General features: G+C 64.0%; 51 protein-coding genes and 1 tRNA gene. 32 read left to right on the forward strand and 20 right to left on the reverse strand.

Going from position 1 to position 51,338, the window contains the following annotated elements; genetic code table 11:
* Positions 1-72: 72 nt before the first annotated feature.
* Together A6A05_RS07470 and A6A05_RS07475 are read right to left on the reverse strand one after the other, a co-directional pair.
* Complete coding sequence (locus A6A05_RS07470) at positions 73-306, reverse strand: hypothetical protein (protein WP_068499009.1); 234 nt, start codon at positions 304-306, stop codon at positions 73-75.
* A 68-nt stretch (positions 307-374) separates the two neighbouring features.
* The gene (locus A6A05_RS07475; RefSeq protein ID WP_068499098.1) at positions 375-1,394 is read right to left on the reverse strand and encodes a polyprenyl synthetase family protein; all 1,020 of its coding nucleotides are present in this window, start codon (positions 1,392-1,394) and stop codon (positions 375-377) included.
* Between the two features lie 112 nt (positions 1,395-1,506).
* Between A6A05_RS07475 and A6A05_RS07480 the strand changes: the two genes are divergently transcribed.
* Positions 1,507-2,265, forward strand: coding sequence for a tRNA1(Val) (adenine(37)-N6)-methyltransferase (locus A6A05_RS07480; protein WP_068499011.1), 759 nt, complete (start codon positions 1,507-1,509; stop codon positions 2,263-2,265).
* A gap of 73 nt (positions 2,266-2,338) precedes the next feature.
* A complete protein-coding gene (gene rpmG / locus A6A05_RS07485; protein ID WP_068499100.1) occupies positions 2,339-2,506 on the forward strand; it encodes a 50S ribosomal protein L33 in 168 nt (55 codons plus the stop codon).
* 78 nt (positions 2,507-2,584) lie between these two features.
* On the opposite strand, the gene A6A05_RS07490 is transcribed toward rpmG, so the two are convergent.
* Positions 2,585-2,950 carry a response regulator gene (locus A6A05_RS07490; protein ID WP_068499013.1) on the reverse strand — a complete coding sequence of 122 codons (366 nt, stop codon included), beginning with the start codon at positions 2,948-2,950 and terminating at the stop codon, positions 2,585-2,587.
* Positions 2,951-3,139: 189 nt separating this feature from the next.
* Between A6A05_RS07490 and A6A05_RS07495 the strand changes: the two genes are divergently transcribed.
* Complete coding sequence (locus A6A05_RS07495) at positions 3,140-3,745, forward strand: FecR family protein (RefSeq protein ID WP_082910781.1); 606 nt, start codon at positions 3,140-3,142, stop codon at positions 3,743-3,745.
* A 3-nt stretch (positions 3,746-3,748) separates the two neighbouring features.
* On the opposite strand, the gene A6A05_RS21475 is transcribed toward A6A05_RS07495, so the two are convergent.
* Positions 3,749-4,309, reverse strand: a complete 561-nt coding sequence (locus A6A05_RS21475; protein WP_068499018.1) for a hypothetical protein — start codon at positions 4,307-4,309, stop codon at positions 3,749-3,751.
* Positions 4,310-4,331: 22 nt separating this feature from the next.
* Positions 4,332-5,192, reverse strand: coding sequence for a formyltetrahydrofolate deformylase (purU, locus tag A6A05_RS07505; protein WP_068499020.1), 861 nt, complete (start codon positions 5,190-5,192; stop codon positions 4,332-4,334).
* Positions 5,193-5,444: 252 nt separating this feature from the next.
* On the opposite strand from purU, the gene A6A05_RS07510 reads away from it, so the two are divergent.
* Positions 5,445-5,792: a hypothetical protein gene (locus tag A6A05_RS07510; RefSeq protein WP_068499022.1), complete on the forward strand. Its 348-nt coding sequence runs from the start codon at positions 5,445-5,447 to the stop codon at positions 5,790-5,792.
* A gap of 81 nt (positions 5,793-5,873) precedes the next feature.
* Here the strand turns inward: A6A05_RS07510 and recA are convergent, their stop codons facing one another.
* From recA to A6A05_RS07550, 8 genes are all read right to left on the reverse strand, one after another.
* On the reverse strand, positions 5,874-6,950 hold the full coding sequence (gene recA / locus A6A05_RS07515) for a recombinase RecA (RefSeq protein WP_068499023.1): 1,077 nt from the start codon (positions 6,948-6,950) through the stop codon (positions 5,874-5,876).
* 207 nt (positions 6,951-7,157) lie between these two features.
* Positions 7,158-9,563 (reverse strand): hybrid sensor histidine kinase/response regulator, encoded by a 2,406-nt coding sequence (locus tag A6A05_RS07520; protein ID WP_068499026.1) that lies wholly within the window; start codon positions 9,561-9,563, stop codon positions 7,158-7,160.
* Complete coding sequence (flhB, locus tag A6A05_RS07525) at positions 9,553-10,614, reverse strand: flagellar biosynthesis protein FlhB (protein WP_068499028.1); 1,062 nt, start codon at positions 10,612-10,614, stop codon at positions 9,553-9,555. Before flhB ends, A6A05_RS07520 begins: the two co-directional genes overlap by 11 nt.
* Before the next feature lie 3 nt (positions 10,615-10,617).
* Entirely contained in the window at positions 10,618-11,382 is a 765-nt protein-coding gene (gene fliR, locus A6A05_RS07530; RefSeq protein WP_068499031.1) for a flagellar biosynthetic protein FliR, read from the reverse strand.
* Positions 11,383-11,397: 15 nt separating this feature from the next.
* Positions 11,398-11,667, reverse strand: a complete 270-nt coding sequence (gene fliQ / locus A6A05_RS07535; protein WP_068499033.1) for a flagellar biosynthesis protein FliQ — start codon at positions 11,665-11,667, stop codon at positions 11,398-11,400.
* 16 nt (positions 11,668-11,683) lie between these two features.
* The gene (fliE, locus tag A6A05_RS07540) at positions 11,684-12,001 is read right to left on the reverse strand and encodes a flagellar hook-basal body complex protein FliE (RefSeq protein WP_068499035.1); all 318 of its coding nucleotides are present in this window, start codon (positions 11,999-12,001) and stop codon (positions 11,684-11,686) included.
* 19 nt (positions 12,002-12,020) lie between these two features.
* The gene (flgC, locus tag A6A05_RS07545; RefSeq protein ID WP_068499037.1) at positions 12,021-12,434 is read right to left on the reverse strand and encodes a flagellar basal body rod protein FlgC; all 414 of its coding nucleotides are present in this window, start codon (positions 12,432-12,434) and stop codon (positions 12,021-12,023) included.
* Positions 12,435-12,451: 17 nt separating this feature from the next.
* Positions 12,452-12,850 carry a flagellar basal body protein gene (locus A6A05_RS07550; protein WP_068499039.1) on the reverse strand — a complete coding sequence of 133 codons (399 nt, stop codon included), beginning with the start codon at positions 12,848-12,850 and terminating at the stop codon, positions 12,452-12,454.
* Positions 12,851-13,045: 195 nt separating this feature from the next.
* Here A6A05_RS07550 and A6A05_RS07555 point away from each other — a divergent pair, with 195 nt between their 5' ends.
* The 11 genes from A6A05_RS07555 (at position 13,046) to A6A05_RS07605 (ending at position 21,660) form a co-directional block, all read left to right on the forward strand.
* A complete protein-coding gene (locus A6A05_RS07555; protein ID WP_068499042.1) occupies positions 13,046-13,399 on the forward strand; it encodes an EscU/YscU/HrcU family type III secretion system export apparatus switch protein in 354 nt (117 codons plus the stop codon).
* Positions 13,396-13,659, forward strand: coding sequence for a hypothetical protein (locus tag A6A05_RS07560; RefSeq protein ID WP_068499044.1), 264 nt, complete (start codon positions 13,396-13,398; stop codon positions 13,657-13,659). The genes A6A05_RS07555 and A6A05_RS07560 overlap by 4 nt, the downstream gene beginning before the upstream one ends.
* Positions 13,660-13,950: a FliO/MopB family protein gene (locus A6A05_RS07565; protein ID WP_068499045.1), complete on the forward strand. Its 291-nt coding sequence runs from the start codon at positions 13,660-13,662 to the stop codon at positions 13,948-13,950. It begins immediately after the preceding gene.
* Entirely contained in the window at positions 13,947-14,723 is a 777-nt protein-coding gene (fliP, locus tag A6A05_RS07570) for a flagellar type III secretion system pore protein FliP (protein ID WP_082910782.1), read from the forward strand. Before A6A05_RS07565 ends, fliP begins: the two co-directional genes overlap by 4 nt.
* A 125-nt stretch (positions 14,724-14,848) precedes the next feature.
* Positions 14,849-15,394 (forward strand): Hsp20/alpha crystallin family protein, encoded by a 546-nt coding sequence (locus tag A6A05_RS07575; RefSeq protein ID WP_068499048.1) that lies wholly within the window; start codon positions 14,849-14,851, stop codon positions 15,392-15,394.
* A 208-nt stretch (positions 15,395-15,602) separates the two neighbouring features.
* Positions 15,603-16,034, forward strand: a complete 432-nt coding sequence (locus A6A05_RS07580) for a CBS domain-containing protein (RefSeq protein ID WP_068499104.1) — start codon at positions 15,603-15,605, stop codon at positions 16,032-16,034.
* Between the two features lie 237 nt (positions 16,035-16,271).
* Positions 16,272-16,625: a phasin family protein gene (locus A6A05_RS07585; protein WP_068499049.1), complete on the forward strand. Its 354-nt coding sequence runs from the start codon at positions 16,272-16,274 to the stop codon at positions 16,623-16,625.
* 332 nt (positions 16,626-16,957) lie between these two features.
* Entirely contained in the window at positions 16,958-17,392 is a 435-nt protein-coding gene (locus A6A05_RS07590) for a CBS domain-containing protein (RefSeq protein ID WP_068499106.1), read from the forward strand.
* 58 nt (positions 17,393-17,450) lie between these two features.
* On the forward strand, positions 17,451-18,293 hold the full coding sequence (locus A6A05_RS07595; protein ID WP_068499050.1) for an AAA family ATPase: 843 nt from the start codon (positions 17,451-17,453) through the stop codon (positions 18,291-18,293).
* A complete protein-coding gene (locus tag A6A05_RS07600; RefSeq protein WP_068499052.1) occupies positions 18,293-19,525 on the forward strand; it encodes a vWA domain-containing protein in 1,233 nt (410 codons plus the stop codon). The genes A6A05_RS07595 and A6A05_RS07600 overlap by 1 nt, the downstream gene beginning before the upstream one ends.
* Entirely contained in the window at positions 19,507-21,660 is a 2,154-nt protein-coding gene (locus A6A05_RS07605) for an ATP-binding protein (RefSeq protein WP_068499054.1), read from the forward strand. The genes A6A05_RS07600 and A6A05_RS07605 overlap by 19 nt, the downstream gene beginning before the upstream one ends.
* 127 nt (positions 21,661-21,787) lie before the next feature.
* Here A6A05_RS07605 and A6A05_RS07610 read toward each other — a convergent pair whose 3' ends face one another.
* A complete protein-coding gene (locus A6A05_RS07610) occupies positions 21,788-22,477 on the reverse strand; it encodes a methyltransferase domain-containing protein (RefSeq protein WP_068499056.1) in 690 nt (229 codons plus the stop codon).
* Positions 22,478-22,581: 104 nt separating this feature from the next.
* Positions 22,582-23,181, reverse strand: coding sequence for a tetratricopeptide repeat protein (locus tag A6A05_RS07615; RefSeq protein ID WP_156520948.1), 600 nt, complete (start codon positions 23,179-23,181; stop codon positions 22,582-22,584).
* 155 nt (positions 23,182-23,336) lie between these two features.
* Here A6A05_RS07615 and A6A05_RS07620 point away from each other — a divergent pair, with 155 nt between their 5' ends.
* From A6A05_RS07620 to A6A05_RS07665, 10 genes are all read left to right on the forward strand, one after another.
* The gene (locus tag A6A05_RS07620; RefSeq protein ID WP_068499060.1) at positions 23,337-24,881 is read left to right on the forward strand and encodes a 2-isopropylmalate synthase; all 1,545 of its coding nucleotides are present in this window, start codon (positions 23,337-23,339) and stop codon (positions 24,879-24,881) included.
* 52 nt (positions 24,882-24,933) lie between these two features.
* On the forward strand, positions 24,934-25,974 hold the full coding sequence (locus tag A6A05_RS07625; RefSeq protein WP_068499063.1) for a rod shape-determining protein: 1,041 nt from the start codon (positions 24,934-24,936) through the stop codon (positions 25,972-25,974).
* A gap of 90 nt (positions 25,975-26,064) precedes the next feature.
* Positions 26,065-26,952, forward strand: coding sequence for a rod shape-determining protein MreC (gene mreC, locus A6A05_RS07630; protein WP_068499065.1), 888 nt, complete (start codon positions 26,065-26,067; stop codon positions 26,950-26,952).
* A gap of 22 nt (positions 26,953-26,974) precedes the next feature.
* Entirely contained in the window at positions 26,975-27,490 is a 516-nt protein-coding gene (mreD, locus tag A6A05_RS07635; protein WP_068499070.1) for a rod shape-determining protein MreD, read from the forward strand.
* Between the two features lie 7 nt (positions 27,491-27,497).
* Positions 27,498-29,360 carry a penicillin-binding protein 2 gene (mrdA, locus tag A6A05_RS07640; protein ID WP_068499072.1) on the forward strand — a complete coding sequence of 621 codons (1,863 nt, stop codon included), beginning with the start codon at positions 27,498-27,500 and terminating at the stop codon, positions 29,358-29,360.
* Positions 29,357-30,520, forward strand: coding sequence for a rod shape-determining protein RodA (gene rodA, locus A6A05_RS07645; protein ID WP_068499074.1), 1,164 nt, complete (start codon positions 29,357-29,359; stop codon positions 30,518-30,520). The genes mrdA and rodA overlap by 4 nt, the downstream gene beginning before the upstream one ends.
* A 52-nt stretch (positions 30,521-30,572) precedes the next feature.
* Positions 30,573-30,857 carry an acylphosphatase gene (locus tag A6A05_RS07650; protein WP_068499076.1) on the forward strand — a complete coding sequence of 95 codons (285 nt, stop codon included), beginning with the start codon at positions 30,573-30,575 and terminating at the stop codon, positions 30,855-30,857.
* Between the two features lie 113 nt (positions 30,858-30,970).
* Positions 30,971-31,047, forward strand: a tRNA-Pro gene (locus tag A6A05_RS07655).
* A 125-nt stretch (positions 31,048-31,172) separates the two neighbouring features.
* Entirely contained in the window at positions 31,173-32,171 is a 999-nt protein-coding gene (locus tag A6A05_RS07660) for an integrase (RefSeq protein WP_068499108.1), read from the forward strand.
* A gap of 141 nt (positions 32,172-32,312) precedes the next feature.
* Positions 32,313-32,648, forward strand: a complete 336-nt coding sequence (locus tag A6A05_RS07665) for a hypothetical protein (protein WP_245644223.1) — start codon at positions 32,313-32,315, stop codon at positions 32,646-32,648.
* A 14-nt stretch (positions 32,649-32,662) separates the two neighbouring features.
* Here the strand turns inward: A6A05_RS07665 and A6A05_RS07670 are convergent, their stop codons facing one another.
* Genes A6A05_RS07670 through A6A05_RS07680 form a run of 3 tightly spaced genes read right to left on the reverse strand, consistent with a single transcriptional unit; the run spans position 32,663 to position 37,211 of the window.
* A complete protein-coding gene (locus A6A05_RS07670) occupies positions 32,663-34,564 on the reverse strand; it encodes a TonB-dependent receptor domain-containing protein (RefSeq protein WP_068499078.1) in 1,902 nt (633 codons plus the stop codon).
* A gap of 2 nt (positions 34,565-34,566) precedes the next feature.
* The gene (locus A6A05_RS07675; RefSeq protein WP_172822218.1) at positions 34,567-35,247 is read right to left on the reverse strand and encodes a response regulator transcription factor; all 681 of its coding nucleotides are present in this window, start codon (positions 35,245-35,247) and stop codon (positions 34,567-34,569) included.
* Positions 35,247-37,211, reverse strand: coding sequence for a sensor histidine kinase (locus tag A6A05_RS07680; RefSeq protein ID WP_216635771.1), 1,965 nt, complete (start codon positions 37,209-37,211; stop codon positions 35,247-35,249). Before A6A05_RS07680 ends, A6A05_RS07675 begins: the two co-directional genes overlap by 1 nt.
* A gap of 216 nt (positions 37,212-37,427) precedes the next feature.
* Here A6A05_RS07680 and A6A05_RS07685 point away from each other — a divergent pair, with 216 nt between their 5' ends.
* From A6A05_RS07685 to A6A05_RS07705, 6 genes are all read left to right on the forward strand, one after another.
* Positions 37,428-40,067: an ELWxxDGT repeat protein gene (locus A6A05_RS07685; RefSeq protein WP_172822221.1), complete on the forward strand. Its 2,640-nt coding sequence runs from the start codon at positions 37,428-37,430 to the stop codon at positions 40,065-40,067.
* Between the two features lie 23 nt (positions 40,068-40,090).
* Positions 40,091-40,225, forward strand: coding sequence for a hypothetical protein (locus tag A6A05_RS22095; RefSeq protein WP_281193246.1), 135 nt, complete (start codon positions 40,091-40,093; stop codon positions 40,223-40,225).
* A gap of 150 nt (positions 40,226-40,375) precedes the next feature.
* The gene (locus A6A05_RS07690) at positions 40,376-43,153 is read left to right on the forward strand and encodes an ELWxxDGT repeat protein (protein WP_172822223.1); all 2,778 of its coding nucleotides are present in this window, start codon (positions 40,376-40,378) and stop codon (positions 43,151-43,153) included.
* Between the two features lie 23 nt (positions 43,154-43,176).
* Entirely contained in the window at positions 43,177-44,859 is a 1,683-nt protein-coding gene (locus tag A6A05_RS07695; protein WP_082910786.1) for a TolC family protein, read from the forward strand.
* 18 nt (positions 44,860-44,877) lie between these two features.
* Positions 44,878-45,612: an efflux RND transporter periplasmic adaptor subunit gene (locus tag A6A05_RS07700; protein WP_082910787.1), complete on the forward strand. Its 735-nt coding sequence runs from the start codon at positions 44,878-44,880 to the stop codon at positions 45,610-45,612.
* Positions 45,609-46,895: an efflux RND transporter periplasmic adaptor subunit gene (locus tag A6A05_RS07705; RefSeq protein WP_068499089.1), complete on the forward strand. Its 1,287-nt coding sequence runs from the start codon at positions 45,609-45,611 to the stop codon at positions 46,893-46,895. The genes A6A05_RS07700 and A6A05_RS07705 overlap by 4 nt, the downstream gene beginning before the upstream one ends.
* A gap of 5 nt (positions 46,896-46,900) precedes the next feature.
* Here the strand turns inward: A6A05_RS07705 and A6A05_RS07710 are convergent, their stop codons facing one another.
* Positions 46,901-47,194: a hypothetical protein gene (locus tag A6A05_RS07710; RefSeq protein ID WP_068499091.1), complete on the reverse strand. Its 294-nt coding sequence runs from the start codon at positions 47,192-47,194 to the stop codon at positions 46,901-46,903.
* Between the two features lie 53 nt (positions 47,195-47,247).
* On the opposite strand from A6A05_RS07710, the gene A6A05_RS07715 reads away from it, so the two are divergent.
* On the forward strand, positions 47,248-49,329 hold the full coding sequence (locus A6A05_RS07715; protein ID WP_245644224.1) for a site-2 protease family protein: 2,082 nt from the start codon (positions 47,248-47,250) through the stop codon (positions 49,327-49,329).
* 723 nt (positions 49,330-50,052) lie between these two features.
* Here the strand turns inward: A6A05_RS07715 and A6A05_RS20065 are convergent.
* A protein-coding gene (locus tag A6A05_RS20065; RefSeq protein WP_156520950.1) for an IS630 family transposase occupies positions 50,053-50,999 on the reverse strand; the annotation gives its coding sequence in 2 pieces (ribosomal slippage) (positions 50,053-50,663 and positions 50,663-50,999; 948 coding nt in all).
* Positions 51,000-51,338: the final 339 nt, after the last annotated feature.

Here is a 51,338-nt window from a genome sequence, read left to right on the forward strand (position 1 = left end):
AGGGGGGCATGATGGATGAGTCATTCCATCTTGAATCACGCTCACGCCCGCCTGTCCAGGCTATGTTAACGCCTATGAGGGGCGCCCGTCCAGGGGCAGGTCGTCCACCGCCTTCACCAGCGCGGCGCGGCCGCCGGGCGGCATCACCGACCGGGGCACCGACAAGGGGGCATCGATGCCGCAGGCGGTGAACTCGCCCCGGCCCAGCAGGGCGGCAAGGCGCTGGAACGGCGGCCCGCTTCCGGCGAGGTCCTGAACCGGACGCAAATCCTGGATGGCGTCATCCGCCAGCGTGGCGATCCACACCGTCGGACGCGGAACCTTGGGTCGCCATTGATCGGCGGCGCCGGAAAAATCGATGCCGAGGACCGCCCTCAGTAGGCGCGCTCGATGCAGAAATCGATGACGTCGATCAGCGATTGCTTCAGGGCGCTGTCGGGGAAGATGCCCAGGGCGTCGCGCGCCACCTCGCCGTAATGGCGGGCCCGGGCGATGGTGTCGGCCAGGCTGCCGTGCTTTTCCATCAGGGTGATGGCGCGGTCCAGGTCGCCGTCTTGCTGTTCCAGCCGCTCGACGGTGCGGCGCCAGAATTCCCGCTGATCCTCGTCGCCGCGCCGGAAGGCCAGGATGATCGGCAGGGTGATCTTGCCCTCGCGGAAATCGTCGCCGACCGTCTTGCCCAGCACCGCCTGCTTGGCCGAGTAATCCAGCACGTCGTCGATCAACTGGAAGGCAATACCCAGATTCAGGCCATAGCTTTCCAACGCCTCTTCCTCGACCTTGGGGCGGTCGGCCACCACCGCGCCGATGCGGCAGGCGGCGGCGAACAGGGCGGCGGTCTTCGAGCGGATGACCTCGAGATAGGAATCCTCGGTGGTGTCGGTGTCGTTGGCGGTCATCAATTGCAGCACTTCGCCCTCGGCGATCACCGACGACGCGCGAGACAGGATGGCCAACACCGCCAGCGAGCCGTCCTCGACCATCAGCTCGAAGGCCCGCGAAAACAGGAAGTCGCCGACCAGCACGCTGGGCTTGTTGCCGAACAGGGCGTTGGCCGAGGCCTGGCCGCGGCGCAATTCGGACTCGTCGACGACGTCGTCGTGCAGCAAGGTGGCGGTGTGGATGAATTCGACGCAAGCCGCAAGCTTGATGTGGCGGTCGCCGGTATGACCGGCCAGGCGCGCCGAGGCCAGCGTCAGGACCGGGCGCAGGCGCTTGCCGCCCGAGGCGATGATGTGGCCGGCCAGTTGCGGGATCAACTCGACCGGGCTGTGCATGCGATCGACGATGGTGGTGTTGACCTTTTCCAGGTCCTGCTTCACCAGGGCGACCAGCGTATCGAAACTCTTGGCCTTGCGGCCGCGCTCTTCTTCCAGACTTACCACCTTCGCCACGTCGAAAACTCCCTCGGTCACGGAACGCCCCCGTCCGTGGGGTGAACTTACTGTTGCGGTGGAAAGGCGGTCAAGCTTACATCGGCCGCGAAACAGGCATGCGAGCCCTGAAATGACCGATTTTGCCACGACAGAAGACCATCTCCTGGGCGGACGGGTGGTGATCCGCCAGCCCAGCCAGGGCTACCGGGCCGGGTCGGACCCGGTGTTTCTGGCCGCTGCCGTTCCGCTGCGCACAGAAGGCCGAGTCCTTGATCTGGGGTGCGGCGTCGGCGCCGCCGGATTGTGCCTGCTGTCCCGTCTTCCCGGCATTACGGTTACCGGCTTGGAATTGCAGCCCGAACTGGCCGGCCTTGCCCGCGCCAACGGCGAGGCCAACGGCTTCGGCACTCGCTTCCAGGTGGTCGAGGGGTGCCTGGCCAAGCCCCCGGCCCTGCTGAAGGGCCAGGGCTTCGACGCAATCATCACCAATCCGCCATGGTACGAAGCCGGCACGGTTTCCGAGCCGTCGGTGGCCAGCAAGCGCATCGGCCATGTCGAGCGTGCGCTGGATCTGGAGAGCTGGCTGCGGGCCGCGGTCAAAATGCTGCGGCCACGCGGCCATCTGGCGCTGGTGCACCGCGCCGACCGGCTGGGCGACATCATGGCGGCGGTGAAGGTGCTGAAGCTGGGCGAGATCCAGGTGATCCCGCTATGGCCCAGGGAGGGGCGGCCGGCGATCCGGGTGGTGGTCACCGCCCGCAAGGACGTCAAGACGCCGCTGGAGCTGACGCCGGGACTGGTGTTGCACACCGCCGACGGCGCCTATACCGCCGAGGCCGAGGCGGTGTTGCGCCACGGCGCCGCGCTGGCGATTGCAAGAAGCGCTTGACTCTGTCCGGCGGATCAGTATCTTCCGCCGCCTGTGTTTCGATCACGACACCAACGAATTCGGGATTTTCGTCATGGCCAAGCCTGCCACCATCCTCATCAAGCTCCTCAGCTCTGCCGGCACTGGCTACTTTTATGTGGCGAAGAAGAATCCGCGCAAGACCACCGAGAAGCTGAAGTTCCGCAAGTATGACCCCGTCGTGCGCAAGCATGTCGAGTTCAACGAAGCGAAGATCAAGTAAGCTTCAGGGCTCGCCTTGAAATGAAACGCCCGCCGGGGCAACCCGGCGGGCGTTTTCGTTTGTCCGCCCCGCGATCGGTCAGGCCAGGAACTTGGCGACGGTCTGCAGGAAGCTGGTGACCGAAATCGGCTTGGCGATATAGCCCTCGCAGCCGCCTTCCCGAATCTTCTCCTCGTCGCCCTTCATGGCGAAGGCGGTCACGGCGATCACCGGAATGGCCTTGAGGTCGGGGTCTTCCTTCAGCATGCGGGTGATTTCCAGGCCGGAAATCTCGGGCAGCTGGATATCCATCAGGATCAGGTCGGGCTTGTGCTTGCGCGCCAGACCCAGCGCCTCGCGACCGTCTTTGGTCTGCAAGGTCTCGTATCCATTGGCCTGCAAGAGGTCGTTGAACAACTTCATGTTCAGGTCGTTGTCTTCAACGATCAGCACGGTCTTTGGCATGTTTCCTCTCGGCGAATCCCGGCACGGACAGACGATGTCCGGCCCCCCTGTACCCGTCGCGGCCATCATCACCGTTTCCTTGAGTGCTGTCAAACCCGACCAAAGCCTTGTGTCGCCGATTATGGCGGACCTTGACAGCGGGCGCCCGGCGGCGACACCTAAAGGGAACCCCAGCCGAAGGAGGGTCTCGTGCCCCGCTTCCTCGCCCTGCTCCTTGTGATCTTTGTGCATCTGACGAATTTTGCCCAGGCGGCGCCGGTGGGAACCGTCACCCGCCTGCAAGGTGCGGCCGAGGCCGGAGCCCTGGCCCTGGCCGAGGGCGCCACCATCCCGGCCGGCGCGATCCTGCGCACCGGACCAGGCGCCCGGCTCGAGATTCGCTTCATCGATGGCACCATGTTGACCCTGGGCGAGAAGGCCGAGGTGATCGTCGACCAGTTCCTGTTCGACGGCGCCGCCGGAACCGGCACTGCGCGCTTCGCGGTCAACCAGGGCGCCTTCCTGGTCGCCACCGGTGCGGTGGCCAAACTGCCCGAGCGTCCATTCAAGGTGGTCACCCCGATTGCCAGCATCGGCGTGCGCGGCACCAAATTCTGGGGCGGGCCGCTGGACAATCCGCTTGATGTGCTGGTGCTGGACGGAATGATCCGAGTGGAAAGCGCCGCCGGTGCCGTCGATCTGACGCAGCCGGGGCAGGGGACGGCGGTCAAGGCTGCCGGCATGGCGCCACAGGCACCGTCCCTCTGGTCGGATCAGCAGGTCGGCCGCGCCTTCGGCAGCGTCAGCTTCCGCTGACGATCAGTTGCGGACCGGCGGCTTGATGCGCTGGGAATAAAGGGTGGCCGGACCGCCCAGGCGCATCGCCTGGTCCAACGTCGCGGTGGCGGCGATGCGGGTGGTCAAGGGCTCGGCCGGCGGCTGCGGCGCCACTGCGATGGTCTTCGGCTTCAACTCGGCCGGCCGGGCCGGCGGCGGCGGCACCGGGGCCGGCAGCGACACCTCGGTCTTGCGGGGCGGGGGCGGCGGCGGGGCTACGGTGGCGGCGACCGGCGCGGCGATTGCCGCCACCCGCACCGGCTGCTGGGCGGCGATCGGTTCCGGCGTCGGCGCCGCCGGGGCGGGCTGTGCGACCACGGGTGCTGGTTCGGGCTGGGCGCGCGGTTTGGCCTCGGGGCGGGCCGCCGTGCGCTCGCGCTCTTCGCGCATCACGTCTTCCGCGGTGCGGGCCGGACCCAAGCCGTCCTTCACGAAATTGCCGATGACCTTCAGGAATTCCGGGACGTCGTCGGATGCCCGCGCCGGTATGGCGGCCGACAGGCAGGCGAGAATGACGGCGGATTTGAGCGCGGTATGGTTCATGGGGCGACTTTACCAGAGCTGGTCACTTGAACACCACCGTCTTTGATCCGTTCAGCAGCACCCGATGTTCGACGTGCCAGCGCACCGCACGGGCCAACACCAGATTCTCGATGTCGCGGCCGATGGCGACCAGGTCTTCCGGGGTATGGGTGTGATCGACCCGCTCGACCGATTGTTCGATGATCGGGCCTTCGTCCAGGTCGGCGGTGACGTAGTGGGCGGTGGCGCCGATGATCTTGACGCCCCTGGAATGGGCCTGGTGGTAGGGCTTGGCCCCCTTGAAGCTGGGCAGGAACGAATGATGGATGTTGATGGCCCGGCCGGACAGCTTGGCCGAAAGGTCGGTCGACAGGATCTGCATGTAGCGGGCCAACACCACCAGATCGGCGCCGGAACGATCGACCACCTCGGAAAGACGGGCCTCTTGCGCCGCCTTGTCGTGCTTGTCGACCGCCAGGTAATGATAGGGGATGCCGTGCCATTCGACGATCGAGCGCATGTCCTGGTGGTTCGAGATCACCGCCGGAATCTCGATGCCCAACTGGCCGGTATGATAGCGGTGCAGCAGGTCGACCAGGCAATGGCCGAACTTCGAGACCAGGATCACCACCCGGGGCTTGCGCGACAGGTCGTTCAGGTTCCAGATCATCTGGAAGCGGGCGGCGATCAGCGAGAACAGCTTGTCGAATTCGGGCCGGGTCGGAGTCAGCGCGCCCGACGAGAAGACGATGCGCATGAAGAACCGCCGCGACAGCGGGTCGCCGAATTGCGCCGCCTCGGTGATGAAGCAATCGTGCTGGGTCAGGAAGCCGGAGACCGCGGCCACGATGCCGACGGTGTCGGGGCAGGTGATGGTCAGCACGAAGGTTGGCTTGTCGGACATGGGGCCCAGAACTCCTGATTTCGACTGCTTGATAGCCGAGGCGGGGGGGCTACGCCAAGCATGCTGATCGTCGCTTGCCTTTTTTTTGCGCTTGGCCCAAGGTCGGCGAGTGGTCCGATGGCGACGAGTGGTTCTTCGTCGGCTGAATCGGCCCACAAGATCAATGGATGGTGTACTGACACGGTCAAAAGGTCAGTGTACCTTTTGACCGTGTCAGTACACTAGCGCATTCACCCCCCAAGGAACGCCTGCATGATCACCGTCTATTACAAGTCCGGTTCAGCCCAATGGAAGTACGAACTGGCGGACGAGGAATACGAGTACGTCATCTCCAACGTGATGGAGGACGACCCGGATCCGCAGGAGATGTTCGACGATTCGCTGGAAATCCTGCGCGACGTCTCGGCCATGGCCGAGGACGAAATGGAGGAGGATGATCAGATCGATCAGACCATCGCCGTGGCCTTCCTGTGGCATTGGTTCAACAAGCTGGCCAAGCCGGAAGACCGCATCGAGGGCGACGTGGTGCTGATCGAGGACGAGGACGGTTCGGGCGTCACCATCCTGCCGGCCAGCGACGTCATCGAGGAAGAGGGCTGAGCCCTTACCTTCCCCCGGCTTGAACGAAAAACGGCGGAAAGGGGCAACCCTTCCCGCCGTTGTCGTTGGTGGCGCGCGCCCCTATTCCTCGACGGTGTTCCCGTCCAGGTCGCCGGGGGCGCCCGACAGGGCGTCGGCGACCAGGCCGGCATTGGCGCGGATGGTGTTCTCGATCTCGGCGGCCATGGCTGGATTGTCGCGCATGAACTGCTTGGCGTTCTCGCGGCCCTGGCCGATGCGGGTCGAGTTGTAGCTGAACCAGGCGCCCGACTTCTCGACCACCCCGGCCTTGACGCCCAGATCGATCAATTCGCCGCTTTTCGAGACGCCCTCGCCATACATGATGTCGAAATCGACCACCTTGAACGGCGGGGCCAGCTTGTTCTTCACCACCTTGACACGGGTCTGGTTGCCCACCACCTCGTCACGGTCCTTGATGGCGCCGACGCGGCGGATTTCCAGGCGCACCGAGGCATAGAACTTCAGGGCGTTGCCGCCGGTGGTGGTTTCGGGGTTGCCGAACATCACGCCGATCTTCATGCGGATCTGGTTGATGAAGATGACGATGGTCTTCGACTTCGACACCGAACCCGTCAGCTTGCGCAAGGCCTGGCTCATCAGGCGGGCATGCAGGCCGACATGGGAATCGCCCATCTCGCCTTCCAGTTCGGCGCGCGGCACCAGGGCCGCCACCGAATCGACCACCAGCACATCGACCGCCCCCGAGCGGACCAGGGTGTCGGCGATTTCCAGCGCCTGCTCGCCGGCGTCGGGCTGGCTGAGCAGCAATTCGTCGATATTGACGCCCAGCTTGCGGGCGTAGATCGGGTCCAGCGCGTGCTCGGCGTCGATGAAGGCGCAGGCGCCGCCCTTCTTCTGCGCCTCGGCGATGACATGCAGCGCCAGTGTGGTCTTGCCCGAGCTTTCCGGCCCGTAAATCTCGACGATGCGCCCGCGCGGCAGGCCGCCGATGCCCAGTCCGATATCCAGGCCCAGCGACCCCGACGAGACCACTTCGGTCTCGACGATGTCGCGGCTGCCCATCTTCATGATGGAGCCCTTGCCGAACGCCCGCTCGATCTGGCTGACGGCGGCTTCCAATGCCTTTTGCTTGTCCATGGTGTCCTTGTCCACGAGGCGCAATACGGTCTGCGACATGGCAGTTTCCCCTTCATCTATCCCGAGACGGGCGGGTGATGCAACACGAGCTTCGTTAAGGGGCACAGTACACGATGTGTTCCGGAACGCAACAAGAATGTTCGCATTTGTTCCGGTCTGGTTCGCGTGGGGTTCTGGAATTTTCCATGCCCGAGCGCTTTGGTCGGGGGAGTGGAGGACTCTGGCCGCCATAAAAAAGCGTGCGGCTCAGCCTTCCATCACCTGTTTGACCGCGCCGGCCAGCTGCTTCAGCGAGAACGGCTTGGGCAGGAAGGTGACGCCGGAATCGGGGTCGATGCCGTTCCTGGCGACGTCTTCGGAATAGCCGGAAATCAAGATGATGCGGATGGTCGGTCGTTCCATCGCCACCAGCTTGGCCAGGGTGACGCCGTCCATGCCGGGCATCACCACGTCCGAGATCAGCACGTCGATGGCATCCTCGGCCCTGAGCACGTCCAGCGCCTGCTCGCCCGAGCGGGCTTCCAGCACCTTGTAGCCCTTGTTTTTGAGGGCGCGCCCGGCGAACATCCGTACCGCGTCCTCGTCCTCGACCAGCAAGATGGTGCCCGATCCGGTCAGGTCGGTGGTCGAGGTGTCTGAATCGGCGGCGGCGGGGCTAGCCGGCCTTTTGGTTTCATGGGCCGGCTCGGCCTCGATGCGCGGCAGGTAGATCGAGAAGGCCGCCCCTTGGCCGATCTCGCTTTCCACCACCACGAAGCCGTCGGTCTGGCGCAAGATGCCATAGACGGTGGACAGTCCCAGCCCGGTGCCGGCACCGACTTCCTTGGTCGAGAAGAACGGCTCGAAAATGCGGCTTAGGTGTTCCTTGGGGATGCCGGTGCCGGTATCGACCACCTCGATCCGGACGTAATCGCCGGCCGGCATGGTTTCCGGCCCGCGCTGGATGGGGGTGTCGAAGGTGGCGATGCCGGTGCGGATGGTCAGCGTGCCGCCGCCGGGCATGGCGTCGCGGGCATTGACCGCCAGATTGATGATGACCTGGTCGAACTGGCCGGGATCGACGCGGACCAGGCCCAGTTGGCGGCCGTGCACCATCTTCAGCTCGATGGTCTCGCCCAGCAGGCGGCGCAGCAGGTTGTGCAGGTCGGCCAGGGCGTCGGTGACGTTCAGCAGGCGCGGCTGCAGGGCTTGGCGGCGCGAGAAGGCCAGCAATTGGCGCACCAGCGAGGCGGCGCGGTTGGCGTTCTGCTTGATCTGCATGATGTCGGCGAAGCTGGGGTCGCCGGCCCCGTGGCGCTGCAGCAGCAGGTCGCAAAAGCCGATCATGGCGGTCAGCAGATTGTTGAAATCGTGGGCGACGCCGCCGGCCAACTGGCCCATGGCCTGCATCTTCTGGCTTTGGGCGAACTGGACTTCCAGGTTCCTTTGGTCGGTGGCGTCGATGAAATGGACGATCAGGCCCGAGATGGCGCCGTCCTCGTGAGTCGGGCTGACGAAAAGCTGGGCGATCAGCTCGCGCTTGCCTTTCAGGCGGACCTCCAGATGGGTGCCGGTGACCGAGCCCTGCAGCACCTTGGCCAATTGCTCGGCTGCGCCGTTTCGGTGGTCCTCGGCGATGATGGCGGTGAGCGCCCGGCCGCTGATGCCGTCATGGTCGATGCCCAGCATCGATTGAAGGGCCAGGTTGCAGGTGCCGATCGAGCCATCCAGCTCGACCAGGGCAATGCCGACGGGGGCGTCGTCGAACAGCCAGCGGAAGCGGCGTTCGGCGGCGCGCAGCGCGCGCTCCCATTGATGTTCGGGCACCATGTCGCGCACCACCACCGAGCGGGTGCGGATCTCGCCGCCATCGTCGAACACCGTGTGGGCGACCATGGCCTGGAACACCTCGCCGCCGCGCCCCATCAGGCGCAGTTCGACCCGTTCCTCTTCCGGGTCGGGCACGCTGCCCAGCACATCTTCCAGGCTGTGACCGATCAGTTCCGACGGCGTGCCGCCCAGCCACTCGGCCAGGCGGTGGTTGGCCGAGCGGATGATGCCGTCGGAATCGGCCGAATAACAGCCGACCGGCAGGAAATCGACGAAATCGGCCAGCCACTCATTCTCGCGCCGAAGTGTTTCCTCGATGGCGCGTCGGGCGGTGACGTCCTCGACGAACCACACCACGGCATCGCGGCCGGCCGGGCGGACCTCGGCCGACAGCCATTCCCGCGATCCGTCAGGGGCGGTCAGGGCGATTTCGGTCTTGCGGGCGGCACCGACGGCCGCCGCGGCTTCCAGCCGTTCCAGTTCGGTCAGGGCGCGGTCGTCGCTGGCGGCGCGGTCCAGCAATGGCGCCAGCGGGCGCTGGGCCGGCCCCAGCAGGCGCCGCGCCGCTTTGTTGCGGTGAATTTCCTCGCCGTCGCGGTGGACCAGCACGCAGGCGCGGGTTTCCGATTCCAGGGCGCCGGCCAGATGATCGACATGACCGGCAGCTGCCCGGGCCTGATCCCAGCGCCGGGCCAGCACCCAGGCCGAGGCGCAGGCCACCAAGGCCGCCGAGGTGGCGGCCACGGTCAGCAGGCCGCCCTCGGCGGCGACCAGGCCGGCCGCGCCCAGCGTCGAAGCCGCCAGGACCCACGGTAGCCCGCCGGTGGTGCGATCAGTGTGCAATGTTGCCCTTCAGACGCATGACGTAGCCGATGACTTCGGCGACCGCCTTATAATGCTCGGGTGGGACTTCCTGGTCCAGTTCGACCGTGGCGTAAAGCGCACGCGCCAGGGGCGGGTTCTCGACGATGGGGACGTCGTGCTCGGTGCCCAGGTCGCGGATGCGCTTGGCCACCAGGTCGGCACCCTTGGCCACCAGCACCGGCGCGTTCATCGCCTCGGCATCGTATTTCAGCGCCACGGCATAGTGGGTCGGGTTGGTGACGATGACGTCGGACATCGGCACCGCCGCCATCATGCGCTTTCTGGCGCGCTGCATGCGCAAGGACCGCAGGCGAGCCTTGATCTGCGGGTCGCCTTCCTGGTTCTTGTGTTCGTCCTTCACCTCCTGCTTGGACATCTTCATCTTTTCCATCCAGCGCCAGTACTGGAACAGATAGTCGGCCAGGGCCAGCGCGGCCATCATCAGGACGGTGACGAAGATCATCCAATAGACCTTGTCATGGATGTATTCCATGAGCGCCATCAGGTCGAGGTCGGCCAGGTTCTCGAACTCCTTGACGCTTTTCCAGATCATCCAGCCCAGCACGATGCCCAGCACGATCAGCTTGAACAGCTGCTTGACGAACTCGACCAACTGGTTGGCGGCGAACAGCCGCTTGACCCCTTCCATCGGGCTGAGCTTGCTGAACTTGGGGATCATGTTCTTGCCGATCCACATGAAGCCCTTGGTCTGGGCCACCTGGACGGCGATCCCCAAAACCACCACCACGGCCATCGGCACCAAAAGGACCTTGCCCATCGCCAGGCCCAGCGTGACCATCAGGGTGGGGATGGCGGTACGGTCCAGCGCGATGTCTTGCGGGCGTTCCAGGAACGGGATCAGCGAGGCCTTGAGGTCCGAGGCCATGCCCGGCGCCAGATAGCCGATGATGATCAGCGCCGCGACCAGCGAGGCCAAGCTCTTGGCCTCGGTGGTTTGCGCGATATTGCCCTCTTCGCGGGCGTCGGATAGGCGTTTGCCTGTTGGTTCTTCTGTCTTGTCGTCGGACATCGCTCAAGTCCCGCCGATGAAGGGCAGAAGGCCGGCCTCGAACCAGCGCAGGAACAGGAAGATCATCAACGGGATGGCCACCATCAGCATCCACAGCCCGCCCAGCAACTGCAGCGGCAGGGCGACGAAGAACACCTGGATCTGCGGCGACAGGCGGCTCATCAGACCCAGCGCCACATAGAAAAACAGGCCGAAGGCCAGGATCGGCGCCGACAGCTTGACGGCAAAGCCGAAACTTTCAGACATCAGGTGCGACAGCGTCTCGGTGAAATCGCCCAGCGGCATCGCCTGGCCTGGCTGAAAGGTACCGTAGGAATCGAACATCGCCTGGATCATCAGGTGATGCAGGTCGGTGGCGAAGATCGCCACCAGCGCCATGTTGGTCAACAGCGCGGTCAGGGTCGCACTTTGCTGTTCGGCGACGAAATCGAAGGAAAAGGCGTTGGTCAGTCCGATCTGGGTGCCGATGAAGGTACCGGCCACGTGCAGCGCGCTCATCAGCACCTGGGTCACGGTGCCGATATAGATGCCGATCAGCGCTTCCGAGCCGATCATCAGCAGCAACGCTCCCAGGTCACGCGGCCTGGGCGGGTACATGCCTCCGGCCAAGGGCAGCAGCAGCAGGGTCATGGCCAGGGCCAGCAGGATCTTGACCCGCGCCGGGATCATCTTCCCCGAGAAACCCGGCAGCATCATCATCGCCGCGCCGAGGCGCGAGAAGATCATGAAGAAACGGTAGATGTCGAACGTCAGGATGTCGTTGAGCACCCGGCCCCTCTTCGTTCAATTGCCGCCGGCAATGACGCGGTCGAGGATGGTCTTCCAGAATTCGTTCATGGTGTTGAGCATGAAGGGGAAGAACAAGATCAGCGACCCGAACACCAGCAGGACCTTTGGCACGAAGGTCAGGGTCATTTCCTGGATCTGGGTGATGGTCTGGATGATCGAGATGGCCAAGCCGATTACCAGCCCAGTCAGCAAAGGCGGCGCGGCCACGATCACCAGGGTCATGATGGTTTCTCGGGCGACGTCGATCAGGTCGGCTTCGGTCATGGATGGCGACCGGCGATCAGATCGGCATGCGCATGATTTCATTATAGGCGTTGATCACCTTGTCGCGCACCGTGACGACGGTGTCCAAGGTCATCTGGGCGTTGGCGACGGCGGCCACCACCTCGCGGATGTCGGCCTTGCCGGCGATGGCCGCAGCCGAGGCCTGCTCGCCTTCCTTCAAGGCGCCGACCGCGACCTTGGCGGCATCCTTCAGCACGCTGGAGAAATCGCTGCCGGGCATCGGCGCCGGAGCATCGCGGGCTTCCATCCCTCCGTCGCCCAAGGGCTTGGAGAAGGCGGCGTAGGCATTCAAAGCGTCGGAAATGCGGGTCATGGTCTAGATTCCCTGGTGGCTACTGGCGCAGCAGTTCGACGGTGCGCGACAGCATCTGGCGCGACGAGTTGATGACGGCCATGTTGGCTTCGTACGAGCGCTGGGCCTCGCGCATGTCCATCATCTCGATCAGCGGATTGACGTTGGGGGCCAGCACATAGCCGTCGCGGTCGGCGGCCGGGTGCTTGGGGTCGAAACGGCGCAGGAACTCGGCCGAGTCGGGGCGGACCTTGGCGACCTTGACCCCGGTGACGCCATTGGCCCGGTCCAGTTCGCTCTTGAACGACACCACCTTGCGGCGATAGGGGCTGCCATCGGGGGTCTGGGCCAGGGAATCGGCGTTGGCCAGGTTCTCCGAGATCACCCGCAGCCGTTCGGCCTGGGCCTTCATGCCCGAGGTGGCGATGCGCGTGGCTTTTTGCAGTTCGTCCATGGTTCGCGGGCTCCGGCTTACTGACCCTTGGACAGGGCGGTGCGCAGCAACTTGAATTGCTTCTCGAACAGGCCGGCGGCCACTTCGTAGGAAGACTTGGCCTGGCCCATCTTGGCCATCTGTTCTTCCAGGACCACGGCGTTGCCGTCGGCCGAGGATTCGAACACCTTCTTGGCCGAGACCACCTTGGTCGGGTCCTGCATCGGCGGTGCGATATGGCGGGCGTCCGTGGCCTTGATGCCCACTGACGGCACGCTTTGGCCCAGGACGTCCTTGAAGTTCCATTCCTTCAGGTCGCGCGGCACGTATTTGGGGGTGTTGGCGTTGGCGATGTTCTCGGCCAGCACTTCCTGGCGCTTGGCGATCCAGTCCATGCGGCCTTTGGTCAGCGAAACCAGGGTCAGTTTATCGAACATCGACGGCCATTCCCAACGAGAACCCGCGCGGGCGGGCGGTCTAAAACCATTGGCTATTGTCGGACCAACCCCTTTAACAAAGGGTGAATCCGATTCGCGATCAAGCACTTAACCGTTCTTTAAGCGCGCGCGGACAGACTCGGACGACAAGATACGCCCTGGTGGCGCGACAGCTCAATCGGGAACGAAGACAGCATGGGACAGGGGCACGACCTCTGGGACGAACGGGCCGAGGCCGAGGCTTCCCTGCCGGTGGGACCGGCGGGCGGGCGGACCGTTGCCGTGGCGCTTTCCTACGATCCCGCCGAATCCGACGCGCCCAAGGTGGTGGCGTCGGGCAAGGGCGCCATCGCCGAACAGATTCTGCAACTGGCCTTCGCCCACGGGGTCAAGGTCCGCACCGATCCCGACCTGGCCCAGGTGCTGGCGGCGGTGGAAATCGACACGGTGATCCCGCTGGAAGCCTTTGCCGCCGTGGCCGAGATTTTAGCCTATGTCTATCGGGCCAACGGCCAAGTGTCGCCCATCTCCAACGGAGAGACCGCATGACCGACGTGCGCGAGGAACTGGAAAAGGCGGTGTCGCTGGTGACGGCGGCCAGGCGCCTGCTGGTCGGCGGCACCATGGTCGACCTGGCGGCGCTCGAGGGGAAGGTTCAGGGAATCTGTGCCGGCATCGCCGAGATGGCGCGTGAGGACGGCCGCACCTTGTTGCCGCTGGTCGAGAAGCTGCTGTCCGACCTTGACCGCCTGGCCGAGGCGATTGGCGAGCGGATGGACCCGCCGCCGGCCGACCTGGGAGCTGGCTGAATGGAGCTCGACGCCGCGTCCTATTTGCGCTTCGTCGCCGCGCTGGCTTTCGTCGTCGGGCTGATGCTGGCGTTGCTGTGGGCATTGCGCCGGTTCGGTCCGGCCGGCATGGTGGTGCGCGCCGGCGCCAAGCGGCGCCTGGGGGTGGTCGAGACCGCGGCTTTGGACGGCCGGCGCCGGCTGGTCCTGATTCGTCGCGACGACACCGAACATTTGCTGCTGGTGGGCGGCGGCAACGATATGCTGATCGAAAGCCGGGTCGCGCCCGCGGCCCAGGAGGACAAGGCATGAGGATGGCTCGCCGAGCCCTGATTTTCACCGTGGCGACCATTGGCGCCGTGGGTCTGGGGGGCACCTTCGCCGATCCGGCGCTGGCCCAGCAATTCTCCCTGGACCTGGGTGCCGGCGGCGGCGGCAACAACCCCAACAGCACGACGCTGCGGGTCCTGCAATTGCTGGCCCTGACCACCGTTTTGTCGGTGGCGCCGTCGATTCTGATGATGGTGACCTCGTTCACCCGCATCGTCATCGTCCTGGGCTTCCTGCGTCAGGCGTTGGGCACCATGCAAAGCCCGCCCAACATGGTGATGATGAGCCTGGCCATGTTCCTGACCATGTTCGTGATGGCGCCCACTTTCGAGCAAGCGTGGAACCAGGGGGTGCAGCCCTATATCGACGGCCAGCTGGACGAGGTCGAGGCGTTCGACCGTACCGCCAAGCCGTTTCATACGTTCATGACCCGCTTGGCCCGCGAACAGGACGTGCAATTGTTCATGAACCTGTCGCGGACCCAGCAGGTGACCAAGCCCGAGGACGTGCCGTTGAAGGTGCTGGTCCCGGCCTTCATGATCAGCGAATTGCGCCGGGCCTTTGAAATCGGCTTCCTGATCTTCCTGCCGTTCATCGTCATCGACATGGTGGTCGCCTCGGTGCTGATGAGCATGGGCATGATGATGATTCCGCCGGCGATGATCGCGCTGCCGTTCAAGCTGATCTTCTTCGTGCTGGTGGACGGCTGGTTCATGGTGGTCGGCTCGCTGGTGCAAAGCTTCGGCGCGGGCTGATCCCGCCATTTGCGGCGGGTCTGGCATGCATTGAGTACAAGGGGTTCGAACGCCAAAGGGTGGTATAATGCCCCCAAAGGCCGAACGGTCTTCGGCCTTTGCCCATCGAAGTGAGGAGGGGGGCCATGACCAGCAGGGTCATCCGGCGTCCACCCAGGTCCGACAGTTCGGTCGAGGCCCCGCCCCGCCAACCGCTTCAAGGCTGGCACGGCGAGGTCGATCGCTTGTTCGAAGGGTTCTTTCCGGCCGCCTTCGGCGGCTCGTCTCAGACCGCTTTCGGCCGTGCCCTGCACGAGCTCGATTCCTGGCTGTGCCGGCCGGCCCAGGGCTTCGACGAGCCGGTTCCCAGCGTTGACATCAGGGAACTGGCCGATTGCTACCAGATCACCACGGAACTGCCGGGGCTGGAGGCCCAGGATGTCGATGTCACCGTCAAGGACGGTGTCTTGATGATCCATGGTGAAAAGACGGTCGAGCGTTCCGAGGATGCGGAATCTGTCCAGATTTCCGAGCGCGGCTTCGGCACGTTCGAGCGCTCGTTCCGCCTGCCCGAGGATGCCGACGCCAAAGGGATCGGCGCCGAATTCGCCAAGGGTATTCTGATAGTCACCGTTCCCAAGCAAGAAAAAGCCGCTGGCCGCGATCGCAAGATCGCGGTCAAGCCGCACTGAGTTCCCTCTTGCCAGGCGGCATTCGCCCCCCCAACAGCAGGCCGCTTGGCAAGGCCCCCTCCCGCCCCGGCAATAGTCGGGCGGGAGGGGTTCTTGTCTTCGGGTGTGGGATCGAATCGGTGTTGAATTTCAAATTCGCCCGGCCCATGCTGGCATGGACGCGATGGCGTCCGGTGCCGTCGAGAATACCAAGAAGAAGGGGGGACAGATGTCCGTCGAAGCCATTCTGAAGACCAAGGGTCATAACATCTTCACCATCCGACCGGAGCATTCGGTGTCCGAGGCGGCCGCTTTGATGGCCTCGAAGCGGGTCGGCGTCGCCATCGTCTGCGACGCCAAGGGGCGCCTGATGGGGGTGGTGTCCGAACGCGATATCGTCTCGGGGATCACCCAATACGGTAAGGGCCTGCTGGAAATGCCGGTTCGCAACATCATGACCAGCCCGGTGGTGACCTGTGCTCCGGCCGATTCCATCAAGAAGGTGATGGAAGTGATGACCGAGCGCCGCATCCGCCACCTTCCGGTGCTGGAAGGCGAGGAACTGGTCGGCATGATCTCGATCGGCGACGCCGTCAATTTCCGCCTGCACGAGGCGCAGATGGAAACCGCGGTCCTGCGCGATTTCGCCGCGACCCGCTGATTTCGGTTAAGACCATGGGGCGCCGTCCGCAAGGGCGGCGCCCTGTTTATTTTATAGCGTGCGGCGCCCTGATCGTTTCAACAGGCGCCGCGCCCAGTTTGTTGCAGGTGCGAGAAAAAATGGTGCAGTGCAAAAAAAGTGTTGGAAAATTCGGTCGGGATCGGTATGGTGTGCCTATGTTGCATTGCACAACGGTCGCCGTGGGGGTGATCGGGTGCCGATAGAAAGGGTTTCGCCATGAAGATCGATGGTTTCGACAAGTTCGTTTCGCTGGGCAAGGAAAACGCCGACGCGGTGGTCAAGAGCAGCACCGTCGCCATGAAGGGCTTCGAAGAGCTGGCCAAGGCCTCGCAGGCCTATGTCGCCACCTCGACCGAGAAGGCCGACGCCGTCATGAAGGCGCTGTTCGCCGTCAAGACCCCGGCCGAGTTCTTCGACCTGCAGGGCAAGCTGGCCCGCGAGTCGGTCGAGATCGCCATCTCGGACAGCCGCAAGTTCGCCGAGCTGACCCAGACCGTCGTGACCGCCGCCCTGGAGCCGATCAACGCCCGCGTTGCCGCCTTCCAGTCGCTGGTCAAGCAGGCCGCGTAACAAGACTCGCGCAGTCGCCTTCGGGTGGCGCGCCAGCCGGTCGGAACCGGGTCCCTCCTCCCTCCCGGTTCCGACCGCTCAATGAACGCCCGACCTCTCCCCCCGAGGTCGGGCGTTTTTTTCGAAATTCCTCCCTTTTCTTTCCAATAATTCAAATCTGAGTGCCAGATTCCACCCGGTCGGGCGGGTGGCCGGTACTCACCCGGGCAGCAATATTCCTACATCACGATACTATTTTATAAGTAACGACTCATTATCCTTTAAATTGCGCTGCAGCATGCGCTAGCCTTTTTCTTGCGCGGACGATGAAGCCGCCAAGCAGGGAGGCGTTCATGACTGTTGAGAGAATTCTAAAGTACAAAGGCGGAGACGTCTTTTCGGTGCGTCCCGACCATACGGTGGCCGAAGCCGCCCAGGTCCTGCACAACCGGCGCATTGGCGCCGCGATGGTGTGTGACGGGCAGGCCTGTGTCGGCGTGTTGTCCGAGCGCGACATCGTCCGTGGCCTGGTCAGCCATGGCGGCAAGGCGCTGACCATGCCGGTCAAGGCGCTGATGTCCAGCCCGGTGGTGACCTGCACCCCCAAGGATCGCGTCAAGGATGTGATGGACGTGATGAACACCCGGCGCATCCGCCACCTGCCAGTGGTGCGCGACGACACCATCATCGGCATGATTTCGATCGGCGACGTGGTCGAGCGTCGGTTGGCGGAAAAACAGTTGGAAGCGGCGGTGCTGCGCGACTTCGCTTTGGCTGCGTCCGCTTAACCTATCTTGCCATCGGCGGCCTCGTCGCGCACAGTTCGTGCGAGGAGGCCGTAAGCCGATGACATTCAAGGGAACCGACACCTACATCGCCACCGACGACCTGATGGTCGCGGTCAACGCCGCGCTGGCGCTGGAGCGCCCCTTGCTGATCAAGGGCGAGCCCGGGACCGGCAAGACCGTCTTGGCCCAGGAAGTCGCCAAGGCGTTGAACCGGCCGCTGATCGCCTGGCACATCAAGTCGACCACCAAGGCCCAGCAGGGTCTTTACGAATATGACGCGGTGGCTCGGCTGCGCGATTCCCAGCTGGGTGACGCCCGGGTCCACGACATCTCCAACTACATCGTGCGCGGCAAGCTGTGGGAAGCCTTCGAGGCCGAGGCCACGCCGATCTTGCTGATCGACGAGATCGACAAGGCCGACATCGAGTTTCCCAACGACCTGCTGCTGGAACTCGACCGCATGGAATTCCATGTCTACGAGACGCAGCAGGTGGTCAAGGCGGCACGGCGGCCTTTGGTCATCATCACCTCGAACAACGAGAAGGAACTGCCCGACGCCTTCCTGCGCCGCTGTTTCTTCCACTACATCCGCTTTCCCGACCGCGAGACCATGGAGCGCATCGTCGGAGTTCACTTCCCCGGCATCAAGGCCAACCTGCTGCACGAGGCGCTGACCATCTTCTTCGAGTTGCGCGACGTGCCGGGCTTGAAGAAGAAGCCGTCGACGTCGGAACTGCTGGACTGGATCAAGCTGCTGGTCGCCGAGGATCTGGCCCCCGAGGATCTGCGCGCCAAGGATGCCAAGACCTTGATCCCGCGCCTGCATGGCGCGTTGCTGAAGAACGAGCAGGATGTCCATCTGTTCGAACGCCTGGCGTTCATGCATCGACGCGGGGGCTAATGTTCCTTGACCTGTTTCTCGAGCTGAAGGCGGCCAAGGTTCCCGTATCCTTGCGGGAATATCTGACGCTGCTGGACGCCTTGGACCGGGGTGTCGCCGGCCATAGCCCGGAAACCTTCTACTATCTGGCCCGCGCCGCGCTGGTGAAGGACGAACGCAATCTCGACAAGTTCGACCAGGTGTTCGGCCGGGTGTTCGACGGCATCGTCGGCGAGGGTGCCCAAGCCGGGGACGGCGTCGCCGCCGAGATTCCCGACGAATGGCTGCGCGCCCTGGCGGAAAAGCTGCTGAGCCCCGAGGAGATGGCCGCCATCAAGGCGGCCGGCGGCTTCGACGAACTGATGGAGATGCTGAAGAAGCGCCTGACCGAGCAGAACGAGCGGCACCAGGGCGGCAGCAAATGGATCGGCACCGGCGGCACCTCGCCGTTCGGGGCGTTCGGCTATAATCCGGCCGGGGTGCGCATCGGCCAGCCGACCAACCGCCACAACCGCGCGGTCAAGGTGTGGGATCGCCGCGACTTCAAGAATCTCGATGACGGGCTGGAACTGGGGACCCGCAATTTCCGCCTGGCCCTTCGGCGCCTGCGCCGCTTCGCCCGCGAAGGGGCGGCCACCGAGCTGGATCTCGACCAGACCATCACCCACACCGCCCGCCAGGCCGGCATGCTGGATGTCCGCTTCCGGCCCGAGCGGCACAACAAGATCAAGGTGCTGCTGCTGCTTGATGTCGGCGGCTCGATGGACGCCCACGTCGCCGCCTGCGAGGAATTGTTCTCGGCGGCCCGGTCCGAGTTCAAGCATCTCGAGCATTACTACTTCCACAATTGCCCTTACGGCCATCTGTGGCGCGACAACGAGCGGCGCTGGGACGAAAGGGTCTCGACCCTGGACGTGCTGCACACCTATCCCCACGACTGGAAGCTGGTGATCGTCGGCGACGCCGCCATGAGCCCGTGGGAAATCACCGTGCCGGGTGCCGCCGTCGAGGAATGGAACGAAGAGCCCGGCCAGGTGTGGCTCGAGCGCGTGCTCGCCAACTGGCCCAATGCGGTGTGGCTGAACCCGGCGGCCGAGCGCATGTGGGGCTGGACCGAATCGACCCAGCTGTTGCAGCGCATGATGGGGGGCAGGATGTATCCGCTGACCCTGGACGGGTTGGACCAGGCGATGCGCGAGTTGAACAAGGGCGCGGCGGCGGGGGGAGGCGGGGCATGGCGGCCTCGGCCCTAGGCAACCTCAAGGACCGCCTGCTGGCGCTGGTGCTGCTGGGGGTGGCCCCGGCGATGATGGGGGTGGCGATCCTGGTGGTGGCGGTGATGGCCCGCGACGCCCGCCATGACATGGCCCAGGCCAACGTCGCCAATCTGGTGCGGATGGTGACCGAACTGCACGATACCGCCCTTGAATCGACGCGAGTGGTGTTGGCGTCGCTGGTCGCCGAAGATGATCTCGACGCCGAACGCTGCTCGGTGCACCTGTCGCGCGTCGTCCGCGAGGGCTATGACATCGAGGGGCTGGTGGTGATTCGGGCCAATGGCTCGGTGCTGTGCGCCGCCGGGCACGGCGGGGATATCGGCTGGATGACCCGACTGCCAGTGGTGTTCTCGGTGCGGCAAAGTGGCCAGCCGGCGGTCGGACCGTATCTTGTCTCGGCCGACAGGGGGTTGTCCCTGCCGATCGCCATGCCGATCGAGGATCAGGGCGGAAAAGGCGGCGCCATCCTGGTCGGCGTGCGCGAATTCCCGTGGTCGAAACGTCCTTTGATCGGCAACGTCCTGCCCGCCAGCGCGCACATGCTGATCCTTGATCAATCGGGCGCGGTGCGTCATGCCCAGGGCGGCAATGCCAGGATCGGCGTGCCGGCGCCGGTCGAGGCCCTGGCCCGCGCGGTGCGGGAAGGCCGCTCGGGTGTGCTTTTTGCCGAGGGCGAGGACGGCCGGGGCCGCATCCTTGCCTTCGACCGGCTCAGTCGGTCCATTCCCGACTTGTTCGTCGCGGTCAGCGTTCCCGAGGACGTGGTGGTCGGTCCGATCCGCGACTTCTTTCTGCTGGTTGTCGGTGCCATGGCTTTGGTCGCCGGAACCATGGTGGTGGTCCTGATGGTGGCTGGCCGCCAATTGGTTTTCGCGCCGACCGCCCGGCTGCTGGCGGTGATCCGCGAGGTCCAGGGCGGCAATCGCCAGGCCCGGGCCGGTTCGGTGCGGGCCTTCGGCGAATTGAACCAGATCGCCCATGCCTTCGACGATCTGCTGGACGAACTCGACCAGCGCGAGGCCCGTTTCCGCGACCTATTCGACCAGTCCCCCGACGCCATCTTGGTGCAAGACCTTTCTGGAAACTTCGTCGATGCCAACACGGCCGCCTGCCGCCTGACCGGCTTCAGTCGCAAGGCCCTGCTGGCGATGGACGTGTTCGCCCTGGTGCCGAGCGCCGACCGCGAGCGCCTTTATCAGACATGGTCGGCGCTGCAGCCCGGGCGTCCGGTCACCGTCACCGGCGAGCTTCGCCGCGAGGATGGCATGCTGCTGCCGACCGAAACCTTCCTGGCCCCGCTGGGCAGCGGCGCGGCCCGGCAGGTGGTGGCGGTGGTGCGCGACGTGTCGGCCCAGGCCCGGTCCCGCCGTGCCCTGGAACGCGCCCGAGACCAGGCCGAGCAAGCCAGCCGCGCCAAAAGCGACTTCCTGGCCAACATGAGCCACGAGTTGCGTACGCCTCTGAACGCGGTGATCGGTTTCGGTGAGACCATGCGGCTGGAAATGTTCGGGCCGCTGGTGCCCAAATACCGCGAATATGCCCAAGACATCGTCGAGTCCGGCACCCACCTGCTGGAACTGATCACCGATATCCTGGATCTGGCCAAGATCGAGGCCGGCCGGATGGACCTGGCCGAGGAGCCGGTCAGCCTGGGCCAGGTAGTCGTCTCCGCCGTCAAGCTGTTGCGGGGCCGGGCCGATGCCGGGGCCGTTACCATGGACGTCCGGTTGCCGGCGACCGAACTGGTGGTGATGGGCGATCCACGCCGTCTGAAGCAGGTCCTGATCAACTTGATCAGCAACGCGGTCAAGTTCACCCCATCCGAGGGCACCGTGACGGTGGCAGTCGGTTTCGACGCCAAGCAGGGAATCGCGCTAACCGTGGCCGACACCGGCATCGGCATGGCGCCCGAGGACATCCCGCGGGCAATGGAACCGTTCGGTCAGGTCGGGCGCAACGTCACCAGCCCGACCGAGGGTACCGGCCTGGGCCTGGCCCTGGTGCGCGGCATCGTCGAGACCCATGGCGGCTCTATCGCCATCGACAGCGAACCGGGGCGCGGCACCACCGTCACCGTCCGCCTGCCAGCGGCGCGGGTGATCGCCAGTTAGAGCATGACCCGGTCAGATCGGAAAGTGCGCCAAGCCTGCGCGGCGCTGAGCGGGCCCGGCACGGGCCGTACAGACAAAGCCTAGAGCCGATTTCGTTCGAACGGAATCGGCTCGACGGCGAAAAACCTTACGACGGCCGCGCTGCCAGCGACCAGCGATTGTCGTCGAAACCCAGATTGTGGTGCAGCACTTCGGCTTGCCAGCCCGACTGGCGCAGCAGCGCCACCAACTCGTCCTTGCCATAGGCGGTCAGCCCGAACCGCCGCCGCAGCAGGCCGTATTCGGAAAAGGTGGTGCGGACCAGACCGAACAGGGCGCCGACCAGAAAGCCGTTGGCGGCGGCGAAGCGCAGCATCGCTGACACGTCCTTGAGCACAGAGCCGTCGGGCGAGATGACGTCGCCCAGGATCAGTCGGCCCCCGGGCGATAGCAGCGGGGCCAGCCGGTGCAGCAGGGCCGGCAGTTCAGCGCGCGGAATATATTGCAGGACCGACACCATCAAGACGATGTCGCAAGTGCCGGGCGCCAAACCGTCCAACTGGCAATCATCCAGCACCTTGATGCGGTCGGACCCGGCATGGCGCCGATTGAGCACCTCGCGGCGGAAGGGGGCAGCGTCATACAGAAGCACGGAACCGCCCTGGGCGGCGATGTCGTTCGCCATCAGCGCGTCGCCGCAGCCGTAATCAAGCAAGGTGAAGTCGTGCGACGGCAGCAACGGCCTGACCCGCGCCAGCAAGGTCCGGTAATGCGCCTCGAGATGGCGGCGATTGACGTAGATGGAATTGTCCTGGTTCCAGAAATCAAGCCAGCCCAAGACGCCCCCCAAATCCCTAAGGAAGTTGAGCAAGACCGTAACAAGAGTCTGGTCTTTCGCGATATAGGTGATTACCGCTAGCTATCTTAAGCGGATGGTTTCATCTATTTCCCGGCCAGGGCCTCGCCCAGGGCTTCCCGCATCTTGACGCCCTCCTCGACCCAGTGGCGGATCGCCGGGTCGGCGCTGTCGGGCCAGCGTTCGGCCAGCCGGTCCAGGGTGGCGAATGTCGCCTCGACCTGGTCCTGGTACAATTGGGCCACCGCCAGCTTGACATGGGCGGCGGCCAGGATGTGCACGATCGCCGCCGGCTCGTCGCCCTGGGCCTGGTCGATGGCGAAGGCGAAGCCGTCGGCGGCCTGGGCGTGCTCGTCGCGCGCGCCCAACAGCTGCGCCGCTTCGTAAGCGGCGACGATACGCAGTTCGCGGAACACCAGGCCGGCATGGCCGCGCACGCGGCTCAGCAGAATGTCCAGCGCCTCTAAGGCCTCGTCTTCCGCCTCGCTGTCGATCAGGGCCATGGCGCGGCCCATCATCGCCCGGCTGACCGCCTCGAAATGGGCGGGGTCCTCGGAATCCTGGAAATGATCGACGATCAGGCTCAGCACCTCCAGCGCGCCGTCGGAAACTCCGGCCCGGCGCAGCGCCAGGCCTTGTTCAAGGGCGTCCAGAATCATCGTCTGGTCGGGGCTGGCGTCGGTCATCTCGGGCTCCATCAGAAAAGGCTTATCCATGAATAGCATGGCTGATCGCTTTCGGCACGAACCTGTTGGCCAGGTTCGGCATGAACCTGTTGACAACACAGGGCAAGTCGGCCTTCCTAGCGTGCCAAAAGCCCAGCCAACCCCTGCGGGACCGTATGGACAACAATCGCGTCATCATCTTTGACACCACGCTGCGCGACGGCGAGCAATCCCCCGGCGCCTCGATGAATCTAGAGGAAAAGGTCAAGATCGCCCTGGTCCTCGAGGAAATGGGCGTCGATGTGATCGAGGCCGGATTTCCGATCGCCTCGAACGGCGATTTCGAGGCGGTCCACGCCGTGGCCAAGGCGGTCAGGAACGCCACCATCGCCGGCCTGGCCCGCGCCACCAAGGGCGACATCTCGCGCTGCGCCGAGGCGGTCAAGGCCGCCCCCCGCCACCGCATCCACACCTTTTTGTCCACCAGCCCGCTGCATATGAAGCACAAGCTGCAGATGGAACCCGAGGCGGTGCTGGAGAAGGTCAAGGAATCGGTGGCCTTCGCCCGCTCGCTGGTGGAAGACGTCGAATGGTCGGCCGAGGACGGCTCGCGCACCGAGCACGATTTCCTGTGCCGCTGCGTCGAGGCGGCCATCGATGCCGGCGCCCGCACCATCAACATTCCCGACACCGTCGGCTATGCGGTGCCCGACGAATACGCCGCCCTGATCGCCATGCTGGTCAACCGGGTTCCCAATATCGACAAGGCCATCTTGTCGGTGCATTGCCACAACGATCTGGGTCTGGCGGTGGCCAACTCGCTGGCGGCGGTCGGTGCCGGCGCCCGCCAGATCGAATGCACCGTCAACGGGCTGGGCGAGCGGGCCGGCAATGCCGCCATGGAAGAGATCGTCATGGCGCTTCGCACGCGCCCCGACCGCATGCCCTTCACCACCGGCATCAAGACCGAGCACATCACCCGGGCCTCGCGCCTGGTCTCGGGCATCACCGGCTTCGTGGTCCAGCCCAACAAGGCGATCGTCGGCAAGAACGCCTTCGCCCATGAATCGGGCATCCATCAGGACGGCATGCTGAAGTGCGCCCAGACCTACGAGATCATGACCCCGGAATCGGTCGGTCTCAACCGCTCGACGCTGGTGATGGGCAAGCATTCCGGCCGCGCCGCCTTCAAGTCGAAGCTGAAGGATCTGGGCTACGAGCTGGGCGACAACGCCATCGAGGACGCCTTTGTCCGCTTCAAGGAACTGGCCGACCGTAAAAAGGACGTGTTCGACGAGGATATCATTGCTTTGGTCGACGAAGCGGTCCATCGTGATAACGACCGCATCCGCCTCAAGTCGCTGGAGGTGCTGTGCGGCACCCGCCACAATCCGCCCAAGGCCGAGCTGGAGCTCGAGATCGACGGCGAGACCCGAAGCGTCAAGGCGGTGGGCGACGGCCCGGTGGATGCGATCTTCAACGCCATCAAGGCCCTTGTCCCGCACGAGACGCGACTGCAACTCTATCAAGTCCATGCCGTCACGCAAGGAACCGACGCCCAGGCCGAGGTGACCGTGCGGCTGGAGGAAGACGGCAAGACCGTGAACGGGCAGGGCGCCGACACCGATACGATGGTGGCGTCGGCCAGGGCTTACGTGAATGCGCTCAACAAACTTTTCGTCAAGCGGCAAAAAACCGCTCCCGATGCGCGCGCGGGCTGATATAAGACGCGCACATCTTGACCGACGTGACGGACATTGAAGGTGAGAAGCCATGTTTTCTAAGCTGACGGGGTGGATGAGCGCCGACATGGCGATCGATCTGGGAACTGCCAACACCCTGGTCTATGTCAAGGGCCGCGGCATCGTCCTGAACGAGCCGTCGGTGGTGGCCATCGCCGAGGAAAAGGGCAAGAAGAAGGTGCTGGCCGTCGGTGACGAAGCCAAGATGATGCTGGGCCGCACGCCGGGCTACATCCAGGCCATCCGCCCGCTCAGGGACGGCGTCATCGCCGATTTCGAAGTCGCGGAAGAGATGATCAAGCACTTCATCCGCAAGGTGCACAATCGCCGTTCGTTCGCCAGCCCGCTGGTGATCGTCTGCGTGCCGTCGGGCTCGACCGCGGTGGAACGCCGCGCCATTCAGGAATCGGCCGAAAGCGCCGGTGCCCGCCGGGTGTTCCTGATCGAGGAACCCATGGCCGCCGCCATCGGTGCCGGCCTGCCAGTGACCGAGCCGACCGGCTCGATGGTCGTCGATATCGGCGGCGGCACCACCGAGGTCGCGGTGCTGTCCCTGGGCGGCATCGTCTATTCGCGCTCGGTGCGCGTCGGCGGCGACAAGATGGACGAGGCGATCATCGCCTATATCCGCCGCAACCATAACCTGCTGATCGGCGAAGGCTCGGCCGAGCGGATCAAGAAGGAAATCGGCTCGGCCTGCCCGCCCGAAGACGGCGAGGGCCGGACCATGGAGATCAAGGGCCGCGACCTGATGAACGGCGTGCCCAAGGAATTGCTGGTGAGCGAGCGCCAGATCGCTGAATCCCTGGCCGAGCCGGTCGGCGCCATCATCGAGGCGGTCAAGGTCGCGCTGGAACACACCGCGCCGGAACTGGCCGCCGACATCGTCGACAAGGGCATCGTGCTCACCGGCGGCGGCGCGCTTCTGTCGAACCTGGATTACGTTCTGCGCCACGCCACCGGCCTGCCGGTGTCGATCGCCGACGACCCGCTGTCCTGTGTCGCCCTGGGCACCGGTCGCGCGCTTGAGGAAATGCCCAAGCTGAAGAACGTGCTGACCAGCATGTACTAGTTTTTCGTGCCCCACATGGTGTAGGTTGGCGCAGATTCAGCCGCCACACCATGGGGAGAGGCGGAACGTGCTCGTTCAAAGGGGATCCGCGTGAAGCAGTCCGGTGCGGTCGGACGCCTGGCGACCTTGCGGCTTTTGGCCCAGCGCTTCGCGTTCGTGTCGCTGATCGTCGCCGCCGTCGCCCTGATGATCCTGGGCAAGGCCGACATCGTGCTGGTCGAGCGCACCCGCAGCCTGGTGGCCGACGCGGTGGCGCCGATCTTGGACGCCATCAGCCGGCCTGCCGCCACCATCAACGAATTCACCGAAAGCGTGCGCGAGCTGGCGTCCCTGCGGGCCGAGAACGCCCGTCTGAAGCAGGAAAACCAGCGGCTTTTGCATTGGCAGATGGTGGCGCGCCGCCTGGATGCCGACAATGCCGTCCTGCATGAACAGCTGAACGTGGTGCCCGGCCCTGATCCCGCCTTCATCACCGCGCGGGTCATCGGCGATCTGGGCTCGGCCTATGGCCATTCGATGCTGCTGGGCGCGGGCGCCCGCGACGGCGTGCGCAAGGGCCAGGCGGTCCTGTCGGGCGAGGTGCTGGTCGGCCACATCGCCGAGGTCGGCGAACGCTCCAGCCGCCTGCTGCTGCTGACCGATCTCAATGCCAAGATTCCGGTGGTGGTGGAAGCGTCGCGCACCCGCGCCATCCTGGCCGGCGACAACAAGGACCGGCCGAAGCTCAGCTATATCGCCGGTGCCGCTTCGGTGTCGGTGGGCGACCGGGTGGTGACCTCGGCGTCTGGCGCCGCCTTCCCGCCGGGTCTGCCGATCGGGGTGGTCGCCTCGACCCATGACGGCATCGCCCGCGTGCAGCCCTTCGTGCGCCGGCACGAGTTGGAATTCGTCGCCATCGTCGATTACGGCCTGGGCGGCGTGTTGCCGTTCGAGCGTCCGCCGATGCCGGAAAAGCGCCGTCGCGGAGGCGACAATTAATGGCCGCGCGCGGAGCCTTCAAGTGAAGCCATCGGTGTGGGTTCAGATGGACGGCTGGGTCCGGCACATCGTGCCGACCGGCGTCACGCTGTTCTTGTTGTTCCTGACCGCCATCCCCACCCATATTCCCGGTCTGGCCGGCATCACCCCGATGCTGCCGATGATGGGGGTCTATTACTGGGCGATCTATCGGCCCGATTTGTTGCCGGCCTGGGCCGCCTTCCTGATCGGCCTGCTGCACGACATCATCGCCGGCACGCCGTTCGGGGTGAACGCCCTGGTGATGGTGCTGGTGCAAGGCGTCTCGGCGTCGCAACGCAAGTTCTTCCTGGGCAAGTCCTTCATGGTGGCGTGGTGGGCGTTCAGCCTGCTGGCCGCCGGGGCGTCGGCGCTGTCCTGGCTGATGACCTCGATCCTGAGCGGGCGGGTGATCGATCCCGGTCCGGCCTTCTTCCAGTATTTCCTGACGCTTGGCTTGTTCCCGCTGCTGACCAGGGTGCTGGCCCGGACCCAGATGGCCTTCCTGAAAGAGGCCTGAGCGGGCGATGTATCACGACAGCGATCGCTCGAAGATGTTCACCCGCCGCGCCGCCATGCTGGCGGGCGGCAAGACCGCGTTGTTCGGCGCCCTGGTGGCGCGGATGTATTACCTGCAGGTGATCGAGGCCGACAAATACGAGATGGCGGCGCGCGACAACCGCATCTCGATGCGCCTGCTGGCGCCGCCGCGTGGGCTGATCCTCGACCGCAACGGCGTGGCCATGGCGGTCAACCAGCACAATTACCAGGTCCGCGTCATCGCCGAGCAGGCGCCGTCGCTGGACTATACCCTGGACGCCCTGTCGCAGATCATCACGCTGACCGACCACGACCGCGCCCGCATCCACAAGGAAGCCAAGCGGCGGCGTTCCTTCGTGCCGATCACCGTGCGCGAGAACCTGTCGTGGGAGGAAGTCGCCCGCATCGAGGTCAACGCCCCCGACCTGCCCGGCGTGTTGATCGAAGTCGGCCAAAGCCGGTTCTATCCGCTGGAAAGCCTGGGCGCCCACATCCTGGGCTATGTCGCCGCGGTGTCCGAGGCCGACCTGACCGGCGACCCGCTCGAGGAACTGCCCGGCTTCAGGATCGGCAAGGCCGGGGTCGAGCGCATCTATGACCTGGCCATGCGCGGGCAGGCCGGGGCCAGCTCGGTCGAGGTCAACGCCGTCGGCCGCGTCATCAACGAGCTTGAGCGCAAGGAAGGCGAGCCCGGCGTCGATCTGGCCCTGACCCTGGACATCCGCCTGCAGGAATATGCCGCCCAGCGCCTGGGCGACGAATCCGCCTCGGTGGTGGTGATGGACATCCATACCGGCGACCTGCTGGTGATGGCCTCGACGCCGTCCTTCGACCCCAACGCCTTCAATCGCGGCCTGACCCACGACGAGTGGAAGGAATTGTCGACCAATCCGCGCTCGCCTTTGCAGAACAAGGCGATTTCCGGAACCTTCGCGCCCGGCTCGACCTTCAAGCTGGTGGTCGCCCTGGCGGCGCTGGAAGCCGGCGTCATCACCCCCGACCAGACCGTCTTGTGCAAGGGTCACATGGAACTGGGGCCGATCAAGTTCCATTGCTGGAAGAAGGGCGGCCATGGCTCGGTCGATCTGCACAATGCCATCAAGGGTTCGTGCGACGTCTATTTCTACGAAATCGCCCGCCGCGCCGGCATCGACAAGATCGCCGAGGTGGCCAATCGCTTCGGCCTGGGCACGACCACCGGCGTCGATCTGCCCAACGAGCGGCCAGGCCTGATGCCCAACCGCGCCTGGAAGCGCAAGTCGCTGAAGCAGCCGTGGCACCCCGGCGAGACCTTGATCAACGGCATCGGCCAGGGCTATTGCCTGACCACCCCGCTGCAATTGGCGGTGATGACCGCGCGGCTGGCCAATGGCGGTTTCCAGGTGGTCCCCCATGTCGCCCGCGACCTGATCGTCGAGAAAAGTGCTTCGGCCCGGCCCGAGCCGACCTGGCCCAGCTGCGGCGTGTCGCAGAAGAATCTGGCCCTGGTCAGGAAGGGCATGTTCGGCGTGTCCAACGAACCGGGCGGCACCGCGTTCCGCGCCCGCATCGAGCAGGACGGCATGTGGCTGTCGGGCAAGACCGGAACGGCCCAGGTCCGCCGCATCACCTTGCGAGAACGCGAGCAGGGCGTGAAGAAGAACGAGGAATTGCCGTGGAAGGAGCGCGACCATGCCTTGTTCGTCGCCTACGCCCCGGAAGAGAAGCCGCGCTATGCCATCGCCGTGGTGGTCGAGCATGGCGGCGGCGGTTCGGCGGTGGCGGCCCCGATCGCGCGTGACATCATGATCGAGGTGCAAAAGCGTGAACGGGCGCGTGCGGCGGCCCCGACGCAAGGCGGTGCCGGATGATGCGGCCAGCACCTCGGCTGTCGTTGCAGCTCAATCGCGCCGAACTGTCGTGGCGCGAGAAGCTGTGGCACATCAACTGGACCCTGATCTCGTTGCTGACCACCATATCCTCGGTGGGCTTCCTGACCCTTTACTCGGCGGCGGGCGGGTCGCTGGAGCCGTGGGCGGTCAAGCAGATGATCCGCTTCGCCATGGGCATCGGCCTGATGGTCGGGGTGGCGGTGATCGACATCCGGGTGTGGATCCGCCACGCCTATGTCTTCTATGCGGTGTCCTTGGTCCTGCTGGTGGCGGTCGAGATCAAGGGCACCATCGGCATGGGGGCGCAGCGCTGGATCGACCTGGGCTTCATCCAGCTGCAACCGTCGGAACTGACCAAGATCGCCCTGATCCTGACGCTGGCTCGCTATTTCCACGGCGCGGCGATGCAAGATATCGGCCGGCCGACCTTCCTGATCATCCCGTTATTGCTGGTGTTCGCCCCGATCGCCCTGGTGCTGAAGCAGCCCGACCTGGGAACGGCGATGATGTTGTTGATGAGTTCGGGCGCCATCTTCTTCATGGCCGGGGTCAGGATGTGGAAGTTCGGCCTGGTCCTGGCCGGCGGCCTGGGCAGCATCCCGGTCGCCTGGCAGTTCCTGCGCGAATATCAGAAGAAGCGGGTGATCATCTTCATGAACCCCGAACAGGACCCGCTGGGCGCCGGCTACCACATCACCCAGTCGAAGATCGCGCTGGGCTCTGGCGGCGTGTTCGGCAAGGGCTATATGAGCGGCACCCAAAGCAAGCTCAACTTCCTGCCGGAAAAGCAGACCGATTTCATCTTCACCATGTTCGCCGAGGAATGGGGGCTGATCGGCGGTCTGGTCCTGTTGTTCCTGTACGGCCTGCTGATCGCTTACGGCTATGCCATCGCGCTTCGCTGCCGCAGCCAGTTCGGGCGTCTGGTGGCGCTGGGCATCACCACCACCTTCTTCCTGTACGTCTTCATCAACACCGCCATGGTGATGGGGCTGGTTCCGGTGGTCGGCGTGCCGTTGCCGATGATCAGTTATGGCGGCACCGCCATGCTGTCCCTGCTGTTCGGCTGGGGCCTGGTGATGAGCGCCTATATCCATCGAGACACCCCGATCGGACGGCGCGGCGCTCTGGACGATTAGGGGCGGGGACAGGCTATACTGTGCGCACGCGCGGATTTTCGGAGAAGGACGAATGGAGGAGACCAAGACGGTCCGGGTGGTGGTCGAAGGCCGGGTCCAGGGCGTGTGGTATCGCGGCTGGACGGTCCAGGAAGCCAACGCCCATGGACTGGACGGTTGGGTGCGCAATCTGTCGGACGGCCGTGTCGAGGCGATCTTCCACGGCCCGGCCGATCGCGTCGATCGCATGATTCAGGCCTGCCGGGCCGGCCCGCCCTCGGCATCGGTTTCGCGCGTGCTGGCCGAGCCGTGGTCGGAACATCCCGGCCATGGCTTTCATCAGCGGCCGACGGCGTGAGATTGCGCCGTCCCCGCAGCCACCGGATGCCAGGAAAATCTTGTTTCACGGGGGGCGTAAATTCCCTTTGCAGGGGCGAACGGTTGGCGCTATAAGGACGCCTCCAAGGCGGACGGAGTGTAGCTCAGCCTGGTAGAGCACTGTCTTCGGGAGGCAGGGGCCGGAGGTTCGAATCCTCTCACTCCGACCATCCCCAAACCGTAGGAACTCTGCGGTTTGGGGATGGCACCAATCTCAGGTTCGGGACCAGAGATTGAATTTGCGGGACAATTGAGGGACACTGAGCCGTTAGGCACTGTCCCGGAGTGTCCCCCAGTGGCGACCATCACCAAACGCTTCAATCGCGACGGCGAACTGATCGGCTGGCAGGCGAAGATTCGCCGGCACGGCTTCCCCTCTCAATCCAAGACCTTCGATCGCAAAGCTGACGCCGATGCCTGGGCAAGAAGCCTTGAGGGCGAGATGGATCGTGGCGCCTTCATCGATCGCCGTCCGGCGGAGCAGATGACGTTGGCCGATGCCATCCGGCATTACCTCGATGCCGTGGCTCCAACACACAAGGGAGGCGACGTTGAAGCGGCCCGCCTGGGACGTTTCCTACGCGAGGAGCCAGACCTGTGTCGCTATGCCCTATCGAACCTGCGCACCCACCACCTTGAGGACTACCGTGATCGCCGTCTCGAAGCCGTGGCGCCGGGCAGCCTCTGCCGGGAGATCAACCTGCTGCATGCGGTATTGGAATCGGTTCGCCGTCGGGTCGGGTTGGTCGATAACCCCGTTTCCCACGTCCGCCGCCCAAAGGTGAACGACGAGCGCGATGTCCGCCTCGCACTCGACGAAGAGGCGCAGCTTCTCTTTGCCCTGGATGCCACAAGGAACCCCTGGATCAAGCCCTTCGTGATCGTAGCCCTGGAAACCGCCATGCGGCGTGGTGAATTGCTATCGCTTCGCTGGGAGCATGTGGACCTGGTCAAGCGTACCGCCCATCTGCCGGAAACCAAGAACGGCAAGGGACGCACCGTGCCCCTCAGCAGCCGCGCTGTGACGACCTTGGGGGAACTTCCCCGGTCAATCGGCGGACCGGTATTTCCGGTGTCATTAGACTCGCTTAAGCACGCCTGGACCCGTGCCCGCAATCGCGCCGGCCTCCATCACTTCCATCTCCACGACCTGCGCCACGAGGCCACCAGCCGCTTAGCCGAGCGCGGCTGGAACATTCTCGAACTGGCGGCTGTGACAGGCCATCAGGATTTGCAGATGCTGAAGCGGTACACCAACCTGCGGGCGGCAGATTTGGCGAAGAAAATGGGGTAGTAGAGGTGCGAGCGGGATGCAGCCCCGGGATGCAACAGCGCTGCATGCCTTGTCTGCTTTGCGCCCATCCCAGTCATTCCTTGGTTGGCGACAGTTCCCGAAAAGCGGACATAGCATTCAAGATGCGCGCGATGGTCGTTGTTGGCCCGTCTGGCCGGCGCCCTCACCACGCTCACCGCCACCCTGGCCGACCGTCAGGACGCCCGCGCCCGCGACACCGAGTTCATCAAGGCGGGGCGCAGCAACACCCGCGCCAACGTGCTGCTGGTCACCGCCGGACTTGGCATTGTCGGCGGCATCGGCTTCATGGTATTCGGCCATGTGGACGGCAACACCGCCGTCGGCGGCTGCATCATTTCCGTGATCACTTTGCTCGCCGGCAAGTTCGCCACTGCCTTTGATTTCGAATTCGGTGGATCGGCAGATTCAGAGCAGACTCGCACACTGCTGGCGCAGGCGTCACCGATCGGCAAGTAGCCCGTATCGACGTGTCAGAATTCCAGCCTTCCGGTAAGGAAGAGGCTCCGCCCGGGCGCCGCGATAGGCTGGGTGGTGACGCCCTGAGGCAACGGATTGACATGCTGCTGGTATCGCTTGTCCAGAAGATTTGTGACTCCGATGGACAGGTGGAAGCGCTCGGCGACCGAAGTACGCGCAAACAAGTCGAGAACGGCATATCCGCCGGTCGGGCCGCCGGTGTCCTGGCCCGAGCCTGTGACGGTCGAATCGTCCACCCGCTCCTGACCTGCGGCGAAGCGCATTGCGGCACCCAGGGTGACGGGATGGTCCGGAGCCAGGGCGAAACGCCGCTCGGCAACGGCTTCGCCTTGAAGCGGCGCGATCTGGTAGAGCGGGCGTGAATCCGTGACGTTGTCTCCGCGGGTCCAGTCGAGCCGCAGACGAAGCCCAAGAGCAGGGGCTGCATTCCACCGCCCTTCGACGGACAATCCGGTCATCGCGGCATCGACGTTACGGTAGATGATGCCGCCATCTGATTTCAGGATTCCGGCCTGCCCCCTGGCGCGGTCAGGGGTGATAAAATCTGCGATCCGGTCATGCCACAGCTTCCCTGAAACTCGCCAAGTCCCCGAAACGGCTGTGGGGGACAAATACCCTTTCCACCCCTCAGCCCTCCGTTCACCGCCAAGCTCGATTACATGATGCGCCTCGGAGGCAAGACCGGGATTGCCCACCTGGATCAGGGCCGCTGGTCCCGAACTGGCGAAAAATCGCTCTCCGGGGTCGGGAGTGCGGACCAGTCGCCGGACCTCGCCATAAACATCCCCCTCGGTGATGGCGTGGGTATATCGCAGCTTGCCGCTGAGATTGATGTCCACCGGATCGTTGCGAGTACCCGCGCCGTAATAGGTGTCGTAGAGCTCCTGGGCCGCTCGGTTGTAGGATGCCGCGCTGGCGCCCGATGCGGCGGGCACCTCATGCGCCATGCCGACGGAGTTGTGGACGACGTCGAGCCGCAGGCCGGCGGCCAGTCTGTCTGCCTGACCGACGGGGCGAGTTCCTTCGAGGGCGATTGCGGTCGTGGCGATTTCCGTGTCAGGCAGCCGGTAGGAACTCCGGCCCTGGGTAACTCGGCTTGTGTCCAACACCGTAAGGTATTTCAGCAAGCTCGCATCGAGAATGAGGGCGCCCTTCCACTCGGCGGCCTTGAACTCGCCACGCACATGGCCGCGCCAGGTGATCCAGTCTCCTTCATAGCGAAGCCCCAGGGCGCCCGGTGCGCGTAGAGTGAAGTTGTCCGCAGCGTAGGTGATGGTATCCACGCTGGCCGCGATCTCAAGGCGGTCAAAGACAGAGCCCATCGGGGCGTGGTCGATCCGCATGGTTCCCAAACCGTGCTGGAACTGGGGGGCGTCGGTGGCGCTGTGGGGCGTTCGCGATTCCTCGAAATTGTCGAGCAAGCCAAAAACCGTCAAACCTGTGCGAGGCCCTAGCGGATGGGCAAGCGCGGCTTGGGGGCTGACGCGTTCATAGCTGTAATTCACCCGTTGCCCCGCACCGTCACGATAGGGATTGGCCCGGTCGGCTCGAAGCCCGGCCCAAAGAACGGTGTCATCAATGGCCTGCCGGGCGGCGATGCCCGAGAAAGCGACATCCCCCGCGCTTTCAATCCCCGCCATCATCCCCGTCGCCGGCCCGCCCTGGTGGATGACTTCCGGCGGCGGGGGATGCCTTGGCGAGATGAATGGCGTAGCCGTCAGAATGGACGGCAAGAAAATTGGACGCGGCACATCCTCGCCGGCATGCCGTTGCATGAAGCGGGTCTCGACGAAGCTGGGAGTAGCGAACAGCCTGGGTACGGGCGTTTCCGCCTTGGCGGCGGAAATCACCAGCGAGCATACCAGAAGTGAACCGGCGGCGATTCGTGGCGTCATAACTAGGGGATCACCGTTATTGGCGCGGCGAAGATATAGCCTCTACCACGAGCCGGCTTGATCACCGAGCTTTCCTTATCCGACGTCGCGATTTTTCTCCGCAAGCGACTGATGACGGCCTCCAGACGCCGGTAATCGTAATCCTCCTCGCGATGCCCGAGTGCCTTGACGAATTGCTGTCGGCTGACGATGTCCGGCGCGGCTTCCGCAAGCGGGCGCAGCAGAAGCATTTCGGTCGGGGTCAGCGTGATCGGTTCACCCTTGGGCGTCATGATCGTCATGGTGGACAGGCTCAGGGTCCAGCCCGGCCCGCGATGGTCGGCCACGGCTGGCGAAATGCGCCTGCGGATGCTCTCGATGACGGCACACAATTCCCGCATGTCGACCGGCTTGGTCAGGTACGCGTCGGCCCCTTTTTCCAATCCGCTGATCCGGTGATGCTGGCTGGATCGTGCGGTGAGCATCAAGATCCGGATTTCGGGATGAGACATGCGAAGGCGGTGGGTGATGGACAGGCCGTCCTCGCCGGGAAGCCCCAGGTCAAGGACGGCAATCTCGATGTGATGCACCGCCAGCACCTGGTCGAGGCCGGCGCCATCGGCGGCGATGAAGATCTCGTGCCCGGCCCGCTGCAAATGGAACTGCACTTCTTCGCGGAAGTCGGAATTGTCCTCGACCAGCACTATTCGCATTGGCCGGCCTCCTGCTTCGCTCCGGCCTGTTCCGTATCGGTCGGCAGCCAAGCCAGGAAGCAGATTCTTCCCTTCGTATTTTCCTCCAGTTGCACCCATCCCCCATGTCGTTCGAAGATGTACCGGGTCAGGTAAAGCCCCAATCCCATGCCGGCTTGGCCGGCTTCCTCGCTGCCGCGAACATATTTGTCGAAAATCGTGGTTTCGATGTCGCGCGGAATTGCCGCCCCATCGTTGACGATCGACCAGCACAGGCCGCTTCGGCCGTCATGGAAACGAGGCGAAACGTCCACTTCGATGGGCGAATTGCGGGGGGAATACTTCACCGCGTTGTCCAGCAGATTGAGGAGAGCAAAACGGAGCATGCGCTCGTCCGCCTGGACCGAAGGAAGTGTGGTGCCGGAGCGAACCGCTACCCGCTTTTCCCCCTCGGGACCAAGAAGCTCGACACTTTCCTGCATCAACCCTTTGATATTGATCGGATGGCGGGCGGGTTCGCTGTAATCAGCCTCCAGGTTCTGGCGATGCGTCGCCAAATCCAGCATGGCCTTCAACCGCTCGACCGCGCCTCCGATCCGGTCATAGCGCTTTTCGCGATCGGGCGACGTATCGGTATCAAGGACCCGAAGCGTCTGGTTCGCCGCATCGATGACAGCCACCGGGGTAAGAATTTCGTGGCCGATCATGTCCAGCAGACGCTCGCGCTCGATCCTTATTTCCCTTTCCATGCTTCCTTCCTGCAGCGCTCTTTCAGCAACGGCTTCGGCGACGAGTTTGTCCCGCTGAGCGCGATGAGCGCGCAGGAAAAGGCTTGAATGCAGGATCGCGAAATGAATCACGCTTCCGCCCAGCGAGCTTATGAGAGACAGCTTCGTCGGCTCGGTAAGGCCAAGGGCGGCCGTCAGCGTCGTAAAAAGCAGCCCGGCGTAAAATGTATAGGCGAGCGCGATCAGTCGGCTTTCGGCGTCCCGATTGCGCCAAAGGGAGGTCAGGGGTTTCAGAAAGACAAGAAGTGACGCGATCATCGCGAGCAATAGCAGCGGCGCAAAGGCAGAGTAGTAAGGTGTAAACGCGGATATTGCCGTGGCGCCGCCCAATAGGGCCATGCCCCAGATCACCCGATCAGACCAGGGGAAACGGCCCGGCAGCCGAAGAACCTGGGCATAGAAGCGAAAGCCGAAGATCGCCCCCAGTCCCATCGTGGCCCCCAGCATCTGGTTGGCGATCAACGGGTGATCGGGCAGCGCGAATTGCGCCAGCAATCCGTCGATGGCAAAAAAATGCACGCCGATCAATGACACGTAGCCCGAATAGGTCAGGTAAATGCTCTGGCGGTTGATGGCGAAGCCGATCAGGTTGAGGAACGTCACCGTCAGAAGAGCGCCGTAATAGAGGCCGAGCAAGGCGGACTCGCCGCTGACGGCGTGCTCGAAAGCGGAAGGCTGCCAGAAGCGGGGCAGCACGGTCATCGCGCTGGTGCTCTTGACCCTCAGATAGAGACGGCTTTTTCCCACCGGAATGTGGAGCGGGAAGAGAAAGTTCCGGTATTCCTCCGTTCGGGCCGAGAACGGGAGCCTGTCGCCGGCCGTCGCCCCGTGCCGCACACCGTCGGGGGGCAGGAGATAAAGGTCCAGGTGGTCGAGATAGGACGGCATGACTTCAAGCAGCCACCTCTCCGGGGCGCCCTCGGGCAGGACCAGATCCATGCGCAGCCAGATGGTGTCCGGCGTATAGCCAAGTCCCACATTGCCGGGGATCGGCTTGAACCTTCCCGCCGTGTCGATCCCGATGATCTCGTCCAATGTCCGGGTTCCCTCGGGATCGCGGAAGATCGCCATATGGCCGCGCCCGTCCACGTCGCCGGCCCGACCGTCGAGCATTACGGGAGAGGAAGCCTGGGCAGAATCCACAAGTACCGCCAGCAGCCCAAGGATGGCCAGGACCTGTAAAATCACGCTCAGAGCCTTTCGGCGGCAAGACAACATCTGATTATCCCATCTGCCTCAAAAAACATCCTTTGAATGAAATCGTGTCAGCCAATGTCAGCTTCCGTCAGGGAGGGTCAGACTCATCAGCTAGAATCTTGTTTTTACACTGTTTTTCATTGCAGGCACTTAATTTCGAACAATACTATATCCAACGGCGATGATGGGTCGAGGGCGAGAAGCGGCATGGGCAAGGTTTTGCACAAATCCGGTCAATCAACGGGTCGGGTCTTTGCCCCGATGATGGCGCTTGAACCGCGCATCATGTTCGACGGCGCGGCCATGGCCGAGGCCATCGACGCGCATTCGGATGGGGCGGATGCCGTCATGCCGGTCGCGGTGACGACCAATCCGCGCGTTCTGCTGCTGTCCTCGCGCGTCGCCGACGGCGGTGATCTGGCGCTTGCGGCCAAGGACGATGTGCTGGTGGTGCGCTATGACGCCGAAGCCGACAGCCCGGATGCCATCCTGAGCCGTCTTTCCCATGCGCTGGACGGGCAGCAGGCTTCGTCCATCGCCCTGGCCTCGCACGGCGCAAACGGCGCGTTCGAGCTGACGGCGCAATACGGCGTGTCGCTGGCGGGAATTGCCGGCGACGGCGCGCTGCAAGCCTTCATGACGGCCCTGGGGGCACAGATCACCGAGGGCGGGCGCATCGATCTGCTGGCCTGCGGCGTGGCGGGCGATAGTGCGGGGAATGCCCTGCTGGCTTACCTGTCCGACATCACGGGGCGTTCGGTTGCCGCCTCCACCGATTCCACGGGCAATGCGGCGTTCGGCGGCGACTGGCACCTGGAAGCCGGCGATGTGGATGCGTCCCAGTATTTCCATGCGGCGGCACTGGCGGGGGTTGACGGATTGCTTGCCAATCCCGAAATGGTCGCGGATATCAACCCTGGCGTAAATAGTAGCAGCGTAGGTATGCCGGTCAACGTGAACGGCACCCTGTATTTTAGGGCCAATGACGGCACCAACGGTATTGAGCTGTGGAAATACGACAGGATCAACGCGCCCAGCATGGTCGCGGATATCCGCGCCGGCGCTAACAGCTCTGGCCCAAACAATTTGGCCAACGTGAACGGCACCCTGTATTTTGGGGCCAATGACGGCACCAACGGTACTGAGCTGTGGAAATATGACGGGACCAACGCGCCCAGCATGGTCGCGAATATCAACCCCGGCGCAAACAGCTCTGTGCCAGAATATATGACCAACGTGAACGGCACCCTGTATTTTGGGGCCACTGACGGCACCAACGGTCAAGAGCTGTGGAAATACGACGGGATCAACGCGCCCAGCCGGGTCGCGGATATCAACCCCGGCGCAAACAGCTCTACCCCAGAATATCTGACCAACGTGAACGGCACCCTGTATTTTAGGGCCGACGACGGCACCAACGGTAGGGAGCTGTGGAAATACGACGGGACCAACGCGCCCAGCCGGGTCGCGGATATCCGCGCCGGCGCAAACAGCTCTTCCCCTGGCAATATGATCAACGTGAACGGCACCCTGTATTTTGGGGCCAACGACGGCACCAACGGTACTGAGCTGTGGAAATACGACGGGATCAACGCACCCAGCATGGTCGCGGATATCAACCCCGGCGCAACCGGCTCTAGCCCGTCATATCTGACCAACGTGAACGGCACCTTGTATTTTTCGGCCAGCGACGGCACCAACGGTAATGAGCTGTGGAAATACGACGGGACCAACACGCCCAGCATGGTCGCGAATATCGGCCCCGCCGGAAGTCCCGGTAACATAGAATTTATAACCAACGCGAACGGCACCCTGTATTTTTCGGCCGGCGAAGGCACCAACGATCTAGAGTTGTGGAAATACGACGGGATCAACGCGCCCAGCAGGGTCGCGGATATCTGGCCCGGCGCAACCGGCTCTTCCCCTACCAATATGATCTACGTGAACGGCACCCTGTATTTTTCGGCCTCTGAAGGCTCCAATGGTAGAGAGCTGTGGAGATACATCCCGCCCTCCACCGCGTCATCGTCGTCGTCGTCGTCGTCTCCGCCCCCCCCGCCAAGGACGGGGGAGGCCGTCTCGGTGAAAATCCAGGCTCCGATTGCTCAGACAGGCGATACCGGTGCTTCCCTCGTCACCGCCGTGCGGGCGCCTGCGGGTGAATTCGCTCAAGGGGTTCAGGGCAATTTCCAGGCGATGCGGCACCTGAGCACGACCGGCGGCAACGGTTTCCAAGTGGCCGTGGGAACACCCTCGGTCAACGCCGTCCGAGACGGTGCGCTTTTCGTGCAAAAGGGAATCCCTGCGGTTCTGCCGGAAAGCCGGATGGTCAATTTCTCCATTCCGATCGATGCCTTTGGGCATACCAGCGCTGAGGCCAACATCACCTTGGCCGCCAAGTTGACCGATGGGCGCCCGTTGCCGGCATGGCTTTCCTTCGATTCTGCCAAGGGGGTTTTTGTCGGTGAAGCGCCAGAAGGCTTTAACGGCGCCCTGTCGGTGGTGGTGGTTGCCCGTGACAATGCCGGTAACGAGGTGGGCACGACCTTCGAGATTCGGGTCCGCGGCGGTGGCAGCGTCATTCAGAACAACGCGCCGCCGGCCTCCGAGAACCAGCCGCCGCAGGGCGAGGTGCCGCAGGCGCCCGGCCAGCAGGGCGAACTGGCGCCCGACCCGGCTGCTCCGGTCATCAAGCTGTCGGATTTCGGCCCGAGTCAGACCTTTGGGGGCCAGACCTTCGCCGGCAAGCCGAGTTTCCAGGAAGAACTGCGCATGGCGAACCGCCTGTCCGGCGCCCGTCAGGCCCAATTGCTGGCTGCGGCCCGCGCCGTCGCCCGCACTGCGTAAGCACTCAGAGGGACCACTTCAGTATGAGCAATGTTTCCGTCCGCGCGATCCGCCGACTGGAAGCTGTTTCCACCGTCGCCCTGCTGAGCGCCTGCGCCGTGACGCCAACGCCGTTCACGGCCGATGAGTTCATCGCCAACTCAAAAAACATCCTTTGAATGAAATCGTGTCAGCCAATGTCAGCTTCCGTCAGGGAGTGTCAGTTTCATCAGCTAACGTCATGTTTTCACAATGTTTTTTCATTGCTGGTACCTCTTTCGAACAATACTATATCCAACGTTGGAGATGGGTCGAGGACGAGAAGCGGCATGGGCAAGGTTTTGCGCAAATCCGGTCAATCAACGGGTCGGGTCTTTGCCCCGATGATGGCGCTTGAACCGCGCATCATGTTCGACGGCGCGGCCATGGCCGAGGCGGTGGACGCGCATTCGGACGGGGCGGATGCCGTCATGCCGGTCGCGGTGACGACGGAACCGCGCGTTCTGCTGCTGTCCTCGCGCGTTGCCGACGGCGATGATCTGGCGCTTGCGGCCAAGGATAATGTGCTGGTGGTGCGCTATGACGCCGAAGCCGACAGCCTGGATGCCATCCTGGCCCGCGTTTCTGATGCGCTTGACGGGCAGCAGGCCGCATCCATCGCGCTGGCTTCGCACGGAGCGAACAACTCGTTCGAACTGATCGCGGGATATGACGTGTCGCTGGCGACACTCGCCGGCGACCAGAATCTGCAAACCTTCATGGCGGATCTGGGGAAGCAGGTGACCGCCGGCGGGCGCATCGATTTGCTGGCCTGCGGCGTGGCGGGCGATAGTGCGGGGAATGCCCTGCTGGCTTACCTGTCCGACATCACGGGGCGTTCGGTTGCGGCATCCGACGACGCCACGGGCAACGCGGATTCCGGCGGCAACTGGCACCTGGAAGCCGGCGACGTGGATGCGTCCCAATACTTCCATGCCGAATTATTGACGGCGTTTGGCGGATTGCTTGCCGATCCCGTGGCAATGACTGGCTCAGGCATTAGTAGTATAGATAGGTTAACCAACGTGAACGGCACCCTGTATTTCACGGCCGATGACGGCACCAACGGCACTGAGCTGTGGAAATCCGACGGAACGGCGGCCGGCACCGTCATGGTCAAGGATATCCGGACCGGGGGCAGTTCTACGCCGATCAGCCTGACCAACATGAACGGCACCCTGTACTTTCGGGCCAATGACGGCACCAACGGCAGTGAGCTGTGGAAATCCGACGGAACGGCTGCCGGCACCGTCATGGTCAAGGATATCCGGACCGGGGGCAGTTCTTCGCCGGACAAACTGACCAACGTGAACGGCACCCTGTATTTCCGAGCCAATGACGGCACCAACGGCACTGAGCTTTGGAAATCCGACGGAACGGCGGCCGGCACCGTCATGGTCAAGGATATCCAGACCGGGGGCAGTTCTATCCCGAGCGATCTGACCGACGTGAACGGCACCCTGTATTTCACGGCCAATGACGGCACCAACGGCACTGAGCTGTGGAAATCAGACGGAACGGCGGCCGGCACCGTCATGGTCAAGAATATCAATGCCGGGGGCAATTCTTCGACGGGCAAGCTGCTCAACGTGAACGGCACCCTGTATTTCTCAGCCGATGACGGCACCAACGGCGATGAGCTGTGGAAATCCGACGGAACCGATGCCGGCACCGTCATGGTCAAGCATATCCGGACCGGGGGCAGTTCTTCGCCGAACCGCCTGACCAACGTGAACGGCACCCTGTATTTCGCAGCCGATGACGGCACCAACGGCAATGAGCTGTGGAAATCCGACGGAACCGAGGCCGGCACCGTCATGGTCAAGAATATCTGGACCGGGGCCAATTCTTCTACGCCGGAACAACTGACCAACCTGAACGGCACCCTGTATTTCTCAGCCGATGACGGCACCAACGGCCGGGAGTTTTGGAAATCCGACGGAACCGAGGCCGGCACCGTCATGGTCAAGGATATCCAGACCGGGGCCAATGCTTCTTCGCCAGAAGAACCGACCAACCTGAACGGCACCCTGTATTTTGAGGCCAGTGACGGCACCAACGGCACTGAGCTTTGGAAATCCGACGGAACGGCGGCCGGCACCGTCATGGTCAAGGATATCCGGACCGGGGCCTTCGGTTCTTCGCCGACCAATCTGATCGTCGTGAACGGCGCTCTTTATTTTACGGCCAGTGACGAAAGCGACACAAAACTTTTTAAGTTTTCCCCCCCCACCACCACCACCAGCACGGCAACGACGTTGTTCTCCCCACCCCCGCCGCCAAAGACGGGGGAGTCCGTGTCGGTGAAGATCACGGCCCCCATAACTAAGACAGGGAGCGCCGATACGTCCCTCGTCACCGTCGTACGAGCGCCCGCTGCTGGGGTCTCGCAAGGGTTTCAGGGTGACTTCCAAGCGGCGCGCACCCAGGGGACGACCAGGGATGGCGGCTTCCGAGTGGCCGTGGGGACCCCCTCGGTCAACTCCGTCCGGGACGGCGCGCTTTTCGTGCAAAAGGGGATTCCCGCGGTTTTGCCTGAAGGCCGGATGGTCAACTTCTCCATTCCGGTGGACGCCTTTGGGCATAGCAGCACCGAGGCCGCCATCACCTTGGCCGCCAAGTTGACCGATGGGCGTCCGTTGCCGACCTGGCTGTCCTTCGATACGGTCAAGGGGGCTTTTATCGGTCAAGCGCCGGAAGGCTATAACGGCGCCTTGTCGGTGGTGGTGGTTGCCCGTGACAATGCCGGCAACGAGGTGAGCTCGACCTTCGAGATTCGGGTCCTCGGCGGTAGCGGCGTCATTCAGAACAACGCTCCGCCGGCCTCCGATGGCCAGCCGCCGCAAGGCGAGGCCCAACCTCCCGCCGAGGGCCAAGCTCCCGATCAGAGCGGCGAGGCGTCGCCCGACCCGACCGCGCCAGTCATCAAGCTGTCGGATTTCGGCAAAGGCCAGACCTTCGCCGGCAAGCCGACCTTCCAGGACGAACTGCGCATGGCGAACCGCCTGTCCGGTGCCCGTCAGGCCCAATTGCTGGCTGCGGCCCGCGCCGTCGCCCGCAACGCATAAACACTCAAGGGGATCACTTCGTTATGACCGTCGTCACCACTCGCATGGCCCGCCTGCTGGCCGCTGTTTCCACCGCTGCCCTGCTGAGCGCCTGCGCCGTGACGCCAACGCCGTTCACGGCCGATGAGTTCTCCGCGCGTGCCAAGGCCGACCGCGCCGCCATGTTCGAAGGCCAGGAGGTGATGAGCAAGCCGCTGACCCTGGCCGATGCGGTGGCCCGCGTGCTGAAGTACAATCTGGACAAGCGCGCCAAGATGATGGACGAGGCCCTGGCCCTGGGCCAGACCAGCCTGGACCGCTTCGAGCTGCTGCCCAAGCTGACCGCCAATGCCGGCTATACCGAGCGATCCGAGCCCAACGCCACCCGCTCGCGCGATCTTTATACCCAGACCACCAGCACCTCGAACCCCAGCTACTCGGCGGATCGCTTCTCCATCACCAGTGACCTGGGGCTGACCTGGAACATCCTGGATTTCGGCGTGTCCTATTTCACGGCGCACCAGAACGCCGACCGCGCCCTGATCGCGAGTGAGAGGCGACGCAAGACCATCAATAATCTGGTCCAGGAGGTGCGCTTCACCTTCTGGCGCGCCGCCGCCGCACAAACCTTGAAGGCCAAGGTGACCGACACCATCACCTCGGCCGAGAAGGCGCTGAAGGATTCGGAAAAGGTCGAGACCGAGCGCCTGAAGAACCCCATCGAAAGCCTGCGCATCCAGAAGACCCTGCTGGAAAGCATCCGCCAGCTGGAAGCCATCGACCAGGAACTGACCTCGGCCAAGGCCGAACTGGCCGCCCTGATCAACGTTGCGCCCGGCAGCGATTTCAAGCTGGATGTGCCCCCCAATGGCGGCATGAGCGTGCCCGAATGGCCCATGGACATCGGCGCCATGGAACAGGCCGCCATGATCAACAACCCGGATCTGCGCGAGCAGGATTACCAAAGCCGCATCGCCCTCGACGACACCCACAAGGAGATCCTCAAGCTTCTGCCCGGCATCACCGTGTCGTTCTCGCGCCAGTACGATTCCAATTCGTTCCTGGTGGACAACCGCTGGAACGATGTGGGCACCAAGGTCACCTGGAACCTGATCAACCTGCTGGCGGCGCCCGACCGCATGGCCCATGCCGACAGCGCCGAGAAGGTGGTCGAGGCCAAGCGCATCGCGCTGCGCATGGCGGTGCTGGCCCAGGTCCATGTGGTGTCCCACCAATTCGCCAGCGCCGCCAAGCAGTTCGAGCGGGCCGACAAGCTGTGGGGCATCGAGAAGCGTCTGGCCGACGCCTCGGGCAACCAGAGCCGCGGCGGCACCGCCAACGAGATCGAGCGCATCAGCACCGAGACCTCGGCCATCGCCGCCGAGCTTCGCCGTTTCCAGACCTTTGCCCAGATGCAATCCTCTTACGGCAAGCTGCAATCGACCATCGGCGCCGATCCGGTGCCGGAAAAGGTGGCCTCGCACTCGCTGGAGGGCCTCTCGGGCGCCATCGTCCTGACCATGCCGCCGGTGGTGAAGGCCGATCCGGCGCCGGTGACCGCGCCCGAGGTAATGACCGCCGCCGCCGAGCCGGAGGCGAAGAGTGCCACCACCGAGCCGGAGGCGATGACCGCCGCAGCCGAGCCGGAGCGGGAAGACGTGGTGCGCGACGGGTTGTTCTGGCTGGGCCGCAAGATCGCCACCCTGGTCGAGCAGACCGATCAATGATACCGGCGTGCCGCTGACGTGACGCGCCTTATTGCCCTCAAGCGCTGGGCGATACCGCTCCTGAGCCTTCTGTCCTTCGGGGCCGAGGCGCAGGAGCCGGTGATTCCTGTGCAATTAGTCGCGGTGAATTACACCACGCTGTCGGCCGAACTGCCCGCCAAGATCGACCGCATCACCGTCAAGGAGGGCGAGCGCTTCAAGGAGGGCCAGCAATTGGTGGCCTTCGATTGCACCATCCAGCGGGCCCTGGTGGATGAGGCCAGCGCCGTTTTTTCCGCCGCCGAGAAGTCCAAGGCGGTGCACAAGCGGTTGCTGGAGCTCAACTCCACCGGCACCCTTGAGGCGGAGAAATCAGGCTGGGATGCGGCGGTAGCTCAGGCCAAGCTCAACTCGGCCCGTGCCGTGGCGTCCAAATGCACCGTCAGCGCGCCGTTCGCAGGCAGGGTGGTGGAGCAGAAGGCCCGCGCCCATCAATACGTCCAGGTGGGCCAAGCCATCCTGGAGATTCTGGATGATTCCTTGCTGAACGCTGAATTCATCGTACCCTCGTCGGCGGTGACGACCTTGAAGCCCGGTACCTCTCTTCAGATCATGGTGGACGAGACCAGGAAGACTTATCCGGGCCGGATCGCCCGCATGGGCGCCAAGGTCGATGCGGTCAGCCATTCGGTCAAGATCACCGCCGAGATCAAGGGCGACTTCCCCGAATTGATGGCGGGAATGACGGGAAAAATCAGCATGGCCCCGCAGTGAGCGAGGCGCTCGTCACCCTGCTGGGGATCGAGGAGCAAGCGCTGAAGGCGCGCACCACCATCCAGCTCGCTTTCGTCATGGTCAACGACACCCGCGCCCTGGTGGAATACCATCAGGCGGCGCTGCATATGGCGGACAAGGGGGTGGTGGCGGTTTCGGGAGTGTCCTCGGTGGAGGAGAACGCGCCCTTCACCTTGTTCCTGCAACGGATGTTCAAGCTCCATGAGGCCGGCAAGGAAATTTCTTCCGCCGAGCGCGAGGAATGGGCGGATTGGCTGCCGCCCAAGCCCTTGTTCCTGCCGCTGAAGGATGCCGACGGCAAGCGCCTGGGCACGCTGCTTCTGGCCCGCGACGAGGATTGGGACGCCGGCACCACGGCGATCGTGCAGCGGCTGACCGATGCCTACGCCTTCGCCTGGGCGGCCAAGCACCAATCCGCACAGCTGTCCCGGTGGCGCCACCGTCTGAGCAGCCTGCCACGCTGGAAGCGGATGGTGGCGGCGGGAATCCTCCTGGCCCTGATCTTTCCCGTCCGCCTGTCAGTCCTGGCCCCGGCCGAAATCGTCCCCTCGGACCCGGCGGTGGTCCGCGCCCCCCTGGACGGTGTGATCGAATTGGTCCGCGCCCGGCCCAACCAGAGTGTCGCGGCGGGAGACGTTCTGTTCGAACTGGACCGCACCACCATCGCCGGCAAGCTGGAGGTGGCGGCCAAGGTCCTGGATACGGCCAAGGCTGAACTGGACCAAGCCACCCAGCAGGCCTTCTTCGACCCCAAGGCCAAGGCCGGCTGGGCGGTCCTCAAGGCCAAGGTGGAGGAGAAGCAGGCCGAACGCGCCCAGCTCGAAGACCTGATGACCCGCGCCCAGGTCAAGTCGCCCCGCGACGGTCTCGCGGTGATGGACGATCCCAGCGAATGGATCGGTCGTCCGGTCAGCGTGGGCGAAAAGGTGCTGGCGGTGGCCGATCCTCGTCAGGTGGAGGTGGAAGCCTGGCTGGCGCCCGCTGATTTGATCCCGTTGGAGCCGGGCGGGAAGGTGGTCCTGTTCCTCAACACCGCCCCGCTGTCACCCGTCGTGGCCACGCTGTCCTATGTGGCTTTCGAGGCGAGCTTGAAGCCCGACGGGGTGTTGGCCCATCGGGTGCGGGCGAAGATTGCCGATGCCGACACCCTTCCCCGCATCGGATTGAAGGGCACGGCCCGCCTGGATGGCAGCCGGGTCCCCCTGGTCTACTGGCTGTTCCGTCGACCGCTGGCCGTGATCCGGCAATGGCTTGGATGGTAGCGATGTTAGCGGTCGAGCCGCCTCCGCTCCAATTCCTCGGTGCCTCGACGCCACTCCTCCACGAGCAGTCCAAGCTCGACGTTCTCCAGAACCAAGCGGGGAACCGGGCGGGTCTCGCAGGGGGACGGAACCAGCAGGCGTGCCACATCTTCGATGCCGCGACGCTGGCCCGGAATGCTGAAGCGTTCGATTTCGATGCCAATATCCTTGCCGGTTTCTGCCAATTCGCAATCGGATTCGGCCATGGCCGAGGAGGTGAAGGCCAGAAACGCGGTGGTGACTGCCCAGATCCTTCTCATCTCCGTGTCTCCATGAGGGGGTGGGAATGACAACAGAGATGGGTATTCTGCCGATGCTCCGCACCGAGCTGTCCTTGCATCCCGGCCCCGCCGAAGCCGACGGCTCGCCGTCCTGGACCATCCGCGACCCGGTCCGCAACCGCTTCTTCCGCATTTCCTGGCCGGCCTTCGAGATCCTTAGCCGCTGGTGGGCCGGGACGCCCGCCGAAATAGCCGAGGCGGTATCGGCCGAAACCACGCTTCATCCCACGGAAGACGACGTAAAGGGCGTGGCCGAGTTTCTGGTCGCCAACCAATTGACCCAATCGGCAGGCCCCCAAGACACGCAAAGGCTGGCGTCGCGGGCCGAAGCCGAGAAGCCGTCCTGGTTCCACTGGCTGATGCACCATTACCTGTTCTTCCGCATCCCCCTGGTCCGGCCCGATCACTGGCTCGGGCGGACACTGCCGTTGGTGCGCTGGCTGGGATCGCACGGGTTCCAGGTGACGACCATGATGGCCCTGACCATCGGTCTGATACTGGCGGGACGGCAATGGGATCTGTTCGTCGCCACCCTGGTGGACACCTTCTCGCTATCGGGGCTGGTGTCCTATGGCATCGCGCTCACGGTGGTGAAGGTGATCCACGAGCTTGCCCATGCCTACACCGCCAAGAACCATGGCTGCCGCGTGCCCAGCATGGGGGTGGCCTTCCTGGTGCTGTGGCCCATGCTCTACACCGACGTCAACGACACCTGGATGCTGCCCGAGCGCAAGAAGCGCCTTCAGGTCGGCTCGGCGGGTATCCTGGCCGAACTCACCGTCGCCGCCTGGGCAACCCTGGCTTGGGCGTTCCTGCCCGAGGGGCCGCGGAAGCAGGCGGCCTTCGTGCTGGCGGCGCTGACCTGGATCTCGTCGCTGGCCATCAACTTAAGCCCCTTCATGCGTTTCGACGGCTATTTCATCGCCATGGACGCGATGGAGATGCCGAACCTGCACCCGCGCTCCTTCGCCATGGCGCGATGGTGGCTGCGCAACGTGCTGTTCGGGCTGGACGCGCCGCCGCCGGAACCTCTGCCTGTGGCTAAGCGCCGGGCGCTGATCGCCTTTGCCGTGGCGGTGTGGGTCTATCGCCTGGTGCTGTTTCTGGGCATCGCCGTCATGGTCTACCACTTCTTCATCAAGGCCGTGGGCATCGTGCTGTTCGTGGTGGAAATCTGGTGGTTCGTTGCCCGGCCCATCTGGGCCGAGATGCGGGAATGGGAGAAAGTGAAGACGTCCATCATGGCGGGAACACGTATCCGCTGGACGCTGGGCACGCTTGGAGCCCTCATCCTGCTCGCCCTCATCCCCTGGCAGGGCAGTGTGAGCGCGCCAGCGGTGATGAAGGGGAGCCGATCCGCCGCCCTCCATTTGCCCTTCCCCGCCCGGCTGGAAGCAATCCACGTTTCCCATGGGCAGGCGGTGAAGCCGGGCGACGTGCTGATGAGCTTCACCGCCCCCGACATCGCCTTGCGCAAGGCGGTAGCCCAGGCCCTCATCGACGGCAAGACCGCCGAGTTTGAAGCCGCCACCCTCGATCCTTTGCTGCGGGACCGTGCCGGCATCGTGCAAGAGGATCTGCGCAAGGCCCAGGCCGAGCTGGCCGCCCTGGATGCGGAAGCAAATCGCCTCGCTATTCTCGCCCCCATGGACGGTAGAATCCTCGATATCCTGCCCGACATGAAGCCAGGCGACTGGCTTTCACCCCGCCAGAAGCTCGGGCTTGTCCTGGAAAATTCCGCCCCGATCGCGGTCGCCTATGTGGCCGAGGACGACCTCGCCCGTATCGAGAACGGTGCAGGCGCCACCCTCTCTCCCCGCGCCTTGGAAAGCCCGTCCCGGACCGGGCGCGTCCAGCGGATCGATCCGTCACCCGCCAAGACCCTGCCCGATGGGGCGCTGGCCTCCGTCCATGGCGGCGACATTCCCGCGCGGGTCTCGGGGCAGAATATCGTTCCCGACGGCGCCATCACCCGGGTGACCATCAACCTCGAAGGCCCGCCGCCCGCCCATGAGGAAATCGGGACAATCTCCATCGAGGCCGAAAACTCCAGCCTCATCGGCCGGCTGGCCAGGTCGGTCATGGTCGTGCTGATCCGTGAATGGGGGGCGTAGCAGTGACAATTTTGTATTCACTACAATCCGATTCGCCCTGCGCCCTTGCCGCCGACAAAGCGAATGCCAGAGAAGCCGATCCGGCTGCCAAGACCGGTCGGATCCGCTGGAATGAGGCCGCGATTGGGCATCGACAACATCATATGCCATTGATTCTTAAACAGAGAAGGTTTGCTGTCAGCCTCCGTCCCTCCAGCGAATTGCCCCAGTTCTGTAAATTGCATGAATTCTAGCGAGGTCGAACAGACGTGGCCATCCTGGAACCCCCGTATTGGTCGGCTGCAGCTACGCGACGCCTGAGAGCTGCGCCACTTCAGGTGGATTAGCCCATAAGGCGCGGCTCGGTCGATGGATCAGAAGCTGGCCGACAATTCTACGCGATTACCACCCTGAAGCGGCCTGACCGCTATCGGCCCCATTCGGTCGGTTCGGCGCCCTTTTCCACCGTCTTGTGGTACGAGGGGTTTGGCTCAAAAGTGGAAATTCATCTGGTTATTCTTTTCGCTTCCTGCGTGAACGCCCGCGCAGCCTGCTGAAACGCGGTGTGTCGGTCGACGCGGCTGATGCTTTGGGGGAAGCGCGCCCACAAGGGCCGGGCCATTTCGTCTACAGGGCCATCGAGCGTTATTGCCGGCGAAAATCAGGCCGCGTTCTGACTTTGTGCTGATTGTATTCCGACTATCAATCCTGTCGGTGACCTCTGCGCTTTAGAGCGGATTTCCATCAATCTGGCTCATATCCGCACGATCTGAAGTAGTTGGCGCATTCGGTGGGCAGGAACAGATCGACGAGGCGTCCGATGAGACTCCAGAGGCCGGTGACGGTTCGCTCGGCCTCCTTTCGCAGCAAGGCTTTGAGCTTGGCGAAGGCCTTTTCGATGGGGTTGAAGTCTGGGCTGTAGGGCGGCAGGAATAGCACCGTTGCCCCGGCGTCCTCGATCGCCTGGCGAACCGCCGGGCGCTTGTGGCTGGACAGGTTGTCCATGATGACGATATCGCCTGGATGCACCTCCGGCACCAGGACCTGTCGCACATAGGCTTCGAACCATTCACCGTTGATCGGTCGGTCCAGGACCATGGGTGCGACCATGCCGGTCATCCGCAGGCCAGCGACCAGGGTGGTCGTCTTGCGATGACCGTGCGGGAAGCCCATGTGCAGCCGTTCGCCCCTGGGGCAACGCCCGTGTGAGCGGGCCATGTTGGTCGTCGTCCAGGTTTCGTCGATAAAAACCAGGCGCTCCGGGTCAAGGTCGAGTTGGCCGTCGAACCAGTCGTGACGCTGGGTCAGGATGTCGGGCCGCTCTTGCTCGATCGCGTGGCCGGTCTTTTTTTGCGCGTGATCCCATGGCGGACGAAGAAGCGATGAAGACCAACCCGCGACACCGTCAGCCCGATGGCGGCCACGGCATCGCGAAGTTCATCCAGAGTGATGTCCTTACGGGCCTCCCAGATCGCCAGAATGTCGTCGCGCCGCTCCTCGACCCGCCGCGACCGCATGTCTCCGCCCTGGGGTTTCGGGGCAAAGCCGCCGGTATCGCGCCGCTGCCCATGCCACCGGATCGCTGTCGATGGCGCCACACCAAACCGCGCCGCCGCCGAACGGCAGCTCATGCCGCCGTCAATCGCCGCCAGAACCCGTGTCCGCAAATCCATCGAGAGAGGCTGTCCCATTCATGCTGGCCTCCTTGCTCCAGCCAGAATGATGAATCAGATTTTCAGCCTCTTGGGAATCTGGAAGGTTCTCTGAGGTCCGGCAAGCATGACGCCAGCCCCGGACGAGCCGGACCTCTGAGAAGCCGGATTGAACGAAACCGCGGGACGCAGACGAGGTCTATGGGGATTTGACCGTGGCGGTGGGCGCGCCTGGCGGTGGCGGCGGTGAGATGAGGGCCGATGCGGCGTTCCCGCGCGCGGTGGCCGGTACCGCAATGGCGATGGCGGTGGCCCAGAGGTGCCGATCAGCGGCAATCGTAGTCACCATAATGGCCAATAGGGGGCGATGTGGGCGGC

It is taken from the genome of Magnetospirillum moscoviense, from assembly GCF_001650635.1.
GTDB lineage: Bacteria > Pseudomonadota > Alphaproteobacteria > Rhodospirillales > Magnetospirillaceae > Magnetospirillum > Magnetospirillum moscoviense.

Excerpts from the sequence above, each read along its gene's own strand:
- A6A05_RS07685 (WP_172822221.1), top strand. The coding sequence starts at position 37,428 with ATGGGCAAGGTTTTGCACAAATCCGGTCAATCAACGGGTCGGGTCTTT.
- A6A05_RS07695 (WP_082910786.1), top strand. The coding sequence starts at position 43,177 with ATGACCGTCGTCACCACTCGCATGGCCCGCCTGCTGGCCGCTGTTTCC.
- recA (WP_068499023.1), bottom strand. The coding sequence starts at position 6,950 with ATGTCGCAGACCGTATTGCGCCTCGTGGACAAGGACACCATGGACAAG.
- A6A05_RS21475 (WP_068499018.1), bottom strand. The coding sequence starts at position 4,309 with ATGAACCATACCGCGCTCAAATCCGCCGTCATTCTCGCCTGCCTGTCG.
- A6A05_RS07580 (WP_068499104.1), top strand. The coding sequence starts at position 15,603 with ATGTCCGTCGAAGCCATTCTGAAGACCAAGGGTCATAACATCTTCACC.
- A6A05_RS07650 (WP_068499076.1), top strand. The coding sequence starts at position 30,573 with ATGGAGGAGACCAAGACGGTCCGGGTGGTGGTCGAAGGCCGGGTCCAG.
- A6A05_RS07575 (WP_068499048.1), top strand. The coding sequence starts at position 14,849 with ATGACCAGCAGGGTCATCCGGCGTCCACCCAGGTCCGACAGTTCGGTC.
- rodA (WP_068499074.1), top strand. The coding sequence starts at position 29,357 with ATGATGCGGCCAGCACCTCGGCTGTCGTTGCAGCTCAATCGCGCCGAA.
- A6A05_RS07555 (WP_068499042.1), top strand. The coding sequence starts at position 13,046 with ATGGGACAGGGGCACGACCTCTGGGACGAACGGGCCGAGGCCGAGGCT.
- A6A05_RS07510 (WP_068499022.1), top strand. The coding sequence starts at position 5,445 with ATGATCACCGTCTATTACAAGTCCGGTTCAGCCCAATGGAAGTACGAA.
- A6A05_RS07595 (WP_068499050.1), top strand. The coding sequence starts at position 17,451 with ATGACATTCAAGGGAACCGACACCTACATCGCCACCGACGACCTGATG.
- A6A05_RS07625 (WP_068499063.1), top strand. The coding sequence starts at position 24,934 with ATGTTTTCTAAGCTGACGGGGTGGATGAGCGCCGACATGGCGATCGAT.
- purU (WP_068499020.1), bottom strand. The coding sequence starts at position 5,192 with ATGTCCGACAAGCCAACCTTCGTGCTGACCATCACCTGCCCCGACACC.
- flhB (WP_068499028.1), bottom strand. The coding sequence starts at position 10,614 with ATGTCCGACGACAAGACAGAAGAACCAACAGGCAAACGCCTATCCGAC.
- A6A05_RS07550 (WP_068499039.1), bottom strand. The coding sequence starts at position 12,850 with ATGTTCGATAAACTGACCCTGGTTTCGCTGACCAAAGGCCGCATGGAC.
- flgC (WP_068499037.1), bottom strand. The coding sequence starts at position 12,434 with ATGGACGAACTGCAAAAAGCCACGCGCATCGCCACCTCGGGCATGAAG.
- A6A05_RS07715 (WP_245644224.1), top strand. The coding sequence starts at position 47,248 with ATGCTCCGCACCGAGCTGTCCTTGCATCCCGGCCCCGCCGAAGCCGAC.
- A6A05_RS07490 (WP_068499013.1), bottom strand. The coding sequence starts at position 2,950 with ATGCCAAAGACCGTGCTGATCGTTGAAGACAACGACCTGAACATGAAG.
- A6A05_RS07560 (WP_068499044.1), top strand. The coding sequence starts at position 13,396 with ATGACCGACGTGCGCGAGGAACTGGAAAAGGCGGTGTCGCTGGTGACG.
- A6A05_RS07620 (WP_068499060.1), top strand. The coding sequence starts at position 23,337 with ATGGACAACAATCGCGTCATCATCTTTGACACCACGCTGCGCGACGGC.
- A6A05_RS07670 (WP_068499078.1), bottom strand. The coding sequence starts at position 34,564 with ATGACGCCACGAATCGCCGCCGGTTCACTTCTGGTATGCTCGCTGGTG.
- A6A05_RS22095 (WP_281193246.1), top strand. The coding sequence starts at position 40,091 with ATGAGCAATGTTTCCGTCCGCGCGATCCGCCGACTGGAAGCTGTTTCC.
- A6A05_RS07590 (WP_068499106.1), top strand. The coding sequence starts at position 16,958 with ATGACTGTTGAGAGAATTCTAAAGTACAAAGGCGGAGACGTCTTTTCG.
- mrdA (WP_068499072.1), top strand. The coding sequence starts at position 27,498 with ATGTATCACGACAGCGATCGCTCGAAGATGTTCACCCGCCGCGCCGCC.
- fliE (WP_068499035.1), bottom strand. The coding sequence starts at position 12,001 with ATGACCCGCATTTCCGACGCTTTGAATGCCTACGCCGCCTTCTCCAAG.
- fliQ (WP_068499033.1), bottom strand. The coding sequence starts at position 11,667 with ATGACCGAAGCCGACCTGATCGACGTCGCCCGAGAAACCATCATGACC.
- A6A05_RS07615 (WP_156520948.1), bottom strand. The coding sequence starts at position 23,181 with ATGACCGACGCCAGCCCCGACCAGACGATGATTCTGGACGCCCTTGAA.
- A6A05_RS07690 (WP_172822223.1), top strand. The coding sequence starts at position 40,376 with ATGGGCAAGGTTTTGCGCAAATCCGGTCAATCAACGGGTCGGGTCTTT.
- A6A05_RS07585 (WP_068499049.1), top strand. The coding sequence starts at position 16,272 with ATGAAGATCGATGGTTTCGACAAGTTCGTTTCGCTGGGCAAGGAAAAC.
- rpmG (WP_068499100.1), top strand. The coding sequence starts at position 2,339 with ATGGCCAAGCCTGCCACCATCCTCATCAAGCTCCTCAGCTCTGCCGGC.
- A6A05_RS07710 (WP_068499091.1), bottom strand. The coding sequence starts at position 47,194 with ATGAGAAGGATCTGGGCAGTCACCACCGCGTTTCTGGCCTTCACCTCC.
- A6A05_RS07605 (WP_068499054.1), top strand. The coding sequence starts at position 19,507 with ATGGCGGCCTCGGCCCTAGGCAACCTCAAGGACCGCCTGCTGGCGCTG.
- A6A05_RS07600 (WP_068499052.1), top strand. The coding sequence starts at position 18,293 with ATGTTCCTTGACCTGTTTCTCGAGCTGAAGGCGGCCAAGGTTCCCGTA.
- A6A05_RS07480 (WP_068499011.1), top strand. The coding sequence starts at position 1,507 with ATGACCGATTTTGCCACGACAGAAGACCATCTCCTGGGCGGACGGGTG.
- fliP (WP_082910782.1), top strand. The coding sequence starts at position 13,947 with ATGAGGATGGCTCGCCGAGCCCTGATTTTCACCGTGGCGACCATTGGC.
- A6A05_RS07565 (WP_068499045.1), top strand. The coding sequence starts at position 13,660 with ATGGAGCTCGACGCCGCGTCCTATTTGCGCTTCGTCGCCGCGCTGGCT.